Source organism: Rummeliibacillus sp. SL167 (assembly GCF_007896505.1).
Taxonomy (GTDB): Bacteria; Bacillota; Bacilli; order Bacillales_A; family Planococcaceae; genus Rummeliibacillus; species Rummeliibacillus suwonensis.
The window spans coordinates 57,672-108,642 of record NZ_VCBM01000006.1 but is presented as its reverse complement, the minus strand read 5'-3'; the positions used below and the strand labels follow the sequence as shown (position 1 = coordinate 108,642).

40 protein-coding genes, 2 pseudogenes and 2 riboswitches (1 of these 44 running past the window's edge) are annotated in these 50,971 nt (G+C 36.0%); of the genes and pseudogenes, 15 read left to right on the top strand and 27 right to left on the bottom strand.

Going from position 1 to position 50,971, the window contains the following annotated elements:
- Positions 1-719: 719 nt before the first annotated feature.
- From FEZ13_RS18515 to FEZ13_RS18505, 3 genes are all read left to right on the top strand, one after another.
- Positions 720-1,283, top strand: a complete 564-nt coding sequence (locus FEZ13_RS18515; RefSeq protein ID WP_146553889.1) for an SLOG family protein — start codon at positions 720-722, stop codon at positions 1,281-1,283.
- Positions 1,284-1,667: 384 nt separating this feature from the next.
- Entirely contained in the window at positions 1,668-2,732 is a 1,065-nt protein-coding gene (locus tag FEZ13_RS18510; protein WP_146553888.1) for an LLM class flavin-dependent oxidoreductase, read from the top strand.
- Positions 2,732-3,685: an ATP-grasp domain-containing protein gene (locus FEZ13_RS18505; protein ID WP_146550604.1), complete on the top strand. Its 954-nt coding sequence runs from the start codon at positions 2,732-2,734 to the stop codon at positions 3,683-3,685. Before FEZ13_RS18510 ends, FEZ13_RS18505 begins: the two co-directional genes overlap by 1 nt.
- A 249-nt stretch (positions 3,686-3,934) precedes the next feature.
- On the opposite strand, the gene FEZ13_RS18500 is transcribed toward FEZ13_RS18505, so the two are convergent.
- The 4 genes from FEZ13_RS18500 to FEZ13_RS18485 form a co-directional block, all read right to left on the bottom strand.
- The gene (locus FEZ13_RS18500; protein ID WP_146553887.1) at positions 3,935-5,104 is read right to left on the bottom strand and encodes an SAM-dependent methyltransferase; all 1,170 of its coding nucleotides are present in this window, start codon (positions 5,102-5,104) and stop codon (positions 3,935-3,937) included.
- A gap of 260 nt (positions 5,105-5,364) precedes the next feature.
- On the bottom strand, positions 5,365-6,696 hold the full coding sequence (locus FEZ13_RS18495) for a nucleobase:cation symporter-2 family protein (RefSeq protein WP_146553886.1): 1,332 nt from the start codon (positions 6,694-6,696) through the stop codon (positions 5,365-5,367).
- A 15-nt stretch (positions 6,697-6,711) separates the two neighbouring features.
- Positions 6,712-7,281 carry a xanthine phosphoribosyltransferase gene (locus FEZ13_RS18490; RefSeq protein ID WP_146550607.1) on the bottom strand — a complete coding sequence of 190 codons (570 nt, stop codon included), beginning with the start codon at positions 7,279-7,281 and terminating at the stop codon, positions 6,712-6,714.
- Between the two features lie 245 nt (positions 7,282-7,526).
- Positions 7,527-7,628, bottom strand: a riboswitch (purine riboswitch).
- Positions 7,629-8,249: 621 nt separating this feature from the next.
- Positions 8,250-9,722 carry an amino acid permease gene (locus FEZ13_RS18485; protein ID WP_146553885.1) on the bottom strand — a complete coding sequence of 491 codons (1,473 nt, stop codon included), beginning with the start codon at positions 9,720-9,722 and terminating at the stop codon, positions 8,250-8,252.
- A gap of 172 nt (positions 9,723-9,894) precedes the next feature.
- A riboswitch (Lysine riboswitch) is annotated at positions 9,895-10,074 on the bottom strand.
- Positions 10,075-10,276: 202 nt separating this feature from the next.
- On the opposite strand from FEZ13_RS18485, the gene FEZ13_RS18480 reads away from it, so the two are divergent.
- Complete coding sequence (locus FEZ13_RS18480; protein ID WP_146553884.1) at positions 10,277-11,488, top strand: CynX/NimT family MFS transporter; 1,212 nt, start codon at positions 10,277-10,279, stop codon at positions 11,486-11,488.
- A gap of 126 nt (positions 11,489-11,614) precedes the next feature.
- Here FEZ13_RS18480 and FEZ13_RS18475 read toward each other — a convergent pair whose 3' ends face one another.
- A complete protein-coding gene (locus FEZ13_RS18475; protein WP_146553883.1) occupies positions 11,615-12,601 on the bottom strand; it encodes an iron-hydroxamate ABC transporter substrate-binding protein in 987 nt (328 codons plus the stop codon).
- A gap of 282 nt (positions 12,602-12,883) precedes the next feature.
- Here FEZ13_RS18475 and FEZ13_RS18470 point away from each other — a divergent pair, with 282 nt between their 5' ends.
- A complete protein-coding gene (locus FEZ13_RS18470; RefSeq protein ID WP_146553882.1) occupies positions 12,884-13,900 on the top strand; it encodes a FecCD family ABC transporter permease in 1,017 nt (338 codons plus the stop codon).
- Positions 13,900-14,907, top strand: coding sequence for a FecCD family ABC transporter permease (locus FEZ13_RS18465; RefSeq protein ID WP_146553881.1), 1,008 nt, complete (start codon positions 13,900-13,902; stop codon positions 14,905-14,907). The genes FEZ13_RS18470 and FEZ13_RS18465 overlap by 1 nt, the downstream gene beginning before the upstream one ends.
- A 114-nt stretch (positions 14,908-15,021) precedes the next feature.
- Here FEZ13_RS18465 and FEZ13_RS18460 read toward each other — a convergent pair whose 3' ends face one another.
- The 6 genes and pseudogenes from FEZ13_RS18460 to FEZ13_RS18435 form a co-directional block, all read right to left on the bottom strand.
- On the bottom strand, positions 15,022-16,080 hold the full coding sequence (locus FEZ13_RS18460; protein ID WP_146553880.1) for a nitric oxide synthase oxygenase: 1,059 nt from the start codon (positions 16,078-16,080) through the stop codon (positions 15,022-15,024).
- 242 nt (positions 16,081-16,322) lie between these two features.
- Positions 16,323-17,483: a GGDEF domain-containing protein gene (locus FEZ13_RS18455; protein ID WP_186725981.1), complete on the bottom strand. Its 1,161-nt coding sequence runs from the start codon at positions 17,481-17,483 to the stop codon at positions 16,323-16,325.
- A gap of 571 nt (positions 17,484-18,054) precedes the next feature.
- The gene (locus FEZ13_RS18450) at positions 18,055-19,179 is read right to left on the bottom strand and encodes a DUF5050 domain-containing protein (RefSeq protein WP_146553878.1); all 1,125 of its coding nucleotides are present in this window, start codon (positions 19,177-19,179) and stop codon (positions 18,055-18,057) included.
- Between the two features lie 457 nt (positions 19,180-19,636).
- Positions 19,637-20,164 (bottom strand): bacterial transcriptional activator domain-containing protein, encoded by a 528-nt coding sequence (locus FEZ13_RS18445; protein ID WP_146553877.1) that lies wholly within the window; start codon positions 20,162-20,164, stop codon positions 19,637-19,639.
- A 121-nt stretch (positions 20,165-20,285) separates the two neighbouring features.
- Positions 20,286-21,420, bottom strand: a pseudogene (locus tag FEZ13_RS18440) (IS4 family transposase).
- Between the two features lie 73 nt (positions 21,421-21,493).
- Positions 21,494-22,027 (bottom strand): LytR/AlgR family response regulator transcription factor, encoded by a 534-nt coding sequence (locus FEZ13_RS18435; RefSeq protein ID WP_146553876.1) that lies wholly within the window; start codon positions 22,025-22,027, stop codon positions 21,494-21,496.
- 928 nt (positions 22,028-22,955) lie between these two features.
- Between FEZ13_RS18435 and FEZ13_RS18430 the strand changes: the two genes are divergently transcribed.
- A complete protein-coding gene (locus FEZ13_RS18430) occupies positions 22,956-25,997 on the top strand; it encodes a hybrid sensor histidine kinase/response regulator (RefSeq protein WP_186725980.1) in 3,042 nt (1,013 codons plus the stop codon).
- A gap of 58 nt (positions 25,998-26,055) precedes the next feature.
- Here the strand turns inward: FEZ13_RS18430 and FEZ13_RS18425 are convergent, their stop codons facing one another.
- From FEZ13_RS18425 to FEZ13_RS18415, 3 genes are all read right to left on the bottom strand, one after another.
- Positions 26,056-26,994 (bottom strand): ring-cleaving dioxygenase, encoded by a 939-nt coding sequence (locus tag FEZ13_RS18425; protein WP_146553874.1) that lies wholly within the window; start codon positions 26,992-26,994, stop codon positions 26,056-26,058.
- A gap of 246 nt (positions 26,995-27,240) precedes the next feature.
- On the bottom strand, positions 27,241-27,852 hold the full coding sequence (locus FEZ13_RS18420) for an alpha/beta hydrolase (protein ID WP_146553873.1): 612 nt from the start codon (positions 27,850-27,852) through the stop codon (positions 27,241-27,243).
- Positions 27,853-27,898: 46 nt separating this feature from the next.
- A complete protein-coding gene (locus FEZ13_RS18415; protein ID WP_146553872.1) occupies positions 27,899-28,519 on the bottom strand; it encodes a nitroreductase family protein in 621 nt (206 codons plus the stop codon).
- 1,574 nt (positions 28,520-30,093) lie between these two features.
- Here FEZ13_RS18415 and FEZ13_RS18410 point away from each other — a divergent pair.
- Complete coding sequence (locus FEZ13_RS18410) at positions 30,094-30,678, top strand: DUF5626 family protein (RefSeq protein ID WP_146553871.1); 585 nt, start codon at positions 30,094-30,096, stop codon at positions 30,676-30,678.
- Between the two features lie 141 nt (positions 30,679-30,819).
- On the opposite strand, the pseudogene FEZ13_RS18405 reads toward FEZ13_RS18410, so the two are convergent.
- Positions 30,820-31,157 (bottom strand): annotated as a pseudogene (locus FEZ13_RS18405) (IS3 family transposase); the annotation flags it as partial.
- 316 nt (positions 31,158-31,473) lie between these two features.
- Here FEZ13_RS18405 and FEZ13_RS18400 point away from each other — a divergent pair.
- On the top strand, positions 31,474-32,961 hold the full coding sequence (locus tag FEZ13_RS18400) for a catalase (RefSeq protein WP_146553870.1): 1,488 nt from the start codon (positions 31,474-31,476) through the stop codon (positions 32,959-32,961).
- A gap of 207 nt (positions 32,962-33,168) precedes the next feature.
- Here the strand turns inward: FEZ13_RS18400 and FEZ13_RS20275 are convergent, their stop codons facing one another.
- From FEZ13_RS20275 to FEZ13_RS18370, 6 genes are all read right to left on the bottom strand, one after another.
- Entirely contained in the window at positions 33,169-34,419 is a 1,251-nt protein-coding gene (locus tag FEZ13_RS20275) for a right-handed parallel beta-helix repeat-containing protein (protein WP_146553869.1), read from the bottom strand.
- Positions 34,420-34,546: 127 nt separating this feature from the next.
- On the bottom strand, positions 34,547-35,473 hold the full coding sequence (locus FEZ13_RS18390) for an NAD-dependent epimerase/dehydratase family protein (RefSeq protein WP_146553868.1): 927 nt from the start codon (positions 35,471-35,473) through the stop codon (positions 34,547-34,549).
- Complete coding sequence (locus FEZ13_RS18385; protein ID WP_146553867.1) at positions 35,451-36,359, bottom strand: NAD-dependent epimerase/dehydratase family protein; 909 nt, start codon at positions 36,357-36,359, stop codon at positions 35,451-35,453. Before FEZ13_RS18385 ends, FEZ13_RS18390 begins: the two co-directional genes overlap by 23 nt.
- Positions 36,360-36,745: 386 nt before the next feature.
- The gene (locus FEZ13_RS18380; protein ID WP_146553866.1) at positions 36,746-37,126 is read right to left on the bottom strand and encodes a hypothetical protein; all 381 of its coding nucleotides are present in this window, start codon (positions 37,124-37,126) and stop codon (positions 36,746-36,748) included.
- Positions 37,119-38,354 carry a glycosyltransferase family 4 protein gene (locus FEZ13_RS18375; protein ID WP_146553865.1) on the bottom strand — a complete coding sequence of 412 codons (1,236 nt, stop codon included), beginning with the start codon at positions 38,352-38,354 and terminating at the stop codon, positions 37,119-37,121. Before FEZ13_RS18375 ends, FEZ13_RS18380 begins: the two co-directional genes overlap by 8 nt.
- A 303-nt stretch (positions 38,355-38,657) precedes the next feature.
- Entirely contained in the window at positions 38,658-39,011 is a 354-nt protein-coding gene (locus tag FEZ13_RS18370; RefSeq protein ID WP_146553864.1) for a DUF4183 domain-containing protein, read from the bottom strand.
- Between the two features lie 174 nt (positions 39,012-39,185).
- Here FEZ13_RS18370 and FEZ13_RS18365 point away from each other — a divergent pair, with 174 nt between their 5' ends.
- From FEZ13_RS18365 to FEZ13_RS18345, 5 genes are all read left to right on the top strand, one after another.
- Positions 39,186-39,554: a DUF4183 domain-containing protein gene (locus FEZ13_RS18365; protein ID WP_146550625.1), complete on the top strand. Its 369-nt coding sequence runs from the start codon at positions 39,186-39,188 to the stop codon at positions 39,552-39,554.
- A 576-nt stretch (positions 39,555-40,130) separates the two neighbouring features.
- Positions 40,131-40,757: a DUF1796 family putative cysteine peptidase gene (locus FEZ13_RS18360; protein WP_146553863.1), complete on the top strand. Its 627-nt coding sequence runs from the start codon at positions 40,131-40,133 to the stop codon at positions 40,755-40,757.
- Between the two features lie 37 nt (positions 40,758-40,794).
- Positions 40,795-41,751, top strand: a complete 957-nt coding sequence (locus FEZ13_RS18355) for a polysaccharide biosynthesis protein (RefSeq protein ID WP_146553862.1) — start codon at positions 40,795-40,797, stop codon at positions 41,749-41,751.
- An 872-nt stretch (positions 41,752-42,623) separates the two neighbouring features.
- Positions 42,624-42,962, top strand: a complete 339-nt coding sequence (locus FEZ13_RS18350) for a heme oxygenase (protein WP_146550628.1) — start codon at positions 42,624-42,626, stop codon at positions 42,960-42,962.
- Between the two features lie 72 nt (positions 42,963-43,034).
- Positions 43,035-43,460 (top strand): hypothetical protein, encoded by a 426-nt coding sequence (locus FEZ13_RS18345; protein ID WP_146553861.1) that lies wholly within the window; start codon positions 43,035-43,037, stop codon positions 43,458-43,460.
- A gap of 96 nt (positions 43,461-43,556) precedes the next feature.
- Here FEZ13_RS18345 and FEZ13_RS18340 read toward each other — a convergent pair whose 3' ends face one another.
- Complete coding sequence (locus FEZ13_RS18340) at positions 43,557-44,312, bottom strand: C40 family peptidase (protein ID WP_146553860.1); 756 nt, start codon at positions 44,310-44,312, stop codon at positions 43,557-43,559.
- 384 nt (positions 44,313-44,696) lie between these two features.
- Here FEZ13_RS18340 and FEZ13_RS18335 point away from each other — a divergent pair, with 384 nt between their 5' ends.
- On the top strand, positions 44,697-45,890 hold the full coding sequence (locus tag FEZ13_RS18335) for a class I SAM-dependent rRNA methyltransferase (RefSeq protein WP_146553859.1): 1,194 nt from the start codon (positions 44,697-44,699) through the stop codon (positions 45,888-45,890).
- Positions 45,891-45,967: 77 nt separating this feature from the next.
- Here FEZ13_RS18335 and bioB read toward each other — a convergent pair whose 3' ends face one another.
- The 5 genes from bioB to resA all read right to left on the bottom strand — a co-directional run.
- The gene (gene bioB, locus FEZ13_RS18330) at positions 45,968-46,966 is read right to left on the bottom strand and encodes a biotin synthase BioB (protein WP_146553858.1); all 999 of its coding nucleotides are present in this window, start codon (positions 46,964-46,966) and stop codon (positions 45,968-45,970) included.
- 1 nt (position 46,967) lies between these two features.
- On the bottom strand, positions 46,968-47,558 hold the full coding sequence (locus tag FEZ13_RS18325; RefSeq protein ID WP_146553857.1) for a biotin transporter BioY: 591 nt from the start codon (positions 47,556-47,558) through the stop codon (positions 46,968-46,970).
- Positions 47,559-48,013: 455 nt separating this feature from the next.
- Positions 48,014-49,150 (bottom strand): bifunctional cystathionine gamma-lyase/homocysteine desulfhydrase, encoded by a 1,137-nt coding sequence (locus tag FEZ13_RS18320; protein ID WP_146553856.1) that lies wholly within the window; start codon positions 49,148-49,150, stop codon positions 48,014-48,016.
- 2 nt (positions 49,151-49,152) lie between these two features.
- A complete protein-coding gene (locus FEZ13_RS18315) occupies positions 49,153-50,076 on the bottom strand; it encodes a PLP-dependent cysteine synthase family protein (RefSeq protein ID WP_146553855.1) in 924 nt (307 codons plus the stop codon).
- Between the two features lie 411 nt (positions 50,077-50,487).
- Positions 50,488-50,971 carry the 3' portion of a thiol-disulfide oxidoreductase ResA gene (resA, locus tag FEZ13_RS18310; protein ID WP_146553854.1) on the bottom strand. The gene runs 68 nt beyond the window's last position, so 484 of the gene's 552 nt are visible here — the last part of the coding sequence; the start codon falls outside the window, past its right edge; the stop codon is at positions 50,488-50,490.

Here is a 50,971-nt window from a genome sequence, read left to right as displayed (position 1 = left end):
GTTACTTCATCATCTTTTAATGGTTTTAATTCTTTTTCTTCAATACGAATATCTTTCTTACCATGCCATACTGCTGCTTTCATTGTTTAGACCCTCCCAGAAAATTATATTAATATAGTTTAAATTCGTATAAATTTCATCATCTATAGACTAACTTCTTCTATGTGCACAGTTTCCGGAAACGTTTTCACAAATGTACTATATCTACTATTTTTAGTACGACTATATTATAAATTATCTTTTTATAAAATGCACTTTATTAGACTTATAATATTGAGGTTAAAACGCAGCCTAAAATAACTAGTTTTAGAGCTAAATATTAATAGAATCTCTCTATAAGATGCAGCTTCATAAGCTTTTATCTGCAACAATGCAATCCTCTTCTATAATTACAAATAATTCCATTGTAAATGAAGCATAGCTATTGTAAAATGAAAAGCGAAAATTGTTGATGTACATACACTTGTTTTCACATCGAACACTGACTTAACAAGTAGACTGGGCAACGACATAACTATTTCTATACTTATTTCAGTCAACCGGTTTCTATAGAAATCGGTTTTTTATATTTTATGTGTGTTATATAAAGCAGCAACTGTTAAAAGAAACATCCGTCTCGCCTGCAACAAACAACAATAGTTGCGATGTTAAAACAAAAATCTATATCCAATGAATATGTCAGATAGAATCTAACTTATGTATCAAAGTGGGAGGTATATATGCTAACTCGTCTTGTTATCACTGGCTATAAAGCGCATGAACTTGGTATTTTCAATGATTATCATCCTGGCATTCCTATTATCAAAAAAGCCTTACAAGATCGAATTATTCCGCTCCTTGAAGATGGGCTTGAGTGGGTGATTTTAAGTGGTCAACTAGGTGTAGAAACTTGGGCCGCAGAAGTAATTATGGATTTGCAAATGGAATATCCTGAGTTGAAATATGCAATCATGACACCCTTTTTAGACCAAGAAAAAAATTGGAACGAATCCAAACAAGAAAAATATGAAATGATTTTATCACAAGCTGATTTTGTGACAAGTCTAACAAAACGACCATATGAGGCTCCTTGGCAATTTACCGAAAAAAATAAATTCTTTCTAAAAAATTCTGATGGAATCCTGATCGTTTATGATGAAGAAAAACAAGGTTCGCCAAAATATATAAAAAAACTGGCTGAGCAGTATGCCAGCAATCATGACTATGAAATTTTCCTAATTAATGCGTATGATTTACAAATCGCTGCAGAAGAAGAACAGATGAAAAAGTGGGAAGAAGAATAATCTACTATTATACTAAGGTTAGAACTGATTTCAGCATTTGGCGATCAAGTTCTCGGTATGAAGAACCTACCATTATGTAAGCTAGAGTTTTTATTTTCGCAGATAGATTGTTGTATCAAGATTTTATCGCTATTCTTACATTATTGTCTGTTCCATTTCGTCATCTAACAAAAGAGGCCTTTTTGAGTCCCTCGTTTTTATTTACCCTATTTTCATCATCCTAATTTTCTAAACCAGTTATTTTTGATCATTCTATGACAAATCCCTACTTATCGCCTTTGTTTTATCGATATTATATTGTTTATCACATGGTTTTATGCTAAGATAAACACACGTAATAGTCAGACTATTTAAAAATCAGACTGGAAAGGCGGCTTTAAGGATATGAAATACGGATATTGGTCACCTCTTTATGGTGGTTGGTTACGCAATATTGAGGATGAATATAAACAAATGCCAGCTACATTTGATTATGTAAAAAAAGTGGCTCAGCAAGCTGAACAACTTGGCTATGATATGACCCTGATCGCTGAGTTGTTTTTAAATGATATTAAAGGAATCGAGGAACCTGCATTAGATGCTTGGTCTACTGCCGCAGCTGTTGCCGCAGTTACAGAAAAGCTAAACATCCTTGTAGCTATTCGCCCAGGTTATTATAAACCACAAACTTTTGGAAAAATGGCTTCAAATATCGATCATATTAGCAAGGGTCGTCTTGCTTTGAATATCGTATCTGCATGGTGGGAAGAAGAAGCACGACAATATGGCGGTGCTTTCACTGCTCATGATTCACGCTATGCCCGTGCGGAAGAATTTGTCAATGCATTAGAAGAATTATTCACAAAAACACCTGCATCATTTAAAGGTGATTATTATGAATTCGAAAATACTTATCTTTTACCAAAACCATTAAGAAACAACCATATCCCTATTTTTGCTGGTGGTGAATCTGAAACTGGTAAACAAACAATCTCTAGAATTTGTGACTCTTATGTCATGCATGGTGGTACTATAGAAGAGATCGAAGCGAAGATTAAAGAAATGAATGGTCGACGCGCGGAACTTGGTAAACCAGATTTCGAAATATTTGGTATGGCTGCCTATGTTATTTGCCGTGATACAGAAGAGGAAGCACAAGCTGAATTAGAAAGAATCACTTCGATGAATCCAGATAGCAAAGCATATGCCGGTTATCAAGATTTCACAAGCAAATCACAACTAAATGTAAAAGTCAGCAAAGAAGATTATTGTGTATCAAATCGTGGCTTACGTCCAAATTTAGTAGGTACTCCTGAACAAATCGCAAAACGTATTCTTGCCTATGAAGAAGTTGGGTTGAATTTATTGATCCTACAATTCTCACCACAGCTAGAAGAAATGAAGATCTTTGCTGAAAAAGTAAAACCATTAGTAGAACAACTTAGAAATAAAAAAGTGGAGGTTAAATGATGTCAAAAGTTTATATTATTCATGAAAACAGCGAATGGACAGATCATTTAACAAAACGTTTAGATGAACTAAATATTCCATATGAAGAATGGTTCTTAGATCAAGGGACAGTTGATTTAAGTTCTGTACCACCAGAAGGAATATTTTACAGTCGTATGAGCGCATCATCACATACACGTGATCACCGTTTTGCACCAGAACTTGCAAACGCAGTACTTGCTTGGTTAGAATTCCACGGCCGTACTGTCTTTAATGGAACAGATGCACTTAAACTGGAACTAAGTAAAGTAAATCAATACTTAGCACTTGAAAAAGCCGGTATCCGTACACCAAGAACGATTGCTGCTGTTGGTAAACAACAAATTATTGAAGCAGCAAAGAAAATCAATACCCCTTCATTTATCACGAAACATAATCGTGCTGGTAAGGGACTTGGTGTTCAATTATTCAACACTATTGAAGCATTAGAAGCATATGTAAATGGTCCACTTTACGAAGAACCCGTTGATGGTATTACATTAATCCAACAATACATCAAATCGCCAGAATCATTTATTACTCGTGCTGAATTTGTTAATGCTAAATTTGTTTACGCTGTACAGGTTGATACATCAAAAGGTTTCGAGTTGTGCCCAGCGGACGCTTGTCAGATCAATGACTTATTCTGCCCTGTTGGCGAACAAGTAGAAGAAAAGCCTAAATTCCAGATCGTAGATAATTCCGTATTAGATCTAGAACAAATCAAGTCTTATGAAAAATTCTTAAAAGATCAAAATATCACGGTTGCAGGCATTGAATTCATTAAAGCTGAAGATGGTACAGTTTACACTTATGATATCAACACAAACACGAACTATAATAGTGATGCTGAAGCCAGAGCTGGAAAATACGGTATGTTAGAACTTGCAACTTTCTTAGGCAAAGCATTAGAAAAAGAGCAAGCGCTTGTTTAAGAGTAAAAATAAAAGTAGCTTATTTTGGAACAATAATCTAAGAAAATATGCCATATACAAAAGCACAGAATGCGGATTGAATAGCATTCTGTGCTTTATTTTTATCCCGCGTTAACGGGCAGTAAGACCCCACCTCAAGGTTTAGAGAGAAACGAGAAAGATAGGTGTGGGATGAAGAAAACTCCCACTGATGGAGTTTCTCTTTATATAATCCAAAATGGGGTTTGCATCCAGCCCTTTATATTTGCACTATTGATACATATATTCACGGGTCATTGGTATTTCATTGTTAACACCTTTTGTAAAGATCAATTGTGATAAGTCAATATTACCTGCAGCAAATGATGCGGCACATGCATTTAAGTAAAGTCTCCACATACGGATAAATGTCTCATCCTTCATCTTTTTCACTTCTTCTATTGCCCCTTCAAAGTTGGATGCCCATATATCTAGTGTTTTCTCATAATGACGACGAAGACTTTCAAGATCGACTAAATGAAATTGTTTGGATGTAATATGCTGAACAAGCTCTGCTACACCTGGTACATAACCTCCAGGGAAAATATATTGATCAATCCATGAATTCGATGCACCTTCTTTTTGACACGTAATACAATGGAGCATAGATATTCCTCCATCAGCAAGTAAATCATAGACTTTTTCAAAGTATTCCTCTAAATGGTCCTGACCCACATGTTCTAACATACCGACTGATACTACACGATCGAATGATCCTTGTATATCTCGGTAATCCATAAGCTTGACATCGACTAAATCGATGAGATTTTCTTCAATAATTCTTTCTTTCACACGTGCATATTGTTCGTTTGATAATGTAATACCTGTAGCTTTTACGCCATATTTTTTGGCAGCAGTGACGATGAGTTCGCCCCACCCACAACCAATATCTAAGAGGGTTTGATCCTTTTGGAGATTAAGTTTTTTGAGGATATATGCGACTTTATTGCGTTGTGCATCGGCTAATGACTCATTTTCATGTTTAAAGTATGCACATGAATAGGTCATCGTTTCATCTAACCATAATTTATAAAAATCATTGCCGATATCATAGTGGAATTGAATATTTTCTTTGCTATGTTTTTTATTGTTCGTAATGGTCTTTAAAAGGGTTTTGTATAACTTACCATTGCCAAGAAAACTACCTTGTTTTTCATAAATCGATTGAACAACTCTTTTTAAGTCCCCTTCAACTTCAAGTTTCCCTGTCATATATGCTTCGCCCATTGCCATAGATGGATCTTGCACAATTTCAGCTTTGGGAATCACTTCATTCATCTTTATTTTAAAAACAGGTTTTCCTTCTCCATAATGGACCTTTTCCCCATCCCATAATGTAATTTCTACAGGATCGGAAAATGTACTTTTAAATAACGTCTTGTAAAAATATTGATCGATCATCTTCCACACCTCGAATAATAAGTAATGGACACCTTTTTCTGTCTGCGAATGACCGCAATCTAGAAATCGGATCCAAAGTCAAATAATTATTGGAAAATTATTGTATACAAAATCATTATAACACTAAATCTCAAATTCAAAGTAAAATGGGTTATATGCTTTTATATAATCTATCCTGAATAATTCAAAAAGATGACAAATTGGATATTTTTACACAAAAAAGCCCCACCCTATTGGATGAGGCAAAAATAATCTAGATGTTAAACATGCTTTTCAGTGAGGTTTGTTTTGACTTCGTTTATTTCCTTTTTCACTTCTATTTTTTCATCCCGTCTCCACGGAATCATGTTGAAGATAATATTTAATACGATTGCTGTTACACTACCGGCAACAATGCCATTACTTGTTAGAATACGCACTGTTTCTGGAAGCACTTTGAAAATATCAGGAACGACTGTTACACCAAGCCCCATACCAATCGAGCAAGCAATGATCATTGCATTTCCTTCTGATTCATTTATTGCACTGCCCAACATTTTGACACCTTGTGAAATAACCATACCAAACATAGCGATCATCGCGCCACCAAGTACAGCTGTAGGAATGATTGTTGTTAGTGCAGCAATTTTAGGCAAGAAACCCAATGCGACAAGCATAATTCCTGTGATAAAGATGACAGCACGATTTTTTACACCTGTCATTTGTATTAGACCCACATTTTGAGAAAACGCTGTATACGGGAATGAGTTAAAGATACCACCAATAATTGAAGCTAAACCTTCTGACCGATAACCACGTGCTAGTGCTTTATCGTTAATAGGTGTATTTGTCATACTGCTCAATGCAAAATAAGAGCCTGTAGATTCAACAAGCGATACAATCGCTACAAGCGTCATAATGATGATTGGTTGTGCATGGAATTCTGGTGTTGCAAAGTAAAACGGTGTTACAATTTGTCCCCACGCAGCATCAGCTACTGGTGAAAAATCCACCTTTCCCATAAAAACAGCTGCTACAGTGCCAAGTACTAAACCTATTAAAATGGCAATTGAACGAACAAATCCTTTTGTGAAACGATACAGTAAAACAATAGCGATTAATGTACCAAACGCAAGTGAAATATTAGAAACTGACCCGAAATCAGGCGCTCCTTGACCACCACCTGCATTATTAATAGCAACTGGGATTAATGTGATCCCAATAATCGTGACGACAGAACCAGTAACAATGGGCGGGAAGAATTTTACGAGTTTTCCAAAGATACCTGAAATAAGGACAACGATTAAACCGGACGCAATAATTGCACCATAAATAGAGCCAATACCGTATTTTGAGCCAATGCCAATGATTGGTGTTACAGCTGTAAATGTACATCCAAGAACTAACGGTAATCCAATACCAATTACTTTACCACGCATAACTTGTAATAATGTCGCGATACCACACATCATAATATCAATAGATACTAAATACGTTAACTGAGTTGAATCAAATTTTAATGCACCACCAATGATTAATGGTACTAAAATGGCTCCCGCATACATTGCTAATAAATGTTGGATTCCAAGTGTTGCAAGTTTTGCCTTGTTCATCTGATTAGTTGCCTCCTAAGCAAATTGTACTTTTCCATTTTCTAATGATGAAATAATCGCTAACGAATCAACGCGATAACCCTGTTCACGTAGTAATTGACCTCCTGGTTGGAAGCCTTTTTCTATCACAATACCGATTCCACTTGTAGTAGCACCTGCTTGTTTAACAATGTCGATTAATCCCTTTGCTGCTTCCCCATTTGCTAAAAAATCATCGATTACTAATACAATATCACCTTGCGTTATATAATCTTTTGATACAGAAATTGTATTGGTAACCTTTTTAGTGAACGAATAAACATTTGCAGAATAGAAATTATCTGTTAATGTTATAGATTTACGTTTACGAGCAAAGACAACGGGGATTCCTAAAATAAGTCCAGCCATTACTGCTGGTGCAATACCTGATGATTCGATCGTAAGGATTTTTGTCAAACCTGCATCTTTATATCGATCAGCAAACTCTTGACCTATTGCTTGCATGAGTTGTGGATCAATTTGATGATTCAAAAATGAATCTACTTTTAATACATCTCCTGATAAGACTTTACCTTCCCTTACGATTTTTTCCTGAAGTGCTTTCAACCTTGGGATCTCCCTTCTTATTTTCACGTTTTTAAATCTACCTTGCTTTCAATGACCGGATTTCAAGAATTCACATGCTGCGAACCTGATAGGAAATACCCCGCAATTTTGCATCCTTCCCCTATCTTTCTTGACACGAGCCACTTCAGTTTTTAGATAGATAAAAAGCCCGAAGAACTCGTACATCCAATCATCTATGAGTGGAGCAAGTCCTTCGAGCTATACAGTCGAAAAGAACAATTTATAAACATTGCATTGCTTCTCATAGTCAGATCATTTACGGTGATCTGGTAGAAACTTGCAAGCCATATTCTTGCTATTATATGAGTAAATGATATTTAGTTTTAAATTGAGAATGTCCCAATTATAGCATGCTATTTATAAAATTCAATAAAACATTAAAATATAGAATAATTCTGATAATTGTAAAACCCGAATATTTACAGATATTGAAACGAAATTTCAGCTAATCTCCGAACATTTTAGAGGATAATCACACCAATTCTCTTATATGTTCCTCCTTCTCGCTTACTTCGCATCATTATCATACAATAAGTCGCCGTCTTTCGCTCCACAACTATCAAAATTAGTTATTCTTAAATGTTCGTATTTTTTGAGAAGAAAATGATTTATGAAATTGATTCGAAAAGAAAATCATTCGTATTTTTTAGCTCAAAAGCATTGTGAAACCGATTCTATAGACTATTTTTTTATCAGGCATGTTGATTATCCAATTTTATCCATAAAGTATTTATTCGCCCTTTGAGATAATTTATTTGCTCTCTCAAAGACTTTATTCGCTCTTTCCGCAGGACATTGGATTGTTTTTTTATCAAATATGTGCTACACAAAAGGAAAGAGCAAGCCGCAGCGAAGATCTATATAAATGGTCCGAAAAATGCAGGTTTTCTCAAAAATTACGCCACAGACGACCTAATTTTTGTCAAATCAACACGCGTGTTTTTTTATTATTCTTTCATATGGCGTTTAGCCGTCAAATCCGCATCCTCTAGACGGACTATCTTTGTTTTATGTTTCCATTTATAACCAAACCAAATAATCAGGAAGATCGGTAAACCAATATAGGATACGAAAATACCGTTCCAATCAAAGTGATCCCCTGTAAATGCTGTGTAATTTTGACCAAGTATAACAAACGCACAAACTACAAATGCAAAAATCGGACCAAATGGGAAGAATTTTGAGCGATACGGTAATTCAGATAAATCATGGCCCTGTGCTACAAATGCTTTACGGAATCGATAATGACTTGCTGCAATTCCCAACCATGCGATAAATCCGCACATGCCAGATGCATTTAACAGCCAAGTATATACAGTACCTGTACCGAACAAAGATGCTAAAAATGATAAGCAAGCAACTAGTATAGTCACAATAAGTGCTGCGATTGGTACACCGCGTCCATTTAATCGTTTAAAGATTTTAGGAGCCTTTCCTTCCATCGCCAACTCCCACAGTGTACGAGATGATGCATATAAGCCAGAGTTGCCGGCAGAAAGAATAGCCGTTAAAATAACTGCATTCATAATGGAAGCTGCAAAAGCGATCCCTGCGTTTTCGAATACTAATGTAAATGGACTGACAGTTACATCATCACTATTAGCTAGTCGTTGATCCGTATACGGAATCAATAATCCAATTGCCAAAATAGCTAGAATATAAAATAACAAGATACGCCAAAAAATCTGCTTCACAGCTTTTGGAATAGTTTCACCTGGATTTTTGGTTTCTCCTGCTGTAATACCTAATAATTCAGTACCTTGGAATGAGAATCCAGCAGCTAAAAAAATGCCGAATGTCGCAAAAAATCCACCGTGAAATGGTGCATCCCCTTTAAAGAAGTTCGTGAATCCGATCGGCGCTTTTCCCCCAAGAATACCGAAGATCATTAAAAAACTCACTATCAAGAAAATAATAACCGTTGCAACTTTAATAACCGCAAACCAATATTCACTTTCCCCATAGCTATTAACCGACAGATAATTCAACACAAAGATAACAAACAGAAATGCCGCACTCCAAATAAATGAAGGCATATTAGGAAACCAATATTTCATAACGATTGATATAGCAGACACTTCGGCTGCAATCGTAATCGCCCAGTTATACCAATAGTTCCAGCCTAGCGCAAATCCTAATGACGAGTCGATAAATTTTGAAGCATACGTACTAAACGATCCTGAAACGGGCATATACGCAGCCATTTCCCCAAGACTAGTCATCAAGAAAAATACCATAATACCGATTAGACCATATGCAAGTATTGCACCGCCTGGTCCAGCAACAGCAATTGAATTCCCACTTGCCAATAGCAAACCGGTTCCAATTGTTCCACCAAGAGAAATCATGGTAATATGACGACTTTTTAACCCTCTATTTAAGCTCTGTTGTTCACTAGAGCTTGTCTTTTTTGTACTCATAATTCTCCTCTTTCCGATTTATCACGAGAAAAGGTAGAGTAAAGTTAATTAAAAATGGTTCTATATCAAATATTTGAGATATCCTTGTTTCGATACCCAACATTTAGTATAGATCCTAAAAAAAATACCATCCAAGTAACTTGAGATGGTCACTAAAACTCCTACCAATCTTGATAAAGATAGCTCAACACATCATTTCAGATGTGACAGTTCTGCACCTTTCGGTAACAGCCCCAGCATAAACAATAAAAAGCTTGTCGACACTTCGGCAATATCCCCTTTTTAATCGAGTCTATAATGCTTTTTCATCTCGTCGATTATACTCATGGACATGGCAACCTCTACCTCACCTACTGGATGAGGCATGTAATATATAATTTTAATACGGCTCTTATTATAATACAGAGTATTTTTAATAACAAGACGTAAAATAACTGTTACTCTAATACATTTTAGACTTATAGTAAACAATTATTGATGCTGGAATATTGAAATCTACTATTTATTAATGATACGGTTATAAAGAAGTTTCTTTTCAGGGAGGCCGTACAATATTGACACAACTGACACCTAGACAAAGTAAAAAATTACATTGGAATCGGAATACTTGGATACTTGTACTTGGTATTATTTTCATATCATCTACTTTACGTTCCCCTCTAACATCAGTAGGTCCAATTATTACCTATATAAAACAAGGCCTAGATATTTCCAATGTACTAGCAGGTTTTATCACAACTATTCCACTACTAGCATTTGCACTGGTTTCACCATTTGCGCCAAAACTTGCAAGACGCTTTGGGTTTGAGAAAACCTTGCTATTTGCCATGATTATTTTGGCCTTCGGTATAGTTATACGCTCAATGGGGAACATTATTTTCTTATTATCAGGGACAGCACTCATCGGTATTGCCATTGCATTTGGTAATGTTCTGCTGCCAGCACTTATTAAGCTAAAATTCCCTTTACAAGTTGGATTGCTAACTTCCATCTTCACAGTAGCGATGAATATTTCAGCGAGTATTGCCGCAGGTGTTAGCTATCCAATCGCCAGTACAATTGTCGGTTGGAAAGGTGCGCTTGGCTTTTGGTTTATACTTACGATTATTGCTTTTTTCGTGTGGTTACCACAATTACGCCAACAAATAAATGTAAAAGAAGATCATAAGCATATGAGACCTAGCAAACCGATTTGGAAATATCCTTTGACATGGGCTATTACGCTATCAATGGGCTTACAATCCTTACTCTTCTACACAACTGCAGCTTGGATTCCAGCCATGTTAAAATCTCAAGGGATAAGTGCCCATCAAACAGGATGGATGTTCTCTATCATGCAATTTTCACAATTGCCTATGACATTTCTTATCCCTATATTAGCGGCGAGAAAATCAGATCAACGCTCATTAGTGGTGATGTTTAGTATCTTGTATATCATTGGTTTTTCAGGGATTTTGTTGAACCTAACTTCACTTACTGTTCTTTGGATGATTTTCATTGGTCTCGCAGGTGGCGCATCATTTGGACTAGCCATGATGTTTTTCTCTTTACGCGCTCGCAATGCATTCGAAGCCGCAGAGATTTCTGGTACAGCCCAATCTATCGGCTATCTATTAGCAGCAACAGGACCTGTACTTTATGGCTATATTCATGATTTATTTGAAAGTTGGCAATCAGCCAATGTACTCTACATTGTTGTAGTAATTGGTTTGTTCTTTTTCGCATGGATATCTGCAAAAGATCGTTATGTAACATCTGAAAAATAGAAAACTAGGCTGGTTCAAAAGAAAAATTTTTGTCCTATAATTGAAAAAGGCACGGATGCTGATGGATCAGCATCCGTGCCTTTTGGATAGTATGTTTTTACCTTTAACTTTGTTTAGCTATGCTTATTATTTAACTAAACTTTTTACTACATTATCTACGATTTGTTCATTGGCAATAGGGCCTGTGTAAAGCCAGCTTTCTTTAGAAGAGAATTCGTGGACATTGCCAGCCTTTACAGCAGGAATGCTTTGCCATAATTTATTGCTCAATGTGCTTTTGGCTTTTTGCGCATCACCATTGACTAAGAAAATGTGATCAGCATCTAATTCTACAAGTTTTTCTAATGAAATCTCATTCCAGTTACTTGTTGATTTTGCTGAAATTTCTTTGACTACAGCAGGAACTTTTAATCCAAGGTCTTGATATAGAACTGCGCCTGTTGATAATTTTTCATTGACCATATAAAATTTACCGCCAAATAACCATACTGCCGCTACAGATGGCGTGCCTATTGCATCATTGATTTCTGTTTTAGCTTTTGTTACTTTTTCATCGTATTTATCTAAAATTTCTTGTGCTTGATCTTTTTTATCGAATACATCTCCGACACGCAATAATTCATCACGCCAATCATTGTTTTGTTCTTTACCAATGACATATGTAGGAGCGATTTTGCTATATTGTTCGTATTTGTTGCCCTCTACCATTTGCGCTGAATCCATAATGATTAAATCAGGTTTAAGTTTTTGAACAGATTCAAATGGTAAATCATAAGAAATCGTTGGTACTTTCCCTAGTTTGTCTTGTAAGTAATCTTGAATGCTTGCCCCATCACCTACACTCCATTGAGCAACTGGTGTTATTCCTAAGGCAACCAAGTTATCTTCTAAATACGATGCAATCACTCGTTTCGGATTTGCTGGGATTTTCACTTTATGTCCCATTGCATCTGTGACAACTCGTGTCGTAGATTTAGCTTGAGAAGATTGTTCTGTTTTTTGATCACTTGTTTTTTCACTGCTATTTTCTTCGTTACAAGCCGCAAGTGAAAATGCTAAGACACCTACCCCTAAAAGTTGTATTGCCTTTTTCTTGCTTATAACATTGTACATTATTAAAAGCCCCCTGAAAAAATTTTTATTTTAAATTGAAAACGATTATCGATATCAATTAAAATATAATTATTAGACATTGTCAAATTCCAATGATCTATATAAGATTTATAAAGTATAACTTTACCTAGTGGAGATTTCCTTCATCCCTACTGGGCATTCATTAAACCAGTAGAGCTTATACAAGCAAAGTTGCCTCCTTTGTTATTTTGATCGATTCTTGTAGGAGGAACATACTGCTTGTTAATGCAGGATAAACTGTACTGAGAAAGAAGATGTCACATGAAGAAAGAAAAAAAAGCAATAAACAAAGCCTCAAGCATCACATGGATGATCGTAGCCATTGGTTTATTGTTAATAAGTGTAATAGTATCTATTCATCTAGGAGCATCAAATTTAAGTTACAAAGATATTTGGACTTCTTTGTTCCATTATGATGAATCTAATGCAGCACATGTAGTGGTACGTGAATTACGTCTACCTCGAGCAATTGCAGCAATCCTCGTAGGTTCTGCTTTGGCCGTATCTGGTGCAATTATGCAAAGTATGACAAGAAACCCTCTTGCTTCACCATCCATTCTCGGTGTTACCGCAGGAAGCACATTTTTCATTGCCATCGCTTTAGCCATCGTACCTGCCATCAGTTTTTCAAAATTAATGTTTTGTTCATTTGCTGGAGCTGGTATAGGCGCTGGTCTTGTATTTGGATTGATCGCTTTTGCAAAGGGTGGAAACTCACCTGTTAAATTAGCATTAGCTGGTTCTGCTATTTCGGCTCTACTTAGTTCGCTATCAACTTTTATTAGTTTAAAATACGATATCTCAAAAGACTTGAGTTATTGGTATGCGGGAAGCATATCAAGCGTACAACCACAACATATCCACTTTGTTGTGCCATTTATCGTCACTGGATTAGTACTGGCACTTTTACTTGCAAGATCAATGACAGTATTAAGTTTAGGGGATGAAATAGCCACAGGACTTGGGCAACGAACCCATTTAGTGAGGTTAGGTGGCACCATTGCTGTTTTATTGTTAACAGGAGCTTCGGTCTCAATTGCCGGAATGGTAGGATTCGTCGGTCTTGTTGTTCCGCATATTGTTCGCTTTATGGTTGGACAAGATTATCGTATTGTCATACCCTTTTCAGCCGTATTCGGAAGTGTGTTATTGATATGGGCAGATATGGCTGGTCGTATGATAAATGCACCTTTCGAAACACCGGTCGGAGCAATCACAGCATTAATAGGCGTTCCCTTTTTCTTATATCTTGCTCGTAAAGATGGGAGGGACTTTTAATGCGAAACACGAAATTTGCTTTAGTCTGCGGAATAACATTTCTAGCTATTATCATTTCCTTTTTTGTGAGTATGAATGCCGGTTTTATCCATATCCCTTTGCAAAATGTTCTATCAACATTATTCGGGCATGGAACGGAAGAAGATCATATGACTATTTTCCAATTTCGACTACCACGAATTATATTGGCTATCTTAATCGGTGCCGGAATGGCTGTTGCAGGAGCTATTTTACAAGGAGTTTCACGAAATCCATTAGCCGACCCTGGTATTTTAGGGATCAATGCTGGCGCAGGCTTTGTAGTAGTGCTCTATATGTTTTTAGGGCGAGGTACTTCATTTTTAGCAACAAAGACTTCTGTTTTCATCATGCCTTTTGCAGCATTTTTTGGTGCGTTGTGTGCAGCTTGTCTCATTTATGCTTTAGCTTGGAAAAAAGGAAGAGTAACACCAAGTCGTTTGTTACTAGTAGGTATAGGCGTTAATGCAGCATTTAATAGTGGCATTACCATTTTACAAATGAAAATGGAACCGACCGATTTCACAAAAGCGCTTGTATGGCTGTCTGGAACAATTTGGAGTACAAGCTGGCAATCGGTTTGGACATTATGTATATGGTTGCTGATACTACTATTATTTGCTTTTTCAAAAGCCTATGTGTTAGAGGTATTAAACTTAGGAGATCCAATAGCCATTGGTCTTGGGACAAACGTGGAAAGAGAACGCCGCCTATTGCTCATTATAGCTGTTGCTATCGCTGGTGGCTGTGTAGCCGTTGGTGGCGGCATCACATTTTTAGGTCTAATCGCACCACATATGGCTAAAATGTTAGTTGGATCAAGTTATCGCAAAATCCTACCACTTAGTGCATTAATCGGTTCATTGTTACTGTTGCTTGCAGATACATTAGGAAGAGTTATCATAGCGCCCGCTGAGCTACCAGTAGGGATCGTGATATCGATTCTAGGTGTCCCTTACTTTGTCCACTTGTTACTCAGAAAACTATAGCGTTAATAGGAATCACTTCTAATCTCAAATTGGATCAGTCAACGCCTGTTCTAACCATATAATAGAAAGAAAAAGCCATTCACCTTATAGACTGAATGACTTTTTCTTTTTCTATCAATAAGGTCTTTTCTGATGAGAATAACCTGGCAAGTTTTTTGTATTATCATATGGCCTATGGAAAATATGTGTTGTAGCTGGTGATAGCGGTGGGATCAGCCATGTCCAGTTTCCTGTTACATCACGGTTTGCAGAAGCTTCATTTGCTTCAAAGCGTTTAAATTGTTGTGCCGCAGTATGATGATCGACAATACTAACACCATCTTCTTTAAAGGAATAAAGCACTGCTATATTTAATTCTACTAACGCACGATCACGCCATAAGTTGGCATTAGATGAAGTATCCAATCCCATACTCTCCCCAATGATCGGCAACATATTATAACGATAGTCATCCGCTAAATTACGTGCGCCAATTTCTGTTCCCATATACCATCCATTGAACGGTGCCGCTCCATATGTAATACCACCTACTTCAAGCTTCATACTTGAAATGATTGGCACGGCATACCATTTTAAATGTAGATCCGTAAACCAATCGAATTCTGGATGACGTAAAGGCACTTCTTTAATATATTCTTTTGGAATATCAAAGAAACGAGGCTTACGATTTTCAACTTGAATAACCAATGGCAAAATATCAAACTGTCCACCATTTCCGTGCCATCCTAACTTTATACATTCTTTTGTAAAGGCAAGAGAATCTGAATCACCAATTACAGTGCCATCCTCTTGTTCATAGCCTGCATAACGAATCAGCTGGTGATTCCAAATACGAACTTTTTGTGGCTCGAAAATGGATATAGTAGGTCTTATTTTACCTTCATTAGTCGCAAATTCAATATGTTCTAAAAGCTTCTCATAAATCGTTTCTTCATCTAAAATGGAACGTTGATCCTTCACCTGAAGGGTTTGCCAAAATAATCGCCCTATACACCTGTTGCTGTTTCTCCATGCTACTCTTGCTCCAAAGGCAAGTTCATCTGAAGTATGGGTATATTGTCCACTCTTTCTAATATCCTTCTCAACTTCCTTTAATCGTTCTTCTAACTGATCTACCGGCAAGTTATTTTCCATATAATACATCTTTATAAAATCAACAGCCTCATCTAACATCGGCTAAAAACCTCCTATAAACTCCAAGTACCTCTATATCATAAATGAAATATTCTAATGAAAAAATATGTAGATTAAATACTGATTTATATTTCAATAGATCCTATTCAACAGCATTGTCGTTTGAAATGCCTAATCCTAACATATCACCCCCAAAAAGCCATGAAAACCCATACAAAAAAACGCTTGAAGTGTAGACTCCAAGCGCTACGATTTAAAACTATCGATGGAACATTCATAGATTAGTTGACGATCAAATACGAATTTCTTCCTTGATTTTTCACATGATATAAAGCGTGATCGGCATGTTCGATCACGCCTTCCAATTCTACAGGAGTTGCACAAAATCCCATTGAGGCTCCAATACTCACTGTTACAAACTGAGAAACACTAGAATCATTATGTTGAATACTAAGTTTTGAGATGGCATTTTCTATCTCCTGACAAATACTATTCATTTGCTTTTTAGACAGATCTGTTCCTACCACGATGAATTCTTCACCACCCCATCTAACAGTTGCATGTCCATTTTTATCTGCAATTCGCGCAATACTTTGAGCAACAGCCTTCAAAACTTCATCGCCACTGGAATGTCCATATAAATCATTAAAGTACTTAAAATAATCAATATCGATTAATATAATTGATACCATAGCGCCTTTCACATCAAAATTCTCAAAAAGACTTTGAACATGCTCTTGAAAACCATGGCGATTCAAAACACCTGTTAATTCATCATGGTGTGCTTGTTTAGCTAACTGTTTATTGGTTAATTGTAACTCCCTCATTAGCTTCATATTTTTCTCTAATTCATGCTGCCACTGCAATTTCGTAAAATAAGAATTTATAAATGCCCTATATACGATTCTCGATAGTAAAAATGATACAAAGACCATAAGTAAAAATAAATAGAACAACGAGCCAACACTCGTATTATGAGGGTGAATAATTAAAATACTGGCAATAAAAATGATTGTATTCAGTAAATTCCATATAATCGCCTGTTTCAACGCGATATAAAATATCGAAGAACATACAAATATACATAGGAAGTACATAAAAATATATTTGTATTCGAATGGGTCGACGAAGGAAACTGTGATCCCCCAAATAGTTGATAGCATTATATAGGTATTAACGATCTTTTCCCATTTAGCAATTTCCTTATCGTTCCAGTTTGACTTTCCTACATGACTATTAACAATATAAAAATAAATCCCATTAAACAAACCAAATGATATATATATAGACAAAAAATTATTAGAAGAAGGTGGTTGGAAATTTGAAAATAATGGAGCAAAAATGTCAAAAAGACCAATCCAAGCAACTACACCCATAAACACTTTTGATATTAAAAGTATTCTCGACATATTCTCTAGCAATCTATTTTGTCGAAAATCCATTCTCTTCTCCAGTTGGTTATCGCTATGCATTTGCAATCACTTCCTTCAACCTTCCTCTTATCTACCCAAAATTCCTATAGAGTGAAAACTTCATGCGGTGGAAATTTTCTTTATCCCCCGCTATGTATTAGTTGAACTAACCGAGCTTTTGCTGGTAGTTGTTCCCCCTCTCTTTCTGTGTAAAAAATTTTTTCATGTACAAATCCAAGAGCAATGGCTCACGAATATTTACTTGAATCTTGAAATGGGGAGATTACTGCCTGCGATGAGCTCTATTGCCTGTAATCCGCATATATAATATTGTTACTTTTCTTCAATAATTTGTATAATTATACACATAAATTTTATTATCGATATTTAATTATATTAACCTATTATCACTAAACAAATTCTGAACAATTCAATATTCTTTTACGCGTGTTGATCAAAAGGGAAAATTTATATTTTTCACCAAAATAAAATGCCCTAAAAGATTTCAAAATAACTCTCTTTTAGGGCATTATCTTTTATTTATCTCATCTAACGAAAGAATAACTATCACTGGGGGAGATTCGGACCTATCACTTTGGTATTAAAGTTTTATTTGACGATACTTACCAGAAGCAAATTCTTTATAATATAAAACTTTACCGTTCATATATATATTGACGACATGCATACGCTTTATTTGCTTTTTACTTTTTCCGTTAAGTTTTACTTTATATAAATAACCACCATTTGAATAATTACTATAGTAAATCCATTGACCGTATATAGTAAAATACGGAACTCGATCAGAAACTACCTTTGATATCTTTTTGCTGCTTTTATTCATTTTATAAAGAATATTATTTTGTGCATTGGAGTAGTAATAGTATCCACTTTTTTCAATCATATTTTCCATATTGTGAAAATAGTTATATTGACCACTAGTAGCGTTCGGATAGTCACTTTCTGTCCATTTATGATCTTTTTTCAATTGATTGTTTGTTAATAGAAAGTAATTATAATTAACTACCCCTTTTTTATTGGGGACTGGATCATCCCATGTTGTATCCACGTGATAATATTTTCCGTTTACTTTTACTAAATTCCATGAATGATCTTCACCATCCGCCGTTCCAGTTACATAAATAGATGCTATACCTGCTTTTTTTAACAACACTTGCATTGATTTCGAATAACCATCACAAACCGCTTTCTTATTGATCAACGCACCATAGGTTTGATAAGAATCAGCTGGAACTTTATTGTTTAAATAGTTCTTATAATCGTATTCTACATTTAAGACAAGGTAATCATGAATAGCCTTTACTTTTTCAAGATCACTCATATTTTTTTTAATACTTTTTGCAACAATTGTTTTTACAGCTGCATCAATCTTACTTTTCTTTTTGAGAATATCCTTTTTACTATTATTATATTTAAATTGAATAGTACCATCAGAGCCTACAGTAACTGAATGATAATAGAAAATCTCGGGTGTTTCTTCAACAACCTGGTTGACTATATTTCCAACATTTTCATAATTAACCTTTTGAGCATTAAATTGAGCGCTAGTATCTATATCTAACATACTTTTCAGTACAATATTATATACATTTTGTTGTTCTTTACTTAGTGTATGTACAGAATTCGCTTCCTTTGCAAATCCTTGTATTGGAGAGATACTGACTATTAATAAGATGGATACCATAATTTCTATTAATTTCTTCATCTATATCATTCCTCTCGCTTCTTTTTTTAAATTATAATAGAAATGGTATAGAAAAATCATAAACTATTAGTTCTAAATACTAATTTTATTTTTTAAAAATAGTTAGCACAATGACCTATATACTAATTTTATGCATTCAAAAAAATTCATATATAGATATTAATGCCTATTTAAAGTTTAAATTAAGTAAAACTTAGGGCTCTTCATTCAACTGCATGTTGATTGAACCATCGAGTTTTTACGAGCAATTGCTCCCCACTCTTCCTGTTTCCCTTAAATGCACTTAACACACGCCCGCGAGCAAGCCGTATCGGAAATCAGCAAATACATTATATTTTGTGGTGGAAATTGGATAATCAACTCACCTGTTTTAACAAAAGAAAAAGCTATCCAGCAGATACAGTTGAATCCTGCTGAATAGCTTCTTATTGATCCGATTAAATTTACTATCATGCCGCTACGTTCTATTAAAATAATTATTATTCAACGCCACAATATTCCTTGGTATGCTTACCCCTAACTCTTCCTTTAAATTGTGTGCAATCGTTTGGAAAACTTCTTTTACTTTTCCAGTATTATTTTGCTCACAATAATGCTTTAATAATTGATACATGGTTGCTTCATCATATGGATTAAGCTCTAGCATCTTCTCCAAACTTTTTCCCACTAACTCTGCATGTTCATTTTTACGTCTTGAACTTACGACAAATTTTTGGAGATAGTGAAAAACTTCTTGCTTGAGTTCTTGCTGATACTGTATAGACCACATAAAATCTTCATTTTCCATATATTCTCCGCTATATAGCTCTATAACTTTCTGGACCTCTTGCACATTCAGACGATCTGATTGAATAATCTCTTGAATTTCTAATACGTCACTTTTTATGGGTACTGCTAATTTGTAATGATCATTGACTAGTATTATAGGTTTCTCTATCCCAATTTCCTTCAAAGCTTTTCTTAGCTGATAAATCGTTGTATGCAATAAAGCGGTTGCTTTCTCGGCTTGTTTATCCGGCCAAAGTTCCTCGGTAACTAGAGATTTGTGTATCGGGTGATTACGATTATGCCAAAGATATGCAAATAATTCCTTTCACGTGTGTTGATTAACCAAAATTATACAGTTTCATCATAAACCAAACGATGCCTTTCGATGATTTCTTTGAGTGTCAGCCGCCATTCAAAAGGCAAAGCATCACAAAGAAGCAATCGCTGAAATCCTGTGAGTGACAAGGGTTTTCGGTTGATTTGTTTACGAACTTGAACGTACAACCATTTCAATAAAACATACGCAATGAGCGCTGCGAATAGTTGGTTGAACACCGCATTTTTCGTCGTGCCAAACAACACAGGTACGTTTAAATTTTGTTTGATCCAGCGGAAAAACGTTTCAATCGCCCAACGAGACTTGTACATATTGGCTATTTCTTCCGCCGTGACATTCATCAAACTCGTCACCACACGCATTTCTTTTCCTTCATAATCCGTAAATTGAACGACACGATGACGCTTTTGTGTTTGTTTTTGTGATGTACCGATGATGCATGTGAAATCAGCCGTCACGTTAGAACTATTGGTACGACTGCCTTTGAGTGATTTTTTACGACTAAATTGTATGTTGTCTTTCAAACGAAAAACAAAATCTTGCCCGTCTTTTACGTACGAATCCACTTTATCAATCGAAAAATAAGCGCGGTCTCCGACAAGAATAAAGCGCTTGTCTTCGAGTTGTTTACCTATGGGTCCATCATGCTTTAAGCCTGTTGTTTCAACGATTTGAAGAGGCATACCGGTTTCATTCGAGAAGCTAACGTGCAATTTAATGCCGGAACGTTCACCGTGATAAACCGCCCACGGTAAGCGTGTCTTCCCCACCGTAATCGTTGTGGAATCAATGGACAAAAGGGTTTTCGGCATCTTCAAAGACCGTTGTGTAGCACGATTCAACTTCCCAATGAGGACTTCAAAAATGCGCTTGATGATGGCATAATCGAGCGCCTTCATATGCTTAGAAAGGGACGAATGGTCGACGGAAACTAATCCAAAGCTGGCACCTACATCAGCCGAATGTCGTAAGCTTTTCCACTCATTCGCCGCAGCTGCGACAAGATATGAAAGGAGTGTAGAAACGGTGCATTTGCGCGCTGTCTCTGCATAGTTGAATTCTTTTAAAATGGATTGTAGCTCGGTTTCTGAAAGAAAGTTTTGAATCATATTTTGGAACATGGTATGCTTGTTCATAAGAGATTCCTCGTTTCGTAAATGTTTGGTCGTACTTACATTTTACAAGAGGAATCTCTCTTTTTGTCTATATTTAATTGGAATAAAATAGATAATCAACACACCTGAATTCCTTTACTTTTTTTGTACGCCATTTTACTTCATCATTTTGATAGTCAAATAATCTAAAGCTACTCATAAAAGATGCATATAAATCCTGTTTGGAAGTATTTGCATCAACTAGCTCCTCTCGACTTTGATATAAAGTTAACTTTTCCTCTATCTTTTTAATAGCTTTTTGCAGCCTTTTCATACTTACGGGTTTCAATAAATAATCAATTGCATTAACTTCAAACGCTTCTAAAGCAAATTGTGGATAGGCTGTTACAAAAAGAACTTCGATATGACTATATTTTTCCACTATTTTTTCTGCAAATTCGAGACCATGCATACCTGGCATCTCCATATCAAGAAAAATAACATCAACCTGTACTTTTTCTAAATCTTCTAATGCCGTAATTGGATTCGTATATTTTCCTACAATTTCTATATCATTTAATTTACAAAGCATAATCTCCATAACTTCTAAAGAAAGCTCTTCATCATCAATTAATAGCACTTTCATCATTATCTACCTCTGGTAATATTATTGTGATTTTCGTTCTGCTTCCTGTTTTAACGGGAATGCCAGTCCATTATCCTTAACTATATTACTTTATCTTCTCACGCGTGTTGATTTTACAAAATTAGGAGTGTCTGTTTGGCATAGCTTTTGAAAAACTCTGTATTTTTAAGACCATTTATATAGATCTTCGCTGCGGCTTGCTCGAGTCCTCGAAAATGCAAGCATTTTCTTCGTGCAGTGTGATTCGAGGAAGAAAATTCAACGTCCCGCGGGAAAAGCGAATAGATGAGACCCCGCAGCGTAGCGATTAAGGAACGGAATTGTAGTGCGCCACGTCCTGTGGCAGCGATTCCGTGACCAACATCCTGTTGCCCTCAGCGTTCGCCCGCATGAGTCGTGCAAGCCTTCGCTGTAATCAACGAATCTCCCTATTTTTATGGATTAAATTGGATAATCAACATACCTGTTATCTTCTTCCTCTTTATAGGATACGACTAAATCATTCAATTATCCTGCTGCTGTTAAGAAAAACGGCAATACCGCCAATGATGAATCAGCCTCTTCTTATGACATCTCTTTATATCCAGTGGACTAAATATCTATCATTATTGTAAAGGAATTACGATAATGATTGTTATATTTTTGTATGGTTTCTAAAGAAATGTTTAATAATGTATAATCTTATTCATCATTTCACTCGTATTTAAAGAAAATTTGTCAGGCATATTGATTAGGAAAAAAAGATAAGTATTGGATGCAAATTTAAGAAATGCTGTATTTTTAGCTCTATTTATATAGAATTTATTTTAAACAATGATTGTCAATATACCTATACTCGTTGTACATTTAAAAAGGAAACGATGATGAAAGGCTTGAGTATATGAGGAATAAAAAAAGCTTCATATCCATATTGATTGGGATTTTGTTCATAATGACTGGCAGTATTTTAAACGCTTTCGGCGTATTTGATTCGAATAGCCATGTTGCCAAAAATGGCGTCCTTTCTTTGCAAAATTGGAATAGCGGAGAGGAAAAAACGGTTAAGCTTAATGGAGAATGGGATTTTTACCCTAATGAGTTGATTACACCAGATCCTTCTAAGGATCAGTTTCGTCCATTCAGCTCGATACGTAAATCAATTCCAGTGCCAAAAGCCTGGGATCAGTATCTAGCAAAAAAGCCTACCCCATTTGGATCTGGTACATATCGTTTACGAATAAAGGTACCCAAAGATGGACGATATGGCATAAAAGTAAATACAGTTCGAAATGCAAGCAAAGTATTTATCAATGGCATAGAAGCAGGAGCTGCGGGTGTTCCCTCTAAAAGCAGTCAAAAGTATCAATACGATTTTCGAAAATATGTTGCCTTTGGCAATAGTAAAGATAAAATGGTCGAAATCGTTGTACAAGTAGCCAATAAAGAATATGCTCGAGGCGGCATTGTTCAGCCCATTGATTTTGGCAAACCTGATCAAATTTTAGCAAAACAAGGGCTTTCTCGGCTGATCGAAGCTTTTCTTATCGCAGGTTATTTACTTTATTCGCTCACTTATGTCACCGTCCATATTCAAATCAAGCATCATCTATATGAATTATTCTTCAGCCTTTTTTGCTTAGCACAAGCTGTATACATTTCAACCGTCAATGAAAGATGGCTTTTTATACTATTTCCCAAGGTTCCCCCTACAGAGCAATTTGACATTCAGATGACCGCCATGGGTCTTACGTTAATATTTTTCATATTATTTTTATGTACCTTCTTTCATATAAAAATCACAAAGGTACTTGCATTTTTATGTAGTATATTACTTTTTCAAGTAATTCTATTTGGTATTATTTGTCCAACAACTGACATTATGGACTATGTTCCATTGACTACTATGCAAACACTGGCGGCTACTATTTCGGGTATTTGTTTCTCTTACGTTTATGTTTTATTGTTCCGAGCATTTATGCAAAAAACAGATGAATATCCTTATATACTAATAGTTGGCCTTTCCTTTATTTCTTATGGAATATTGTTGGCTATTGAGTTTTTCTTCGAAGTAGAAATCGGGAACAGTACGTTACTTATGTTTTTAGTAATGGTCTCTGCCCTGTCCCTGTTAATGAGGCATCGTTATCAAGCGGCTCTTTGTAAAGCAGAAAAATTATCCAACGAGCTGCTTTTACAAGACAAATTAAAAGATGATTTCTTAGCAAAAACGTCACATGAGCTTAGCACTCCATTACACGGGATCATTAATCTTTCTCAAACATTAATGGAAGGAGCAGAAGGACCCCTTCGTAAAAAACAGCAAGAGAGCCTACTATTGATCCATACAATTGGTAAAAGGTTGTCAAAAATTGTAGAAGACCTCTTATTCGTATCGAATATTAAACAAGGAAGAACAAGGCTCACTGCCAAACCTATGAATATTCGAGTAGTAGAAGAAGTGCTAACTGAGATGGTTTATCTAATACCTTCTTCCAATGATTTAACGTTAATCAATAAAATTCCTAATGATTTGCCGCTTATCTTTGCAGATGAACAAAAACTGAAACAAGTCCTTTTCAATCTAATTTATAATGCGATCAAATTTACAAAGCATGGCTCTATTACGATTACTGCAAAACCCTTTAAGGATCACATGAGCATATCCGTCACAGATACAGGTGAAGGAATAGCTAAAGAACATATAAAAAGGATTTTTTCTTCGTTTTATCAAGTTAAAAATGATCCAACCTATACAACAGACGGTCTTGGTTTAGGATTAAGTATTACAAAAAAGATTGTTGAAGATTCAGGTGGACAAATTTCGGTGACTTCTGAAGTCGGAAGAGGTTCTTGTTTTACTTTTACAATGCCGCTCGCCACTGAGGAACAATTGCAGCAATGGAAAATGGTTGTAGATAAAAATGTACCCAACACAACACCAGAGATTGAAAACAATCTAACATCCATCAACCATTTATTATCAACAAAGGTGAACGGGACAAAACCATATACTATTCTGTTAGTAGATGACGAACCAGCTAACTTAAAAGTGTTGATGAACATGATGCACTCTTTGGACTACAGCGTTATTGCAGTTGATAATGGTCAGGAGGCATTAGATACATTAAAAGCAGAAAAAATAGATCTCATTATTTTAGACTTAATGATGCCGGGAATGTCTGGTTATGATGTTTGTCAAGTTATTCGTCAGACATATGATTTGGTTGAATTACCAATCATTATGTTGACAGCTGCTGGACGAATTTCTGATTTAACCATGTCCTTTCAAATGGGTGCTAACGATTTCTTGCAAAAGCCTATCGACTTAGAAGAATTAAAAGTACGTGTAGAATCTTTGTTACTGATGAAACAGTCTTCTAATGAGGCGATCAAGCATGAGCTGAGCTTTTATTATGCTCAAATCAAACCACATTTCTTATATAACACGATTAATACCATAATAGGTCTTAGTTATATTGACGAGGAAAAAACGCGTGATGCCTTACATTATTTAGCTATTTATTTTCGTGCCAAATTGAACTTTCAAAGTCATCATACCCTTGTTCCGCTTGATGATGAATTGGAATTATTAAAAGCTTATTTGGCTATCGAGCAGATTCGCTTTGGTGATCGACTAAAAATCGTTTACCAAATTGATGAGACCATTGATATTTTGATTCCTTCTATGACGCTTCAACCTCTAGCAGAAAATGCCGTACAGCACGGAATTATGCCACGAAACCAAGGTGGAACTCTGTGGATTACGATAGATCGTGAACAAACAGGCGTAAAAATTGTTATTCAAGATGATGGCGTGGGAATCCCACGAAAGAAGCAGCAGGAACTCCTAAGCAGAAAAAATAAACGAGTGGGATTTACAAATCCTTTAAACAAACTATCTTTGATGAAAGGTGCAACCTTCCAACTAGAAAGCGAAGAGGGACAAGGCACAAAAATTACGATTCACCTGCCTGAAAATAGGCATAGAGAATAGAATAAGGGTCATCTAGTGCATGGATGACCCTCTCACTTTATATGAGAACTAATTGCCATTAATCCAAATTCTTAATCTCAATTGGTATTAAGCTTTGTTCAAGTTTTTCTCTATAATGTTCATACTGTGCAGGCAACATTAATTTTTCCCCCATTGTTTCGAGAGACTCATCATGCGCGAATCCTGGTGGATCAGTAGCGATTTCAAACAAAATCTTTCCTGGTTCCCTGAAATAGATGGCATTGAAATAATTACGATCTTTTACATCTGTTACATATTGTCCATGCTCTGCAACATAAGATTGCCATTCTAGATGGTCAGTATCGTCTTTTGCTCTCCAAGCAATATGATGAACCGTTCCAACACCCATCTGACCTCTCAAACCTGGAGTCACCTTTAAATCAATTATATTGCCGATCTCTGCAGTCGATTGATAGCGTCTGTAATCGCCCTCTTCTGCCATTTTTTGAAGTCCTAGTACATCCACTAATACTTTTTCTGTTTCTTCTGGGAAGCTAGAATATAGAGTTGCTCCTCCAAACCCTTTAATAGCAACTTCCGATGTGATATCGCCTGAAACCCATTCATTTCGTTCCCCATCTTTACGTGCTACTAATTCGATATGAAGCCCATGCGGATCATCAAATTGAACGACTTGTTCACCAAAACGCTCTGCTTTTTTAAATGGTATAGAAAATTTCGCAAGTCTATTCACCCAAAATGGCAATGCTCCTTCTGGAACAACATAGGTTGTTACGCCAACTTGACCATCACCAATACGTCCTTTATAAGCATTGCTCCAAGGAAAGAAAGTAATAATGGTACCTGGTTTCCCAGCTTTGTTGCCAAAATAAAGATGATATGTTTCAGGATCATCAAAATTGACTGTTTTTTTTACTAAACGTAAACCTAAAACGCCCGCATAAAAATCGACATTTTCTTGTGGATGTCCAACAATAGCAGTAATGTGGTGAATACCAGCTGTTTGCTTTTTCATTTGAATCATTCCTTTCATTCGTTAATATGCATATACTTTTTTACATTTTTCCGATCAACCATAACCTCAACTAATCTCATTAGCAAATTGTAGAAGGTTTCTCTATTTTTTCTTAAAAACCAAAATTAATTACCTTCAATTCATTTATCTCGAATTCGAGATAATAATAACATATCAACATTAATTTATCAATATTTTACTTATAATTCTTATCAAATTCGGTTTTTTTATCCTTCTAAAATGTTTTTACTTTTGAAGGAGATGTTGATACCATTGGGATGCCGCTTCTACTTCCTCAAATGTTAAGTGATGTCCATGATTTTCCCAGTGAAGTTCCACACTTGCATTTGCTCTTTCTAATATCGTTTGTAGTTCGGCTGATTCCTGTGATGGACAAATTGGATCATTTGTCCCAGCGGCAATAAATACAGACTTTCCTGATAAGTTAGGAAGATCTATTCCCCGTCTTGGAATCATTGGGTGATGAAGTATTGCACCTTTTAATGCATTTTGATAATGGAATAATAAGCTAGCAGCTATATTCGCCCCATTAGAGTAGCCAATCGCTATTATATTGTCACGGTCAAAATTATATTGATTTGCTGCTTCATCAAGGAACTCATTCAATTCCTTCGTTCGAAAAATAAGATCTTCTTCGTCAAATACTCCCTCGCTCAATCTTCGGAAAAACCGAGGCATTCCATTTTCCAATACGTTGCCACGGACACTTAAAACAGCAGCTGTATCGTCTATTTTTCTCGCAATAGGTAATAGATCTAATTCATTTCCACCAGTGCCATGAAGCAATAATAATGTTGGCTTTTTAGGATCTTGACCTTTATTGAATATATGTTTCATGATTTATCCTCCTTCTGTAATGATACTAATATCAACGTTTTTTGTTTTATACATAAGTGACAAATTCACTGACAGGCTTACGATATCCACGTGGTTTTCTGCTTTCCTTTTTTTCCTTTCCCACGGTAATCATCAGAACTACTTCATACTGATCACTAATATTTAAAATATTTTTTACTTCTTCGGGATCAAAGCCTATCATCGGGCATGTGTCCCAACCCTTTTCCTTTGCGGCCAGCATGAACATCATAGCAGATAGAGAAGCGTTCCTTATGGCCTCATCCCTTTTAAAGGCCTCTCCTCCTGATTCATAAAAAGATACAGTGTCATTGACCATAAAGTCATATTCCTGCTTACTAACAATCCCTAACATCTCCAACCATTCATAAATTTCTGCTGCCTGACGGAAGGCCTCTTTATCACCTAGAACAAGTACTACAGCAGAAGCTGAAAATACTTTATATTGACCGTTTGCAGCCTTTCTTATTTTCTCTTTTACAGTTGGATCAATAACTGTTACATATTTAGTATGTTGAAGATTAAATGCTGAAGGTGCCAGTTTCACTAATTCAAATATTTCATCTAGTTCTTCTGTTTTTATGGCGTATTCTGGATGAAAATTACTTGCAGAACGTCTTTCTGTTACTAATTGAATAAAATCCGTCATCTAACACACTCTCCTCTATTTCACTTCAGAATTTAATGAATTTGCTTATTTAAAATCTTGAATTCAATTATCTTGAATTCAAGATAATATTAAAACGTAAACCTCCTCTTGTCAATAACCTTTTTCAAATGAATCATATACACAAATCATAAATTTATAAAGTGAAACTTCCATCAGTGAAGGTTTTCTTCATCCCCCACTGAACTAGAGAAACTCAGGTTAAAAGCACCACGTCTTATGGCAATACCTGAGGGACCAACATCTTGCCCGCCCAAACCAATCGGACGCATGCGGCAGTTGATCCCCCCAACTATCCGTTTCTCTCTAAACCTTGAGGTGGGGGTCTTACTGTCCGTTATGCGGGATAAAACGATCCAATCAAGCATAGAAATAGGAAGGTAAACACAGCGATGAACTATACAAAAAATCAAAACGGCTCTCAACCTATTATATTTTCTTTAATAGGTAAAATTATTTACCATCTTTATAGAGGTTTTAGAAGATTTATCAGGCACGTTGGTTATCCAATTTTATCCATAAAGTATTTATTCGCCCCTTGAGACAATTTATTTGCTCTCTCAGGGATTTTATTCGCTCTTTCAAAAGATTTATTCGCTCTTTCCGCAGGACATTGGATTGTTTTTTTATCGAATATGTGCCACACAAAAGGAACGAGCAAGCCGCAGCGAAGATCCATATAAATGGTCCGAAAAATACAGGTTTTGTCAAAAATTACGTCACAGACGACCTAATTTTTGTAAAATCAACACGCGTGAAGATTTATAAAATATCATTTTCAATTAAGTACATTTCATTAAATTCGTTATTTTTAATATTTTCTATAAAAAGGATATTTCCAAAAATACGCATTGCGTTTGAAGAACATTTAAGAATCGAACTGTCAATCTTATGGTAGGGAAGGCTTAGGGAGTGTACATACACTCCCTAAGCTGATGTTTAAGCTGTTTTTTTAGTTAAAGGGGGAATTACATCCTAAATTCCCCTTTAATATACGTAATGTGGAAGTTAAATAAAAATATATACAGGAATAACTATTTTCATTTAATCTATAAGCAATAGATAATATCTGATCATCCAACAATTAATATAAAAAAGAAAATATTGACAAATAATAATTATAGTGTAATATTTGAATCAATTTCATAATGCAAAATTCAGATAAAAAACACGAACGTTTTAAATCAACATGAACATTAATATTCAGAAGTTTTTGTTCCACTCCAGACGGCGCTTTCCACGGGCTTGGCTTCAATCTCCTCGGGTCGACACGATGTTGACCCCGAAGCCGTTGCCACAGGACGTGGCGAACTTAGGCTTTGTCCCTTAAATTGTTCCTGTGGGGCTTTCAGCTCAAGCTTTTCCCGTAGGACTTTGAATAAACTTCCTGAACTAACACCGCACGAAGAAAATGCATGCATTTTCGAGGAGTCGCCGTCTTCCGCTCCACAATTATCAAAATTAGTTATTATTAAATGTTCGTATTTTTTAAGAAGAAAATGATTGATGAAATTGATTCATTTATAATATATTATATTAAAAAAGGGAGAAAATATATGCAAAATGTTAGTTTGAAAAACAAGTACGCATTTTTGGTTGGGAGTGTATTAGTTTTATTGTGTTTATTCACTTTTATTAAAACTGATAAAGCATTCGCTGCTGAATCTAACAATGTTAATACTTCAGATTTATCAGCTACATTTGATTTAGAAAAAAATCAAAAACAAGAAACTCAAATGGACTTACCTAATGGTGAAAAAGCCACTGTAGGTATTGAACCAGCAACAACTATCTCACTTTTCGCTACCTATCCTGTTGATCCTGGTACACAAACATGGAGAGTTTATTACGATGCAGGAACATTAGCATCTGAATTTTATGCCACAATATATGTACCTAAATCAGGTTATTCTAAGATCAAATCAGTTTATGGAGAAAGACCGATTAGAATTATAGGTGGATCTGTATCATCAGAGACTTTAAAACTTGTGAGATCAACGGAAACTTCTTCACAAGCTGCTTATGCTTACTATAAAATTGTTACAACTTGGATTAACGGATGGGGTTCAAGTAGTCCTACATTACATTTAAAAGTTGCAGGAAACAAAGTAACTACAGAAGCTGAAGGATTTTTTTGGTAAGTAAAAATGGGATTATTTAGTTTTTTAGTCATCTTAACGCTTATGGCACTGGTTGTATATTTAATCATTCATTTTTTAAAAAATAGAAAAGGGTAGCTAATTTAAACTGGCACCTATGTCAAGGACACAATAAAAAAGGGATTAAGTAGCTAGAAGATGGTTTCTATATTGAATAGGAATCATCTTTTTTAAATTCCACTGATAGCGGTAATTAGTATAGTAAACCATGTAATGATTTATTTTTGACACTAATTCCTTCAGCTTTTTGCCGATTGATCATCGACATCATCCTTCAGATGGTCAAAGAATGACTCTTGTGTGGCATTATCCCAACAGTTCTCTCTCCGTTACATAGACTGATCCAAATCATATTTTTTAATAAACTTCTGGTACCGAGGGCTTGCGCAGTGGCTTCCCTGATCTGAGTGGATAAAAGCATCTTTATAGAGCGTAACTTTCTTATTGTTCATCAATTTATCCCCCTTTAACGGACAGTATGACCCTCATCTCAAGATTTAAATAGAAACGAGTCCTGAAAATGTACTGGCAGAATACAAGTCAAATCCAATGGTGATGGACTAAAAATCTATAACAGAATATTTTTACTCTCCTTTAAAGAAATAATTATGAAATATAACATAATAATTACCTATTTAGGGAATAATTTAAATTATACTTACTATTTTTAAAAATTAATTATTAAAATAGAATCATTATAATTTACTTTTAATTATTAATCTGTTATAGTTATGTTCGAAAAGGCAATTCTAAGATTTTAATAGGAGGAATCATTTCATGACAAATGATCGAAACAAAAAGTTAACTACTGCCGCTGGTGCTCCTGTCGTAAGTAATACAAATTCGATGACTGCTGGTAAACGAGGTCCCATTCTTTTACAAGATGTTTGGTTGATCGAAAAACTAGCTAACTTCAATCGTGAAGTCATTCCAGAACGCCGTATGCACGCCAAAGGATCAGGTGCTTTCGGTACCTTTACAGTCACTCATGACATTACAAAATATACAAAGGCAGCTATTTTCTCAGAAGTTGGCAAGAAAACGCCTATGTTTGCTCGTTTCTCTACTGTAGCAGGTGAACGCGGCGCTGCTGATGCTGAACGCGATATTCGCGGTTTTGCCTTAAAATTCTACACAGAACAGGGTAACTGGGATCTAGTTGGGAACAATACACCTGTATTCTTCTTCCGCGATCCATTGCACTTCCCTGATTTAAATCATGCAGTTAAACGTGATCCACGTACAAATATGCGTTCAGCAAATAACAACTGGGACTTCTGGACAAATCTTCCCGAAGCATTACACCAAATCACTTATGTAATGGGTGACCGTGGTATTCCAAGTGACTATCGCCATATGCATGGCTTCGGTTCTCACACTTACTCTATGATCAATGCTCAAAATGAACGTGTTTATGTGAAATTCCATTTTAGAACTCAGCAAGGTATTCAAAATCTAACAGATGAAGAAGCAGCTGAAGTGATTGCTAAAGATCGTGAATCTTCACAACGTGACCTATATGAGGCAATCGAACGTGGCGAATTTCCTAAATGGAAAGTGTACATCCAAGTAATGACAGATGAACAGGCAAAAAATCATCCTGATAATCCGTTTGACTTAACAAAAGTTTGGTATAAAAAGGATTATCCACTAATTGAAGTTGGAGAATTCGAGCTAAACCGTAACCCAGAAAACTACTTTGCAGATGTGGAACAAGCAGCATTCTCACCTGCTAACACAGTACCTGGTATTAGCTTCTCACCAGACCGCATGCTACAAGCCCGCCTATTCTCATATGCAGACGCACAACGCTATCGTTTAGGTGTCAATCATTATCAAATTCCAGTCAATGCCCCAAAATGCCCTGTACACACTTGGCATCGTGATGGCGCTATGCGTGTAGATGGCAACTTGGGTGGCACTTTACACTACGAACCAAATAGCTATGGTGAATGGCAAGAACAACCTAAGTTCAAAAACCCTGCCGAACCATTAGATGGCCCAGCAGACATTTACGACTTCCGCGAAGATGATGACAACTACTTTGAACAACCAGGTAAATTATTCAACATCATGAGCCCAGATGAACAACAACGTCTATTCGACAACACCGCTCGTAATATGGAAGGCGTTGAAGACTTTATCAAAGAGCGCCATATCATCCACTGTTATAAAGCCGATCCTAAATACGGAGAAGGCGTTGCGAAAGCATTAGGAATCGATATTCATACAATTGATGTACTAAAAGAAATTCAATATCACTAAAATTTATCAAACTTAACTAAACATTCGACATCATATCCAAAAAAAGACTGTAAAACAAACGGTTGCACGCTGTTTGCTTACAGTCTTTTTCAATAGGATGTGGATGCTAAATCAATTGAAATCGTTATAAAAGGTTTCGGAGTGAGAGTCTGTGCTGTTATAAAAGTATAAAAGGTTTAAGGATATTTGTAGAGTTTATGATCTTGATTAGCCTGCTCTTTGATCAGATATGGTTGCATTATCATTATTCTCGCTTAAAACGGTTAAATCATCGTAAGGTGGTCCTGTAGTTGTTCCAGCTAAGAGTACTATATCGAATTCATTGGCTGGTATACCCCAAGAATTTCCGTCGATTACAATGAAAGCCCTGTCAACTAACAGACCGCCTTTTGTGTTGTAAATAGTATTGCCACTGATCAGCCCAGTTACATTTGGATTAATATAGATGCCCGTTCTTAAAGAATAGAAAACATTATTTTCGACTAGTAAATTTTGTATACTAACTTGTGGTACAACCGCTCTGTTCACAACCCAATTGTCCATTGGAAGAGGTTGATCAGGTCCATATATTGTGTTGCCGACAAGACTCGTATTGTCCCCGCCTACTTGAATAAATTCTTTTGCATAAGCAGTTTCACTAGTAAGTGTCAATCCTTCGATTCTTGTATTATCAGCTGTGATTAACAATGGAATAATATCTGCTTGCAGCATTAGAATTGTGCCAGCTACACCTTTTACTGTAAGTCCTTGTTTATTGATGTTAATCTGCGTTGTAATCGGATATGTCCCTGCAAGGATATTCAGGGTACCACCAGCCGCTACAGCAGCAAGTCCTTCTGCAATTGTGCCAAATGGATTTGCGAAGCTACCATTCCCACTTGACCCTTGCTGAACATAAATATTTAATGGATCGACGATTTGACCAATTGCTGTATCTAGTGCTAATTGAACTGCAGCTACACTTGGGTAACCATCAACAGGTCTGTTATTTAATACAGTAGTGGCTACTTCTTCTTTTTCTACTTCCGTAAGGTTGTTGTAAGCGGTTAAATCTAACCCCAAACCTGGATCTTCAATTGCTGCCTGCATTTCTTGTGCTGTTTGGGCGTTATTTACAGCATCTAGAAACGGATTTTCGTTTGAACCCGTTAATACATAATCCGTTTCAACTTTAGTGACTGTCAATATATCATTAGTATTCAGTAAATTATCCAATTCAGTACTTAATGCAGTTATAAATTGGACTTTACTATACAAATCACCGGAATATATAGTGAAGAAGTTTATACCATTTAGATAAACATTTACTGGATCCCCATAAGTAATTGTCTTTGTTTCACCAGGAAGAAGCTCAAATGATTCTGTGCCAATATTACTGTATGGGATATTATCTTCTCTAATATAAATAGTAATCTGTAATGTTGCAGGACTGTTGTTGACAAATGTTTTTTCAGCCATATTTTTGCCTCCTCTCTTTCATTATTTAGAAAGAAAAATAACATCTTTCCACTACTACAATATGAAAAGAGCAAAACTATTAAGAGGCATTTGAATTAAATTTAGCCAAAAAGATTGTTCATTATTTTTAGACTATGTTTTTTCTTTGGAAATTTAATATTTCGAGTATGGACTGTTCAAAAGGAATTGTGGGTGCCCATCCAAGCTCTTTTATAGCAGTTGCATAAATCATCGGTGTTATCTCCTGTTGTTCGGTCAGAGAATGTACCTCAAAATCTATCGTAGAAATTTGTTTCAAAATATCCGTAATTTCTCCAATGCTTCTCATTTTTACTGATGCAATTTCATATATTTCACCAGTTTTTCCTTTAGAAAATAATAATCCATAGGCTTTTACCGCATCTCTTACATCAAGAAAATTCCTTTTTGCTAATAAATTATGGACTACTAGCTTTTTTTCTTCTTGCCCTTTTTCCATCCTTGCTACTTTTTGAGCCAGCAGAGAGCATACTCCTGTTGAATGACCTGGTCCTATTAAATTGGAAGGATTGGCTATAATGACGTCTAATTCAAATAAAGAACCATATGCTCCAGATAGACCTGTTTGAATCGTCTTGCTTAGAGCATATGGATGTTGAAATGAGGAAGGAAATGATAAATTCGATTGTAAAACAGAACCCACTATAATGGTTTTAGAATCGTTTGAGTCTGTTCGAATGGCATCAAGCAAATATGCTGTACACATCACATTTGACTCGAAAGTATTTATGGGATCAGACCATGACGTAGGTACAGAGTTTTGCCCAGCAAGATGCAAGATAAAGTGTGGTTTTATCATATGCAATATTTTTTTGATGGATTGTTTATCGGTAAGATCACAAAGTCGTTCATTTATATTTTTATGGGGAGGAATTTTGGAAGGCGTTCTTACAAGAGCATAGACCGTATATCCAGCATTTGCAAAATAGTGGCATGCATGCAAACCCGTAAAACCATTAGCACCGGTTATTAATATACTGCGCTGTTCCGTTTTATGTGGCTTGGTTGTATGCATGATATAGCCCCTCAGAAATTGATATGCTAGGTTGCCATTTTAAGTAATCTTTTGCAAGCTGGTTTGAAAGACAACTATGTCTGATATCGCCTACACGTGAGAGAGCGATTTCTTTAGTAATAGGTAGTTTGTGTATTTCGGATATACGTTCTAATAAATCATTTATAGAGATACTTTTACCAGTGCTAATATGGAGTGTTTGATGGTCTGCTTTATCGACAGCGGCTATATTGGCCGCTACTACATCTTTTACAAAGATAAAATCTCTTGTTTGCTCTCCATCGCCATGAATGGTTATTGGTTCTCCTTTTTTTAATCGATCTAGAAAGACTGAAACAACCCCTCCATCCCCTTTTGGTAACTGTCGAGGTCCATAAACATTTGCATATCGTAAAATCGTATACTGTAAACCGAAAAGGTCATGGAATATCCTAATATATGACTCTGCCGACAATTTGGAAAGGCCATAAAATGAAGAGGGAACAGTTCGCTCATTTTCCGTAATCATATCGCGTTGAATATTCCCATATACGGCAGATGTAGAAGAAAAAATAAACTTGCGTACAGACGAGCCAACACAGCTTTGAAGTAGATTAATGGTCCCATCAATATTAACTCTTGCATCTTCTACAGGATTTTCAACTGATTTACCAACATCCGCTTGTGCAGCCAAATGAAATAGAGCATCTGGTTTTAAATCCTTTATGAGGCTTTTTATTTTCGGATGACAAATATCAATGTCATACAATTCGGCTTTTTCGTTAAGATTGGACAATTTGCCAGCGCTAAGATTATCGATCACATAAACTTTAGCACCTTTTGCAATTAGTTCGTCAACTAGGTGGGAACCTATAAATCCAGCTCCACCAGTCACAATTGCCTTCATTTATCATTCTCCTTTTAATCATATAAATGATAATTTTTCTTTTCCTTTTAAGAGAATCAATTTCATAGATACTTTTTAATTTTTAAACATCCGAGCTGTTTATGTTCCGCTATAAACGGACGATTTCCGCGGGCTTGGCTTTAGCCTCATCGTCCCAACATGATGTTGGCACCAGAGTTTCTCCGCAAAGCGTAAGTGACAGATGTGAAGCCGTTGTCATAGGACGTGACACTTTTGGATTCTGTTCCTCAAGCTTTTTCCTGTGGACCTTTCAGTTCAAGCTTTTCCCGCCGGCGTCACCATCCGCTTCACAACTCTAAACTTGATAAAAATTTTTGAATGGACCGTTCGTGCTTTTTCTTCAAATTTTGCATGATGAAATTGATTTAAAAATAAATATTATAAAGATACTTGGATGACTGGCAAGGGATTGTGTAATCTTCTGGTAATCTCTCTTTTATAACATCCCAAAATTCTTCACGTACGATTGATTTAGGGATTGTAGCGGTTGGCGTTAAAAAAAGGTCATCATATTTCCCATCGTATAAAAGAATTGGAGTTTCTGTGGAAATACTGGTCTGAACATTATTTTGATAAGTATGTTCGACTTGGACTATGTTTGGCTGAGGTTCTTCGTTCACACTAAGTTCTTCCACATTCACCTCATTTATACTAAATTCATCTATAGATTCGCTGATGTCTTTTTCCCCATTTTTTTTAAATAATGAACTATACCATTTTTTCAAACTTCCTGTATATTTACCCATTTATATCACCTGTTTTCTTCTTTAATAATACTTCATCATAAGCTTTTAATAGATTTCTGATACCATTTTCAAATGACCAATGTGTCATTCCCCATTTTTTCGCATTTTCGCCTAGATTTTTGGCAAATAACGAATCCGTCAATAACCGGTTTAAGCTTATGAAAAGACCATATACATCTTTGGGTTCAACTAATAGCCCCGTGATATTGTTCTCAATCATTTCAGGTAATCCACCAACATTACTTACAATAGAAGGTTTTCCTGCTAGCTGTGCTTCAATTAAAGATAAGGGCTGGTTTTCTATAATAGAAGGAAGTACATATATATCTGCTTTAGAAAGTAGTGCCGGTACGTCATCACGACTACCTAAAAAGAAAATGTCATTATCTAAATTTAATGATTTCGTTAATGATTGAAGCTCTTCCTGCTTATCTCCGGTCCCTACGATCCAACAAATCCAATCCTGACGTATCGCTTTTAAATTGGCTAGTGCCTGAATAAGGTAATTAACTCCTTTCAGTTCCGTAAGTCTCCCTGAGTAAATGATCACTTTCTTATTGATTGGACGATCAATGTAAGACTGTTTACTTTTTTGTTTAATAAATTCTTCGCTATCAAATCCATAATGAAGGACGCGAAGCTGGTGTTGAGGAACCCCAAATTCGTCGCGTAAAATATTTTCTAGCCAATGGTTTGCTACAATCGTTAAATCTGAAGAAGTTGCTCCAAGACGTTCTAGTTCGTCATAATATTCTCTAGCCATGTGAGATGTAGGGGATTGGTGGATAGTCGTTAGTTGATGCCTAATTTCATGAGCTACTGAACCATGAAGAGTTGCAATAAGTGGTGTATTTTGAGGTTTGACACGTTTAATGGAGGCAGTAGATATAACATCTTGTGTATGAATAAGATCATATTTTTCTAATCCCAAATACGTAGCGCCTAATTCAAAGAGGTATCTGTGAAACTCAGAAAATTCGACAAGCTTATTCGTGTAAACATTCGGGTACATATAAAGAGGAAATTTAGCTTGAAGGAAAGGAAGAAGTTTGCTTTTTTCGACTTTCTCTCCTGTATTTACTTTATGGATGATTGTATTTTCTTCTCCGTATCCCATTAAATCTACCTCATGCCCCCGTTCCTCCAAGCTTTTCTTAAGCTGTTGCATATAGTTCCATACACCACCAAGATGAGGGACATTCCAATAAGTGGCAAGCAAAATTTTCATATCAGGTCTCCTTTATTTGATTTACATATTTTTAGAATATGCAGCCCTATCCTTTTTTTCTAAACGAATGACTATTTCAAATGAATAAAGTGAAACTTCCTCAGTAGAGATTTTCTTCATCTCCCATTAAATAGAGGAACGGAAGTGAAAGGCGCCACGTCCTGTGGTAACATCTGAGTGATCAACATCCTGCCCGCCCGAACCAATCGTGCTTTTAACTAATCGTTGTTCCCTTTCCTATTCTCTGCCTGCTCCTCGCTTCTTGATGTAAGGAGCTTACTGCTTATTTATATGGAGAAATCGCTAGACGGTGATCATTTGAAGTATGATAGGAGAACCTTTAGCTGGTGCGTCTACCGTTTTTAAAATAATTTTCCCCATTCTTACTTCATAGTTAACTTTAGGCTGCAAAACACCATTAATAAAAAGATTGATCAAAGATACTTCAGAAACATCTTTTATGTTTTGCTCTCCCGCATTCTCCATACAGTCCTCGATCGTGTATGTTTTCTTCCACCCATCTGATATCGTATAAAACTCTGTGGTTTTGATTTTACTCGGTGGCTTCAAATAAAGTGGCTTTGTTATTAGCTTTGGGAAAGGAAGGAGTAGTGGACGAGCTGATGAATTACCTAATGTATCCTTTTTTCTCTGCATAACATTCCTCCTGTTTTTCAGTAAAAAGGCTTTTTTCTTATTAATATGTACTTTTTTAAAAAATGGTTCGAATTAGGAAAAAATTCTTATTTTTGCTTTTTACCTTACCAATGTCCCGAGTCAAAACTTTTTTACTACATATGATGCTATGAAAAAACAAAAAGGAGTGATTTCTTGGCATTAAAGATTCTTAAGCTTGCCATCAATAGTCATCAAAATTTTTCAACTTCACCATTAGTAACACGTTTATTTTACGAAGTACCTGAAACTGTTCAAAGTTTAACAACCTATAAAATTAATACAAATGATTTTTTAAACGACTCAGGAGAAGTGGTAGAAACTTTACCCGTTCTTAATTTAAATAATAACTATTTCCATGTTTTTGTAAACGGTGTATTACAAATGGATGATACCTTTGCATATACAGCAGGTGAACAAGGGATTGGATCATTAATCATTTCTGTCCCAGAAGAATCTGAAATCCCTGCTGGTAGCCCAATTGTTCTTGAAATCGTGAATTTCTATCCAAAAACAATCGGATAGAGTGAAACTTTCATCAGTGGGATTATCCCCCACTGATGGGTAGCTGAACCGATCGGGCTTTTATGGGCAGTTAATCCTCCACTTATCCTTTCTCGTTTCTCTCTAAACCTAGAGGTGGAGGTCATACTGCCCGTTAACGCGGGATAGATGGTAAAGCTTTATATTTAACGAGTTGATCATGTATTTTCCTCATCTAGATTAGGAAATACACTGTACATGCGAGCTTGAAGATGTCAATTGTTGATGTCACACTTTACAATCGATCACTCTGGGGCTGTCTCAAAAGAAAAATACACATAGACTCACAAGAAAAAACACGGATATGACAGCTAGGTAAAGAATTAGGAATGGTATGATTCGTGCTTGGCTTGCGGAAAGCATAGAGGATTTTTATTTTGCGGAACTTTCTTAGGCAGCCCCAGTCTTCATCTTTTGAGTTTTGGGTAGTGTAAGCAATACTCCTTAAACCTAGCTAAATACTTAAAAGGAGTTTATATTCTTTTGATTCATTAATCATTATTTATACTCGCCTCCATCTCTTTGACAACATTAAAACTCTTACAGGAGAGGTGCAAAATGAATAGACAAGAATTAATGGGAAATTATGATGCAATATTTAGCTTAGGTGATTTGTGTTTGACTTCCATTCAATTAAAAAAACATCAACTCCGACCTTATTCTGGAGTATTCGACTGGGCAGCCACTCCCGAATTATCAAAAGTTAACTTATTGCTACAAAATAGATTCCAAGGACTCATGAGATTTGGAAATTTAAGAATTGTTGGTCCTGGTGTACCACACATGATTTGTGTTTCTGATGATCATTATCACTTTGTATCCAATCACGACTTCGGAACAGACAAGAACTCTTTAACTTATCTTGGTTCTTACGATGAGGTGATGGAAAAATATAATCGACGGACAAAACGTTTCCTCGAAAAAATGGAAACAGCTAAACGGATTCTTTTTGTAAGAACTGAAGGAAGCTTTGAGGATGTAGTAGGATTGCAAGCTGTTTTAAGAAATTTAGTCAAAAATGATTTCAGTATTTTGCTTATCAACCACACACATGTGAGTGGCATTGTGGAAAAAAACTGGCCGCTTCCAAATGTGTACGCAGTTGATTTTCCAAATTATGATAAATGGGAAGGAAACCATCATCTTTGGGATCAAATCCTTAGTGGTATCAAACTTGAACAATAATCTAAATACTGTTAGCGGTATTATAGGAGGAGCTACTGTGTATAAGGACTCAACCATACTCGTAACAGGGGGGACTGGTTCTTGGGGAGAAGAATTGATTCGTCAGCTTCTTACATTTCACCCCAAAAAAATAATCGTCTATTCAAGAAATGAAAACAGCCAAGTTGAACTAAGAAGAAAGATGGCTAATGATAATCTGTTCTTTTTCATAGGGGATATAAGAGATAAAGCAGCACTATTAGCAGCCACAGAAGGCGTTGATTATTTATTTCACCTAGCGGCACTTAAACATGTTCCAATATGTGAGGAAAACCCTGTAGAATCCATCAAAACCAACATATTAGGTACACAAAATGTCATTGATGCGGCAGTAGAAAACCATATAAAAAAAGTGATTTATGTATCTACTGATAAGGCAGCTGATCCCGCTAATACTTATGGAATGACAAAGGCGCTCGGTGAAAAACTAATCATCCATGCTAATAGTAAATTGTCTGATACTAAATTTTCATGTGTTCGAGGGGGCAATGTATTAGGGAGTAGTGGTAGTGTACTCCCGCTCTTCCAAAAGCAGATTGCAGAATTAGGAGAAGTCCATATAACGGATAAAAGAATGATTCGCTATTTTGTTTCTCCTAGAGAAGCTATTGTAAGATTGTTAAAAGCAGCCCGTATTTCTCAAGGCGGAGAAACATTTGTGATGAATATGGACGCTTTCCGAATCATTGATTTGGCTGAAGTTCTTATTGAGCATTCAGGGAAAAGCGATGTGAAAATCATTGAAATTGGTATTAGACCAGGTGAAAAATTAAAAGAAGTGCTTATAGCAGAAAATGAGAAAGACCTTGCATCCTCACTTGATGAAGATTTGCTATTAATCTCTGCCAACCAAAAAGGCGCTTCTACGATCGATCCACAAATAAAAAAAATTGAAAATTCTTTATTGACGAAAGATGAAATTAAAAATATGCTCAAAAAAGAAAAATTTATTTAAAATCAATAGGGTTTCAAAATGTATAATGCCATTTATTATCAGATGTGTTAATGATCCAATTCTATCCATCAAATTAAGTTTATCAATTCAAAAATAAAATAGCCGGCTTGGAATCAAAAAATATTCCGAGTCGGCTATTTTTTACTTTCATGAATTGTAATGGTGTATTGTGTCGTCATAATCATCATCCAACTCATCTGTTATAAATCCTAAAAACCTGAGCAATCTTTTTAACATACAATCACCCCTTAATTTGTATATACATCGCTAAAAAGATCAATGATTATTCTGAATATTCTTTCTCATATTTTACAGGAATTCATGGCATTATTCTAGCAATCTTCTTCTTCTCCAGAAAATTTGTGCAAATGCACAATTAAAGGTTCAACAGCATGCTTATTGTTGTACTAGTATCCAATTTAATTCAAAAACTTTTGATTTTTCACTATTTTTATATTATTAGTATTGCAAATATCACTTTTACATTTTATAATATATCCAATTAGAATAGTTGGAATTAGACCCTCCTTTATTCTAATGACTGACATCAACATGTTAGTGACGTTATGCAATTGTGGTACATCGCTTTATATTGTATAAAGTTGGATATTGCATGACAAATGAAAGACTCTCCTTATAAACATCAGTAGCCCACCCTCAATGCTACTGATGTGTTTTTAGTTTTTGTTTGATACAATGAATACTTAATATTTCTCTGTTTGGCTGCAGACAAACGCTTTGATCTCCACTCCTCACAACCCCAAGATTAACGAAAATCTTCCTTTTGCAATGGCTCTCATTTGCTTTAAAGACTCCATTTGATATACGCTTTCTTTGAAAACATACTATTGATTCTAAAGGAGCGATTCTAAATGTACGTAGTCACTAACCGCATCAAAGTAAAAAAAGGCTTCGCAGAAAAAATGGCGCCCAACTTCACACGTCCAGGTGCATTGCAGTCATTTGAGGGATTTGTAAAAGTAGAAGTTGCTGTTTGCAAAGATTTTGAAGAATATGATGAGATGAGCGTTAATATGTATTGGAAAAACCTCGAAGGCTTTAAAAAATGGCGTGAAAGCGATGCTTTTAAACAAGCCCATAAACGTCCAGAACCTAAATCAGGAGAAGCACCAAAGGAATCACCATTACTTGGCAGCCAAATTGTCATTGCAGAAATCGTTTCTAGCATTGGTGCTGCCACAAAAGCTTAAACGAGAGCTCTAGTGAGAGATCGCATTTTCTCTTACTTAGAGCTTTTTATGTAGATACTGAAGAATTAAAACATGGAGAAGAGATCATCAGGATGCAAAAGATCCATTACCATTACGCTGAGAAGCAATTGTCCTTTTCAAGCCTGTTCGAAAAAACTCCTCTTCAAAATCCGTAATATTCGCCAGAGGCTCTATCCGCTCCCGAAATCAATGTCAATCATCTTAAACAATGCAAACAAGTATCTGTTCGATAAACAAGAATCTGCTCCTGCCGCTTCGCTCTCGTCGCAAAAAAGACCTGCTCCTGCCGCTTCGCTTTCGTCGCAAAAAAGACCTGCTCCTGCCGCTTCGCTCTCGTCGCAAAAAAAAGACCTGCTCCTGCCGCTTCGCTTTCGTCGCAAAAAAAGACCTGCTCCTGCCGCTTCGCTTTCGTCGCAAAAAAAGACCTGCTCCTGCCGCTTCGCTTTCGTCGCAAAAAAAAGACCTGCTCCTCTCTAAAAATTAGAATGAGCAGATCCTTATTGACTAGTTGAAGAGTTGAAGAATTGTTTTTTTATCAAACATGACTTTTCAGATAGCTATTAATTATTTTACTTATAGTGAACCATAACCAATAATACGTGGAGCCCAATAGCTTCCTTTTGCTACACTTTGGATTTGAACTTTGTTACCTGCTGCATGTAGCACTAAGTTATTTCCTGCATAAATTCCTACATGAGTAATAGAACGACTACTTGGTGTTGCACCAAAGAAGATTAAATCACCAACAGCCGGTTTACTTACTCGTTTTGTAACAGAATATTGTGTACGGCTGCTATGAGGCAATGTACCATAACCCGCTTTTTTGTAAACATATGCTGTAAAACCTGAACAATCGAATCCTGATGGTGACATACCTCCCCATACATAAGGTACTCCTAAATACTTCTTACCAGCACTAATAACTTTACTTGCAGCTACTGCACTAGAAACTTTTTTTGCTTTTTTGTACTTTTTCACATATGAAGCTGAAACCCAGCCATATTTGCTTTTATATTTTACTTTATACCATTTTTTACCGCTTGTCGTTTTCTTATATTTAGCTGTTACAACTGCTCCTTTTTTGAGAGTTGTAATTCTTTTATATTTTGTTGAAGCTCCTTTTCTCATATTAAGAGCTGCTGTTGTTTTGTATTTTCCTGAAAATTTAACCGCTTTGGAACTTGAAACAGTTGTTATATGTAAATTTTGATGAATATTAGTTTTAGTTGGAGTTTGAGTTTGGACTTGTTCTTGAGGAGCTGCCCCTAATAATGTACCAAGGCCTAATGCTAAGGTTAATGTACTTGCTAATACGCTTTTCTTATTCATGTAGATATTGTACCTCCAATATTTTAGTCTTTTTTTGATTTATTCAATGCAATTCGTTAAATATTTATTAACTTATGTACTAATCTTAGTGAAATCACGGTAAAGAAACAACGCAATTTCATTTACAATGTCATTACTTTTTATTACAAATAATACAAAATGGCTAATATTCACTTGGTTTTTAATACTTCAGCCATTTTATTGGACATTTTTTACATATAAAGAGCTAAAAAAACATTTTGAGCTCTTTTAAGTCAAAATGCTTTTTTAGTATCGCTCATTGAGAAGAGCGTATTCTTTTTCGGCGTTCATATAAGATACTTACTTTCGCATTTCTTCCGAAAAAATGCGATAATGAGGAAAATAAACCTTAAGGATGACAAGATGACAAATATACGTACTTTACGAATAGACCCCAAGTATGTTCCTGAACTAAAAAGAGGCTATTCACTCATATTAAAAGATGCCACTCAACACAAAGAACCTTTGGAAGAAGGTGAAATTGTTCGTTTAGTAGATCAGCATAACCGCTATATTGGAACTGGTTATTACGGTCTTCAAAATAAAGGAATCGGCTGGATTTTAACTACAAAAGAGCATGAACAAATCGATCAATCTTTCTTTAATAAAAAGATTAAAATAGCCCTATCCCATCGTGAAGAGTTTTTCCATAATGATGAAACTACCGCTTTCCGTATCTTCAATGGTGAAGGTGATGGTATTGGTGGCTTAACCATCGACTATTTTGATGGATATTATATGGCGAGTTGGTATAGTGAAGGAATATATTCTTTTAAGGAATACATTTATAACGCTTTAAATGAATTCGTTGATTACAAAGCAATCTATGAGAAAAAACGTTTCGATACGAAAGGTCAATATGTGGATCAAGACGATTTTGTAATGGGAACTGCAGGCGACTTTCCTATCATAGTGAAAGAAAATGACATGAACTTCGCCATTAACTTAAATGATGGTGCAATGACAGGTATTTTCCTTGATCAACGCGATGTCCGACGCGCGATTCGTGATCGTTACGCTAAAGGAACGAATATGCTCAATACATTTTCTTATACAGGTGCTTTTTCAGTAGCTGCTGCATTAGGGGGCGCTCGCAAAACAACTAGTGTTGATCTTGCAAAGCGAAGTCTAGCCAAAACAATCGAACAATTCAGTGTCAATGGCATTGATTTTGAAGCTCAAGATATTAAGGTTATGGATGTATTCCACTACTTTAAATATGCTATTCGACATGAATTGAAATTCGATTTAGTCGTTTTAGATCCTCCAAGTTTTGCACGTACTAAAAAGATGACCTTCTCTACTGCAAAGGACTATCCAAAATTGTTGGCAGATGCCATTGCTATTACTGAAAAGAATGGTATTATTGTTGCTTCCACCAATAATGCAAGCTTTGGGATGAAGAAATTCAAATCTTTTATCGAACAGGCATTTAAAGAAACAAATACAAAATATAAAATAATCGACCAATATGGACTACCAAAGGATTTTCGAGCAAATCGAGACTTTCCGGAATTTAATTATTTAAAAGTAGTCTTCATAAAAAAACTAAGCTAGTCATTCCTATACAAAGATGGGGTTGTCCGAATACTTTCTGGACACCCCATTTTTTTAATAGAAAAATCTTAATTATTTTACATACAAGCACTCTCATGCAATGGGGCTAGATCAATTTCGAATCCCATTTCTTCGAGCATTTTCTTATCTTCAACACCTGGTTGTCCATCTGTTGTAAGATAGTCGCCTAAGAAAATAGAATTTGCCGGGTACAAGCTTAATGGTTGTAATGAGCCTAGGTTCACTTCGCGGCCACCAGAAACCCGTATTTCCTTTGTCGGATTGATAAAACGGAATAACGCTAATACTTTTAGACAATAACGAGGCGTTAGTTCATGTGTTCCTTCCAGCGGTGTCCCTTCAATAGCATTTAAAAAATTAACAGGAATTGAATCCGCATCTAGTGCTCGTAAACTTCTTGCCATATCAATAACATCCTGTTGTGTTTCCTTCATACCAACGATTACACCAGAACATGGTGAGATACCAGCTGCTTTTGCTTGTTTAACAGTTTGCACACGATCATCATATGTATGCGTTGTTGTAATGTTCCTATAATTTCTAGCGGATGTGTTGATATTATGATTGTAGCGATCTACACCAGCCGATTTTAAACGTTCCGCTTGTTCAGGCTTCAAAATTCCTAAACACGCACAGATCGTCATATCCTTATGCTTGTCTTTAATCGTTTTGACTGAATTCACAACAATATCGATTTCTCGATCGACCGGACCTCTTCCACTTGCAACAATACAATATGTACCTACGTTTAAGGAGGCTGCCCGATCTGCTCCAGCTACAATTTCAGCTTGTTTCATCATTGGATATTTTTCAATTGGCGCTTTTGAAACAATGGACTGCGAGCAATAGCCACAGTTTTCTGGACACAACCCTGATTTCGTATTAATAATCATGTTAAGCTTTACTTTGTTGCCAAAATAATGATGACGAATTTGATAGGAAGCATCTAATAACTTCAATAAATCTACATCTGGGCAATTTAAAATGTTGAACGCTTCTTCATCTGAAATTTGATAACCATTGATTACTTGATTTGCGACCTTTTCGTAATTCATCTTAATGCCCCACCTTTATGATTTTTTGTAAGCGGTACCCAAATATGCCGGCAAATACAGCTAAAATAATATCCTTTGGAAGTGGTGGAATCATCCAAAACCATGCCATTTTGTAAGTAAAACCTTCTGGTGCTGCTGCCCAAAGCTTATACGCATAATACATCCAGTTCGTACCAATCAAATAATTAATAGCTATTCCTACAAGTGCTGCAGTGATATACATTGTTTTTGTACGGCGATATTCAACCATTTTTCCTGCAACATAAGCGGAAAGAATAAACGTTACGATGAATCCGAATGTTGGACTCAGAATAGACGAGAAACCACCGCTGAATTTTGCAAATACAGGCGCACCTACTAGACCAAGAAGTGTATAAACAGTTATCGAAACAGCCCCTAAACGGCTACCCAAAACTAGTCCTGCTAAAATGGCAAATAACGGTTGAAGTGTAATCGGCACCCCGCCAACTACTAAAAACGGCGCGAAAGATGTAATATTCGCTCCAATCATCATTAAAGTTGCGAACAAACCACAATAAACAATATCTAGTGTTGAAAATTTACTTTTTGTTCTAGAAACATTTGATGTCATTATATATCCCAATCTCCTTTGTTAACTCATTTTAATTATAGGTTAACATATTTCTGAGAAAATGGAACAAAATTTTTTAAATAAATAGAAAATAAATAGAATCTAGATTTTTTGTGGATTAAAAAAGCTAAAAAACGACTAAAGCTGCTGCTGTTTAGTAACTTTAATCGTTTTTTAGCAAAATTGTATAAAGAAAAAAATCATCAATGGGGATTTTCTTCATCTCTCGCTGAGCATTAGTGGGATCAGTCAAGTTTTCTCAAGTAATTGATTCTATCTATTTATCCCTTTTGCTTTTTACTTGTGTTCATGATGTCGGAGATCGTTCATACAGGATAAAGTAACATGTTCCATTAAATTTGAAACGCTTGTGCTCAAACAACAAATGACCATATTAGTTTTAAGAAATAAAAAAAGAACTAGCTCTTGGATATTGGAGCTGGTTCTTTTCTATTTTATGCATTCAACGCTTGTGTCAAATCCTCAATCAAATCTTCAGCATCTTCAAGACCAACGGATATGCGAATTAGACCATCCGTGATACCAAGTTCCGCACGGCGTTCTGCTGGGATAGAAGCATGTGTCATAAGTGCAGGAATAGAGATTAAACTCTCAACAGCACCAAGACTTTCAGCAAGTGTAAAGTATTTAACACTTGTTAGTACTTTTGCTGCCTTTTCGCCACTTCCTACATCAAAGGAAATCATTCCACCAAAACCACGAGCCTGTTTTTTCGCGATTTCATGATTTGGATGATTGACTAATCCCGGATAATAAACTTTTGAAACCTGATCATGCTGAACAAGGAATTCTGCAATTTTATGTGCATTGTACTCATGTTCTTCCATACGAATACCTAGTGTCTTGATCCCACGTAATAACAACCAAGAATCTTGAGGTCCTAGCACGCCTCCAGTTGCATTTTGAATAAAATGAAGTTTTTCTCCAAGTTCTTCACTATTCACAACAGCCAAGCCTGCTACAACATCACTATGTCCTCCAAGATATTTTGTCGCACTATGAACAACAATGTCTGCACCAAGTGTTAGTGGATTTTGCCAGTATGGAGTCGCAAATGTATTATCGACAATGGTTAATAAATTATTCTTCTTCGCTATTTTCGTTATTTCAGCAATATCTGTAATTTTCAACAATGGATTCGTTGGAGATTCAAGGAAGATTGCTTTTGTATTGGGTTGAATATTCTTTTCAATCTCAGCTAAATTGCTTGTATCAATAAATGTTGCTGTAATCCCAAAACGACTCAAGACCTTTGTGATGACGCGGAATGAGCCTCCGTATACATCATCTGTTACTAACACATGATCTCCTTGATTAAACAACATAAATACAGCAGTTGTTGCTGCCATACCTGATGCAAAAGCAAATCCGCGCTGTCCGCTCTCTAATTCAGCGATGAGCACTTCTAAGGCATGTCGAGTTGGATTCCCTGTTCGTGAATATTCGTATCCTCGATGATTACCTGGACCATCTTGTTTATAGGTACTTACTTGGAAAATAGGTACTGAAACAGCTCCAGTATGGTCATCTCCAAAAATACCTCCGTGGATTAACTGTGTTTTTTTTCTCATCTTTAAATACCACCTTGATATATTTTTTTACTTAAGTAACGATCACTAGAATCAGGGAAAATGACAACGATATTAGTACCTTTTGGTGAAATGGCCGCTTCCCTTAAAGCAGCTGCAAAAGCTGAGCCAGAAGAACTTCCGACTAACAAGCCTTCTTTTCTTGCTAATTCTTTGACAAGATGAAATGCTTCTTCGTCTGGAATCGTATGAATGCTATTAAAATACGTTTTATCCATAAAGACTGGAAGAAACTCCATTCCAGTTCCTTCTGTTTTATGAGAGCCAGGTTTACCACCATTAAGGATAGATCCCTCTGGTTCAACAATGACTGTTTTTATATTTGGGTTCTTTTCCTTTAAATATCTTGCTGTACCCATAAATGTGCCACCCGTACCAGCACCAGCAACAAAAACATTTACATTGCCATCTAGCTGTTGCCAAATTTCAGGTCCAAGTGTTTTATAATATGCATTTGGATTAGAAGGATTCGCAAATTGCTGAGGACAATAGGAGTTGGGTATTTCTTTCAGTAATTCTTTTGCTTTATCGATCGCACCGCGCATTCCATCTTCTGAAGGCGTATGAACGATCTTAGCGCCTAATGCTTTCATAATTTCTTGTTTTTCAAAACTAAACTTTTCAGGAACACAAAAAATGACATTGATGCCCCGATTGATCGCAGCTAATGCTAGACCAATGCCTGTATTTCCAGCTGTAGGTTCAATAACTGTTCCGCCTGGCTTTAACTCTCCACTCGCAATAGCCGATTCTAGCAACTCGACACCCAAGCGGTCTTTAACACTGCCACCAGGATTAAAATACTCTAATTTAGCAAAAATTCGAACGCCTTCTGGAATAGAAAAATGAGTGATTTCTAGCAGCGGCGTTGAACCTATTAATTCATGTATATTTTTAGCAACCTTCATATTTTTCCCCTCTTAAATGTATCCAATTTAACAAAATTAGATTTACTACCTACATAACCATATTACTTCTATTATTTTAGTAGGTTTTGAAGCATAATGCAATAGAGAACTCGTTTTAGAATATGCCACAGGCGTAAAAAAGGTGAAATATACATCATTTTTTAGGCGTCGATTATTGAAGGCTGTCGATTATAATTGTTGTCCTCAACTGATTGCCGCTACAGATGGCTCGTTTTTCCCACGAGCGAACGCCGGGTACTCTCAACACCATATGCTCCGTGCAGGGTTGGAGGAGATTGAGGTCAAGCTCACGGAAAGCGCCATCTGAAGCTGTACAACCAAATCTAAATATTCAAGTATATATGGAAAATAGTCTAAATTCTGCTGGATAAAATCAAGTCACTTGAATTTTTATTTTGCTTTTATTCGTTCCATATACTTTCGAATATCTTTTTCTGTCATTTCGCCGTCTATTTTGTCTATGATTACACCATCTTTATTTACTAAAAAAGTTTTTGGCAAATTGATGATTTGATATGAATCAAGTACATCTCCATCATCCAATAAAATAGGGAAACTTACATTTTTATCAGCCAGAAACTGATTGACAATCAGCATCGGTTCTCCCGCGTCGATCGCAAGGACTTCAACTCCTTGGTCTTTATAATCCTTGTATGCACTTTCTAAATAGGGCATTTCCTTTTTACAAGGTGGACAATAAGTCGCCCAAAAGTTGATGAGTACACCTTTTCCTTTATAATCCGCAAGCTTATGCTCAACACCATCTAAATCGCTCAATGAAAATGGAGGGGCTTTTGGTCCATCAGCCGCTGTTTGAGTAGCTTGTTGCTTTGTAAATATTTCATTATACAGGACATAACCAACTGCCACTAAT

Excerpts from the sequence above, each read along its gene's own strand:
- FEZ13_RS18400 (WP_146553870.1), top strand. The coding sequence starts at position 31,474 with ATGACAAATGATCGAAACAAAAAGTTAACTACTGCCGCTGGTGCTCCT.
- FEZ13_RS18325 (WP_146553857.1), bottom strand. The coding sequence starts at position 47,558 with ATGACATCAAATGTTTCTAGAACAAAAAGTAAATTTTCAACACTAGAT.
- FEZ13_RS18410 (WP_146553871.1), top strand. The coding sequence starts at position 30,094 with ATGCAAAATGTTAGTTTGAAAAACAAGTACGCATTTTTGGTTGGGAGT.
- FEZ13_RS18455 (WP_186725981.1), bottom strand. The coding sequence starts at position 17,483 with ATGGATTTTCGACAAAATAGATTGCTAGAGAATATGTCGAGAATACTT.
- FEZ13_RS18350 (WP_146550628.1), top strand. The coding sequence starts at position 42,624 with ATGTACGTAGTCACTAACCGCATCAAAGTAAAAAAAGGCTTCGCAGAA.
- FEZ13_RS20275 (WP_146553869.1), bottom strand. The coding sequence starts at position 34,419 with ATGGCTGAAAAAACATTTGTCAACAACAGTCCTGCAACATTACAGATT.
- FEZ13_RS18375 (WP_146553865.1), bottom strand. The coding sequence starts at position 38,354 with ATGAAAATTTTGCTTGCCACTTATTGGAATGTCCCTCATCTTGGTGGT.
- FEZ13_RS18475 (WP_146553883.1), bottom strand. The coding sequence starts at position 12,601 with ATGTACAATGTTATAAGCAAGAAAAAGGCAATACAACTTTTAGGGGTA.
- FEZ13_RS18450 (WP_146553878.1), bottom strand. The coding sequence starts at position 19,179 with ATGAAGAAATTAATAGAAATTATGGTATCCATCTTATTAATAGTCAGT.
- FEZ13_RS18360 (WP_146553863.1), top strand. The coding sequence starts at position 40,131 with ATGAATAGACAAGAATTAATGGGAAATTATGATGCAATATTTAGCTTA.
- FEZ13_RS18460 (WP_146553880.1), bottom strand. The coding sequence starts at position 16,080 with ATGTTAGATGAGGCTGTTGATTTTATAAAGATGTATTATATGGAAAAT.
- FEZ13_RS18315 (WP_146553855.1), bottom strand. The coding sequence starts at position 50,076 with ATGAAGGTTGCTAAAAATATACATGAATTAATAGGTTCAACGCCGCTG.
- FEZ13_RS18430 (WP_186725980.1), top strand. The coding sequence starts at position 22,956 with ATGACTGGCAGTATTTTAAACGCTTTCGGCGTATTTGATTCGAATAGC.
- FEZ13_RS18335 (WP_146553859.1), top strand. The coding sequence starts at position 44,697 with ATGACAAATATACGTACTTTACGAATAGACCCCAAGTATGTTCCTGAA.
- FEZ13_RS18320 (WP_146553856.1), bottom strand. The coding sequence starts at position 49,150 with ATGAGAAAAAAAACACAGTTAATCCACGGAGGTATTTTTGGAGATGAC.
- FEZ13_RS18340 (WP_146553860.1), bottom strand. The coding sequence starts at position 44,312 with ATGAATAAGAAAAGCGTATTAGCAAGTACATTAACCTTAGCATTAGGC.
- FEZ13_RS18420 (WP_146553873.1), bottom strand. The coding sequence starts at position 27,852 with ATGAAACATATATTCAATAAAGGTCAAGATCCTAAAAAGCCAACATTA.
- FEZ13_RS18385 (WP_146553867.1), bottom strand. The coding sequence starts at position 36,359 with ATGAAGGCAATTGTGACTGGTGGAGCTGGATTTATAGGTTCCCACCTA.
- FEZ13_RS18415 (WP_146553872.1), bottom strand. The coding sequence starts at position 28,519 with ATGACGGATTTTATTCAATTAGTAACAGAAAGACGTTCTGCAAGTAAT.
- FEZ13_RS18495 (WP_146553886.1), bottom strand. The coding sequence starts at position 6,696 with ATGAACAAGGCAAAACTTGCAACACTTGGAATCCAACATTTATTAGCA.
- FEZ13_RS18515 (WP_146553889.1), top strand. The coding sequence starts at position 720 with ATGCTAACTCGTCTTGTTATCACTGGCTATAAAGCGCATGAACTTGGT.
- FEZ13_RS18435 (WP_146553876.1), bottom strand. The coding sequence starts at position 22,027 with ATGATGAAAGTGCTATTAATTGATGATGAAGAGCTTTCTTTAGAAGTT.
- FEZ13_RS18485 (WP_146553885.1), bottom strand. The coding sequence starts at position 9,722 with ATGAGTACAAAAAAGACAAGCTCTAGTGAACAACAGAGCTTAAATAGA.
- FEZ13_RS18500 (WP_146553887.1), bottom strand. The coding sequence starts at position 5,104 with ATGATCGATCAATATTTTTACAAGACGTTATTTAAAAGTACATTTTCC.
- bioB (WP_146553858.1), bottom strand. The coding sequence starts at position 46,966 with ATGAATTACGAAAAGGTCGCAAATCAAGTAATCAATGGTTATCAAATT.
- FEZ13_RS18345 (WP_146553861.1), top strand. The coding sequence starts at position 43,035 with ATGGAGAAGAGATCATCAGGATGCAAAAGATCCATTACCATTACGCTG.
- FEZ13_RS18370 (WP_146553864.1), bottom strand. The coding sequence starts at position 39,011 with ATGCAGAGAAAAAAGGATACATTAGGTAATTCATCAGCTCGTCCACTA.
- FEZ13_RS18390 (WP_146553868.1), bottom strand. The coding sequence starts at position 35,473 with ATGCATACAACCAAGCCACATAAAACGGAACAGCGCAGTATATTAATA.
- FEZ13_RS18380 (WP_146553866.1), bottom strand. The coding sequence starts at position 37,126 with ATGGGTAAATATACAGGAAGTTTGAAAAAATGGTATAGTTCATTATTT.
- FEZ13_RS18425 (WP_146553874.1), bottom strand. The coding sequence starts at position 26,994 with ATGAAAAAGCAAACAGCTGGTATTCACCACATTACTGCTATTGTTGGA.
- FEZ13_RS18505 (WP_146550604.1), top strand. The coding sequence starts at position 2,732 with ATGTCAAAAGTTTATATTATTCATGAAAACAGCGAATGGACAGATCAT.
- FEZ13_RS18465 (WP_146553881.1), top strand. The coding sequence starts at position 13,900 with ATGCGAAACACGAAATTTGCTTTAGTCTGCGGAATAACATTTCTAGCT.
- FEZ13_RS18510 (WP_146553888.1), top strand. The coding sequence starts at position 1,668 with ATGAAATACGGATATTGGTCACCTCTTTATGGTGGTTGGTTACGCAAT.
- FEZ13_RS18470 (WP_146553882.1), top strand. The coding sequence starts at position 12,884 with ATGAAGAAAGAAAAAAAAGCAATAAACAAAGCCTCAAGCATCACATGG.